The organism is Cupriavidus sp. GW821-FHT07C08, from assembly GCF_059419025.1.
The window spans coordinates 55,638-113,308 of record NZ_JBWKQZ010000013.1 but is presented as its reverse complement, the minus strand read 5'-3'; the positions used below and the strand labels follow the sequence as shown (position 1 = coordinate 113,308).

The 57,671-nt window shown below is 66.8% G+C and carries 46 protein-coding genes (2 of these 46 cut by a window edge); 27 read left to right on the top strand and 19 right to left on the bottom strand.

Annotation, left to right across the window (positions count from 1 at the left end; translation table 11 throughout):
* From AC07UK_RS18025 to AC07UK_RS17975, 11 genes are all read left to right on the top strand, one after another.
* Positions 1 to 430, top strand: partial view of an MOSC domain-containing protein gene (locus tag AC07UK_RS18025; protein WP_211982363.1) — the 3' portion only. It extends 209 nt beyond the left edge of the window; only the last 430 of its 639 coding nucleotides appear in the window; its start codon lies beyond the left edge, outside the window; it ends in the stop codon at positions 428 to 430.
* A 259-nt stretch (positions 431 to 689) separates the two neighbouring features.
* Entirely contained in the window at positions 690 to 1,928 is a 1,239-nt protein-coding gene (locus tag AC07UK_RS18020) for an efflux RND transporter periplasmic adaptor subunit (protein ID WP_494686561.1), read from the top strand.
* Positions 1,929 to 1,931: 3 nt separating this feature from the next.
* Positions 1,932 to 5,129, top strand: coding sequence for an efflux RND transporter permease subunit (locus AC07UK_RS18015; RefSeq protein ID WP_494686562.1), 3,198 nt, complete (start codon positions 1,932 to 1,934; stop codon positions 5,127 to 5,129).
* Between the two features lie 163 nt (positions 5,130 to 5,292).
* Positions 5,293 to 6,141, top strand: coding sequence for a ChaN family lipoprotein (locus AC07UK_RS18010; RefSeq protein ID WP_494686563.1), 849 nt, complete (start codon positions 5,293 to 5,295; stop codon positions 6,139 to 6,141).
* A gap of 327 nt (positions 6,142 to 6,468) precedes the next feature.
* Positions 6,469 to 7,437, top strand: coding sequence for a Bug family tripartite tricarboxylate transporter substrate binding protein (locus AC07UK_RS18005; protein WP_436223003.1), 969 nt, complete (start codon positions 6,469 to 6,471; stop codon positions 7,435 to 7,437).
* 215 nt (positions 7,438 to 7,652) lie between these two features.
* Positions 7,653 to 8,126, top strand: coding sequence for a tripartite tricarboxylate transporter TctB family protein (locus tag AC07UK_RS18000; protein ID WP_035817962.1), 474 nt, complete (start codon positions 7,653 to 7,655; stop codon positions 8,124 to 8,126).
* Between the two features lie 32 nt (positions 8,127 to 8,158).
* Positions 8,159 to 9,673 (top strand): tripartite tricarboxylate transporter permease, encoded by a 1,515-nt coding sequence (locus tag AC07UK_RS17995; protein ID WP_114135488.1) that lies wholly within the window; start codon positions 8,159 to 8,161, stop codon positions 9,671 to 9,673.
* A gap of 124 nt (positions 9,674 to 9,797) precedes the next feature.
* Complete coding sequence (locus AC07UK_RS17990) at positions 9,798 to 10,856, top strand: AbrB family transcriptional regulator (protein WP_436223004.1); 1,059 nt, start codon at positions 9,798 to 9,800, stop codon at positions 10,854 to 10,856.
* Between the two features lie 50 nt (positions 10,857 to 10,906).
* The gene (locus tag AC07UK_RS17985) at positions 10,907 to 11,329 is read left to right on the top strand and encodes a PaaI family thioesterase (RefSeq protein ID WP_436223005.1); all 423 of its coding nucleotides are present in this window, start codon (positions 10,907 to 10,909) and stop codon (positions 11,327 to 11,329) included.
* A 22-nt stretch (positions 11,330 to 11,351) separates the two neighbouring features.
* On the top strand, positions 11,352 to 12,248 hold the full coding sequence (locus tag AC07UK_RS17980; RefSeq protein WP_436223006.1) for a patatin-like phospholipase family protein: 897 nt from the start codon (positions 11,352 to 11,354) through the stop codon (positions 12,246 to 12,248).
* A 67-nt stretch (positions 12,249 to 12,315) separates the two neighbouring features.
* Positions 12,316 to 13,785, top strand: a complete 1,470-nt coding sequence (locus AC07UK_RS17975; protein ID WP_494686564.1) for a dihydrolipoyl dehydrogenase family protein — start codon at positions 12,316 to 12,318, stop codon at positions 13,783 to 13,785.
* 3 nt (positions 13,786 to 13,788) lie between these two features.
* Here AC07UK_RS17975 and AC07UK_RS17970 read toward each other — a convergent pair whose 3' ends face one another.
* The gene (locus AC07UK_RS17970) at positions 13,789 to 15,243 is read right to left on the bottom strand and encodes a sensor histidine kinase (protein WP_494686565.1); all 1,455 of its coding nucleotides are present in this window, start codon (positions 15,241 to 15,243) and stop codon (positions 13,789 to 13,791) included.
* 13 nt (positions 15,244 to 15,256) lie between these two features.
* Positions 15,257 to 15,931 carry a response regulator gene (locus tag AC07UK_RS17965; protein WP_013958472.1) on the bottom strand — a complete coding sequence of 225 codons (675 nt, stop codon included), beginning with the start codon at positions 15,929 to 15,931 and terminating at the stop codon, positions 15,257 to 15,259.
* Positions 15,932 to 16,227: 296 nt separating this feature from the next.
* Here AC07UK_RS17965 and AC07UK_RS17960 point away from each other — a divergent pair, with 296 nt between their 5' ends.
* Positions 16,228 to 17,322 carry an ABC transporter substrate-binding protein gene (locus AC07UK_RS17960; RefSeq protein ID WP_494686587.1) on the top strand — a complete coding sequence of 365 codons (1,095 nt, stop codon included), beginning with the start codon at positions 16,228 to 16,230 and terminating at the stop codon, positions 17,320 to 17,322.
* A gap of 19 nt (positions 17,323 to 17,341) precedes the next feature.
* Here AC07UK_RS17960 and AC07UK_RS17955 read toward each other — a convergent pair whose 3' ends face one another.
* A complete protein-coding gene (locus AC07UK_RS17955; RefSeq protein WP_153955225.1) occupies positions 17,342 to 18,085 on the bottom strand; it encodes a TetR family transcriptional regulator in 744 nt (247 codons plus the stop codon).
* A gap of 614 nt (positions 18,086 to 18,699) precedes the next feature.
* On the opposite strand from AC07UK_RS17955, the gene AC07UK_RS17950 reads away from it, so the two are divergent.
* The 3 genes from AC07UK_RS17950 to AC07UK_RS17940 all read left to right on the top strand — a co-directional run bounded on the left by AC07UK_RS17950 (position 18,700) and on the right by AC07UK_RS17940 (position 24,658).
* Entirely contained in the window at positions 18,700 to 19,950 is a 1,251-nt protein-coding gene (locus AC07UK_RS17950; RefSeq protein ID WP_494686566.1) for an efflux RND transporter periplasmic adaptor subunit, read from the top strand.
* A 65-nt stretch (positions 19,951 to 20,015) separates the two neighbouring features.
* A complete protein-coding gene (locus tag AC07UK_RS17945) occupies positions 20,016 to 23,168 on the top strand; it encodes an efflux RND transporter permease subunit (RefSeq protein WP_114135494.1) in 3,153 nt (1,050 codons plus the stop codon).
* Between the two features lie 2 nt (positions 23,169 to 23,170).
* Entirely contained in the window at positions 23,171 to 24,658 is a 1,488-nt protein-coding gene (locus AC07UK_RS17940) for an efflux transporter outer membrane subunit (protein WP_035817944.1), read from the top strand.
* 69 nt (positions 24,659 to 24,727) lie between these two features.
* Here the strand turns inward: AC07UK_RS17940 and AC07UK_RS17935 are convergent, their stop codons facing one another.
* From AC07UK_RS17935 to AC07UK_RS17905, 7 genes are all read right to left on the bottom strand, one after another.
* Positions 24,728 to 25,567 (bottom strand): OmpW/AlkL family protein, encoded by an 840-nt coding sequence (locus AC07UK_RS17935; RefSeq protein ID WP_494686567.1) that lies wholly within the window; start codon positions 25,565 to 25,567, stop codon positions 24,728 to 24,730.
* 87 nt (positions 25,568 to 25,654) lie between these two features.
* Complete coding sequence (locus tag AC07UK_RS17930; protein WP_494686568.1) at positions 25,655 to 26,935, bottom strand: DUF2957 domain-containing protein; 1,281 nt, start codon at positions 26,933 to 26,935, stop codon at positions 25,655 to 25,657.
* Positions 26,936 to 26,973: 38 nt separating this feature from the next.
* Positions 26,974 to 28,326 (bottom strand): DUF2957 domain-containing protein, encoded by a 1,353-nt coding sequence (locus tag AC07UK_RS17925; RefSeq protein WP_494686569.1) that lies wholly within the window; start codon positions 28,324 to 28,326, stop codon positions 26,974 to 26,976.
* A gap of 248 nt (positions 28,327 to 28,574) precedes the next feature.
* A complete protein-coding gene (locus AC07UK_RS17920) occupies positions 28,575 to 29,471 on the bottom strand; it encodes a DUF1571 domain-containing protein (RefSeq protein ID WP_494686570.1) in 897 nt (298 codons plus the stop codon).
* 206 nt (positions 29,472 to 29,677) lie between these two features.
* Positions 29,678 to 30,652: a TetR/AcrR family transcriptional regulator gene (locus AC07UK_RS17915; protein WP_494686571.1), complete on the bottom strand. Its 975-nt coding sequence runs from the start codon at positions 30,650 to 30,652 to the stop codon at positions 29,678 to 29,680.
* 268 nt (positions 30,653 to 30,920) lie between these two features.
* Positions 30,921 to 32,516 (bottom strand): GMC family oxidoreductase, encoded by a 1,596-nt coding sequence (locus tag AC07UK_RS17910; RefSeq protein WP_494686572.1) that lies wholly within the window; start codon positions 32,514 to 32,516, stop codon positions 30,921 to 30,923.
* Between the two features lie 8 nt (positions 32,517 to 32,524).
* Complete coding sequence (locus tag AC07UK_RS17905) at positions 32,525 to 33,130, bottom strand: hypothetical protein (RefSeq protein ID WP_494686573.1); 606 nt, start codon at positions 33,128 to 33,130, stop codon at positions 32,525 to 32,527.
* Positions 33,131 to 33,244: 114 nt separating this feature from the next.
* Here AC07UK_RS17905 and AC07UK_RS17900 point away from each other — a divergent pair, with 114 nt between their 5' ends.
* From AC07UK_RS17900 to AC07UK_RS17875, 6 genes are all read left to right on the top strand, one after another.
* Positions 33,245 to 34,318, top strand: a complete 1,074-nt coding sequence (locus tag AC07UK_RS17900; RefSeq protein ID WP_494686574.1) for an AraC family transcriptional regulator — start codon at positions 33,245 to 33,247, stop codon at positions 34,316 to 34,318.
* Positions 34,319 to 34,576: 258 nt separating this feature from the next.
* Positions 34,577 to 36,151: a flavin-containing monooxygenase gene (locus tag AC07UK_RS17895; protein ID WP_494686575.1), complete on the top strand. Its 1,575-nt coding sequence runs from the start codon at positions 34,577 to 34,579 to the stop codon at positions 36,149 to 36,151.
* Between the two features lie 61 nt (positions 36,152 to 36,212).
* The gene (locus tag AC07UK_RS17890) at positions 36,213 to 37,103 is read left to right on the top strand and encodes an SDR family NAD(P)-dependent oxidoreductase (protein WP_436223019.1); all 891 of its coding nucleotides are present in this window, start codon (positions 36,213 to 36,215) and stop codon (positions 37,101 to 37,103) included.
* On the top strand, positions 37,100 to 38,062 hold the full coding sequence (locus AC07UK_RS17885) for an alpha/beta fold hydrolase (protein WP_494686576.1): 963 nt from the start codon (positions 37,100 to 37,102) through the stop codon (positions 38,060 to 38,062). Before AC07UK_RS17890 ends, AC07UK_RS17885 begins: the two co-directional genes overlap by 4 nt.
* A gap of 47 nt (positions 38,063 to 38,109) precedes the next feature.
* The gene (locus tag AC07UK_RS17880; protein WP_494686577.1) at positions 38,110 to 38,985 is read left to right on the top strand and encodes a metal-dependent hydrolase; all 876 of its coding nucleotides are present in this window, start codon (positions 38,110 to 38,112) and stop codon (positions 38,983 to 38,985) included.
* The gene (locus tag AC07UK_RS17875) at positions 38,982 to 39,146 is read left to right on the top strand and encodes a rubredoxin (protein ID WP_035817912.1); all 165 of its coding nucleotides are present in this window, start codon (positions 38,982 to 38,984) and stop codon (positions 39,144 to 39,146) included. Before AC07UK_RS17880 ends, AC07UK_RS17875 begins: the two co-directional genes overlap by 4 nt.
* A 106-nt stretch (positions 39,147 to 39,252) precedes the next feature.
* On the opposite strand, the gene yidC is transcribed toward AC07UK_RS17875, so the two are convergent.
* The 4 genes from yidC to rpmH form a co-directional block, all read right to left on the bottom strand.
* Positions 39,253 to 40,923 carry a membrane protein insertase YidC gene (gene yidC / locus AC07UK_RS17870; RefSeq protein ID WP_436223022.1) on the bottom strand — a complete coding sequence of 557 codons (1,671 nt, stop codon included), beginning with the start codon at positions 40,921 to 40,923 and terminating at the stop codon, positions 39,253 to 39,255.
* Between the two features lie 21 nt (positions 40,924 to 40,944).
* Positions 40,945 to 41,256: a membrane protein insertion efficiency factor YidD gene (gene yidD, locus AC07UK_RS17865; protein WP_013958492.1), complete on the bottom strand. Its 312-nt coding sequence runs from the start codon at positions 41,254 to 41,256 to the stop codon at positions 40,945 to 40,947.
* Between the two features lie 10 nt (positions 41,257 to 41,266).
* Positions 41,267 to 41,731, bottom strand: a complete 465-nt coding sequence (gene rnpA / locus AC07UK_RS17860; protein ID WP_085959671.1) for a ribonuclease P protein component — start codon at positions 41,729 to 41,731, stop codon at positions 41,267 to 41,269.
* A gap of 173 nt (positions 41,732 to 41,904) precedes the next feature.
* Entirely contained in the window at positions 41,905 to 42,039 is a 135-nt protein-coding gene (rpmH, locus tag AC07UK_RS17855) for a 50S ribosomal protein L34 (RefSeq protein WP_008650850.1), read from the bottom strand.
* 818 nt (positions 42,040 to 42,857) lie between these two features.
* Between rpmH and dnaA the strand changes: the two genes are divergently transcribed.
* From dnaA to AC07UK_RS17835, 4 genes are all read left to right on the top strand, one after another.
* Entirely contained in the window at positions 42,858 to 44,615 is a 1,758-nt protein-coding gene (gene dnaA / locus AC07UK_RS17850) for a chromosomal replication initiator protein DnaA (RefSeq protein ID WP_494686578.1), read from the top strand.
* Between the two features lie 367 nt (positions 44,616 to 44,982).
* A complete protein-coding gene (gene dnaN / locus AC07UK_RS17845; RefSeq protein ID WP_010811375.1) occupies positions 44,983 to 46,098 on the top strand; it encodes a DNA polymerase III subunit beta in 1,116 nt (371 codons plus the stop codon).
* A gap of 229 nt (positions 46,099 to 46,327) precedes the next feature.
* On the top strand, positions 46,328 to 48,853 hold the full coding sequence (gyrB, locus tag AC07UK_RS17840; protein WP_114135511.1) for a DNA topoisomerase (ATP-hydrolyzing) subunit B: 2,526 nt from the start codon (positions 46,328 to 46,330) through the stop codon (positions 48,851 to 48,853).
* Positions 48,854 to 49,059: 206 nt separating this feature from the next.
* Positions 49,060 to 49,260: a DUF1484 family protein gene (locus AC07UK_RS17835; RefSeq protein ID WP_436220498.1), complete on the top strand. Its 201-nt coding sequence runs from the start codon at positions 49,060 to 49,062 to the stop codon at positions 49,258 to 49,260.
* A 102-nt stretch (positions 49,261 to 49,362) separates the two neighbouring features.
* On the opposite strand, the gene AC07UK_RS17830 is transcribed toward AC07UK_RS17835, so the two are convergent.
* The 3 genes from AC07UK_RS17830 to AC07UK_RS17820 form a co-directional block, all read right to left on the bottom strand.
* The gene (locus AC07UK_RS17830; protein WP_436220499.1) at positions 49,363 to 52,005 is read right to left on the bottom strand and encodes a bifunctional diguanylate cyclase/phosphodiesterase; all 2,643 of its coding nucleotides are present in this window, start codon (positions 52,003 to 52,005) and stop codon (positions 49,363 to 49,365) included.
* 491 nt (positions 52,006 to 52,496) lie between these two features.
* Positions 52,497 to 53,246 (bottom strand): carbon-nitrogen hydrolase family protein, encoded by a 750-nt coding sequence (locus AC07UK_RS17825; protein WP_494686579.1) that lies wholly within the window; start codon positions 53,244 to 53,246, stop codon positions 52,497 to 52,499.
* An 86-nt stretch (positions 53,247 to 53,332) separates the two neighbouring features.
* On the bottom strand, positions 53,333 to 54,118 hold the full coding sequence (locus AC07UK_RS17820) for a YdcF family protein (RefSeq protein WP_436223023.1): 786 nt from the start codon (positions 54,116 to 54,118) through the stop codon (positions 53,333 to 53,335).
* A gap of 218 nt (positions 54,119 to 54,336) precedes the next feature.
* Here AC07UK_RS17820 and AC07UK_RS17815 point away from each other — a divergent pair, with 218 nt between their 5' ends.
* Positions 54,337 to 54,708, top strand: a complete 372-nt coding sequence (locus AC07UK_RS17815; RefSeq protein ID WP_494686580.1) for a hypothetical protein — start codon at positions 54,337 to 54,339, stop codon at positions 54,706 to 54,708.
* Positions 54,705 to 55,100, top strand: coding sequence for a hypothetical protein (locus tag AC07UK_RS17810; protein ID WP_494686581.1), 396 nt, complete (start codon positions 54,705 to 54,707; stop codon positions 55,098 to 55,100). Before AC07UK_RS17815 ends, AC07UK_RS17810 begins: the two co-directional genes overlap by 4 nt.
* 78 nt (positions 55,101 to 55,178) lie before the next feature.
* On the opposite strand, the gene AC07UK_RS17805 is transcribed toward AC07UK_RS17810, so the two are convergent.
* Positions 55,179 to 56,183, bottom strand: coding sequence for an ABC transporter substrate-binding protein (locus AC07UK_RS17805; protein ID WP_494686582.1), 1,005 nt, complete (start codon positions 56,181 to 56,183; stop codon positions 55,179 to 55,181).
* Positions 56,184 to 56,376: 193 nt separating this feature from the next.
* On the bottom strand, positions 56,377 to 57,671 hold the 3' portion of the coding sequence (locus tag AC07UK_RS17800) for an MFS transporter (RefSeq protein ID WP_494686583.1). It continues 13 nt past the right edge of the window; only the last 1,295 of its 1,308 coding nucleotides appear in the window; its start codon lies beyond the right edge, outside the window; it ends in the stop codon at positions 56,377 to 56,379.

Here is a 57,671-nt window from a genome sequence, read left to right as displayed (position 1 = left end):
GCACGGCGGCCTGGACAAGGCGGTCTACGCCTATCCTTTCGAGCACTACCCGTGGTGGAATGCGCGCCGCCGCGCCTGCGGACAGCCCGAGTCAGGCCCACCGTTGCCGTTTGGCGCCATGGGCGAGAACCTGACCCTGGAGGGGCTGCTTGAATCCCAACTCTGGATCGGCGACCTGGTGCGCGTGGGCACGGCCCTGCTGCGGGTGGAGTCGCCGCGCAAGCCCTGCTACAAGTTCAACGCCGCGCTGGGCTACCGCCACGCGGTGCGCGACATGATCCAGAGCGGTTACTCCGGGGTCTACCTGAGCGTGGTGCTGAAGGGAGAAGTGCGCGCCGGCGATGTCGTGGTTGTGCAGGCCGGGCCACGCGAACTGTCGGTCGACAGCGTCAATCAGTGGCGCCGCGATGGCCGGCGGCAGCTTTTCTGATAATGTTTGTCTAACCATACAAGCGCCCCGCTAAACACATCTCCGGCTTCCCCTGTGGCCCGGACGGCGTTTGCCGGCGCCGGGCATTACCAGACCCTTGCAACCCTGTAACGGACTGTAATACGCGGCGCTGGCTCCGGCGGGCGAAGCGCGGTATCAGTAGAGTCTTTGCGCGACACGCACCGGCAACATCTGGACACAACCAGCCGGGCGATCACGGGGAGTGGCGCGAAGACGCGGTGCAGAGGGTCCACACAATATGAAATCTGACAGGATCGACCAGCCCAAGGGCTTCGTCGACAGCAACTGGAGGGCGGCCACCGGAACCGGGCGCGGCCGCGTGTCGCCGTGGGCGGTGGTGGCCATGCTGCTGGTCATTGCCGGCCTGGGCTGGTTTGCGTGGCGTACCTGGTTCGCGCCCAAGCCGGCGCCCAAGGCGCCGGCGGCCGTGGTGGTGTCCACCGCGCGCGTGCAGCAGGGCGACGTGCCGCTGCAGGTCACGGCCAACGGCAATGTCACCGCGCTGTCCACGGTCGAGGTGCGCCCGCAGGTGTCCAGCACCGTGCGCACGGTCCATATCAAGGAAGGCCAGACCGTCAAGCCGGGCGACCTGCTGTTCTCGCTCGATACCCGCATGGACGAGGCCAACCTGGCCAAGGCGCAGGCCCAGCTGCTGCGCGACCAGGCTGACCTGGCCGATGCCCGGCGCACGCTCGCGCGCAGCCAGGAGCTGCTGCAGCGCAACTTCATCTCCAAGAGCGCGGTCGACACGGCCCAGGCCAAGGTGGATGGCTTTGCCGCCACCGTGCGCGCCGACCAGGCCGCCATCGACGCCAGCCGCGTGGCGGTCAGCTACGGCGCCATCCGTGCCACCATCAGCGGCCGCACCGGCGTGATCAACGCCTTCCCGGGTTCGCTGGTGCTGCCCAACAGCACCCAGCCGATGGTCATCATTGCCCAGGTGCAGCCGATTGCCGTCACCTTCAGCCTGCCCGAGCGGCAGCTGGGCGCGCTGCGCGAGGCGCTGCACGCGGGGCCGGTGCAGGTCACCGCGCTGCCCAACGACGGCAGCAAGACCCCGGTGACCGGCAGGATCACCTTTGTGGATAACACCGTCGATCCGCAGTACGGCACCATCCGAGTCAAGGCGCAGTTCGACAATGAAGAGCAGCGGCTGTGGCCGGGCACCTATGCCAACGTCAACGCCGTGGTGCAGACCCTGAAGGGCGCGCTGTCGGTGCCGCCGCAGGCGGTGGTGACCGGCCCGGAAGGCCGCTTTGTCTATGTGGTCCAGCCCGACAGCAAGGTCGCGCGCGTGCCGGTGCAGGTGGTGACCACTACTGCCGCCGCCGCCGTGGTCGAGGGCGTGCAGCCCGGCGCCCGCGTGGTGGTGGAGGGCACGCAGAACCTGCGCCCCGGCGCGCTAGTGCGCGAGGCCCCGGCCGCCGGTGCCTCGGCCGCCGCCGCCCGCCCGGCCACTGCCACCGCGGGGCACTGAGCCATGACGCTGTCTGAACTCTGCATCCGCCGTCCGGTGATGACGGTGCTGCTGTGCCTGGCCGTGGTGGTCACCGGCATCGTGCTGTACCCGACCATCCCCATCGCCGCGCTGCCCAGCTTCAATTCGCCGGTGATCCAGGTCACCGCGACCCTGCCCGGGGCCAGCCCCGAGACCATGGCGGCATCGGTTGCCACGCAGCTGGAAAAGCAGTTTGCGACGATCCCGGGCGTGTCGGTGATCAGCTCGTCGAACACGCTTGGCAACTCCAGCATCACCATCGAATTCAACAACGACCGCGATATCGACGACGCGGCCGTCGACGTGCAGGCGGCGCTGTTCCGCGCCCAGCGCTCGCTGCCGATCGAGATGACGGTGCCGCCGTCGTACCGCAAGGTCAACCCGGCCGATGCGCCGGTGCTGCTGCTGGCGATCAACTCGCCGGCGATGAGCCTGGCGGACCTGAACGCCTTCGGCGACAACCTGATCTCTCCCACGCTGGCCACGCTGCCGGGGGTGGCGCAGGTGCAGATCTTCGGGCAGAAGCGCTTTGCCGTGCGGGTGCGCGCGCACCCGGATGCGCTGGCCGCGCGCGGGCTGACGCTGGACGAGCTGGCCACGGCGCTGAACCGCGCCAACGCCAACACGCCGGTGGGCACGCTCGACAGCGCGCGCCAGACCCTGACCATCCAGGCCAACCGGCAGCTGACCAGCGCCGACGCCTTCCGCAACATCATCGTTGCCAGCCAGCCCAACGGCGCGCTGGTGCGCCTGTCCGACGTGGCCGAGATCGAGGACAGCGTCGAGACCATCAAGACCGGCAGCTGGCTCAACAACGAGCGCTCGATCGTGCTGGCGGTACTGCGCCAGCCCGACGCCAACACCGTGGCGGTGGTCGATGCCATCAAGGCCGCCCTGCCCCGCCTGATCGCGCAGATGCCGGGCTCGGTCAATGTCGCGGTGGTCAACGACCGCTCGAACTCGATCCGCGAATCGATCCACGACGTGCAGTTCACGCTGGCGCTGACGGTGGCGCTGGTGGTGATGGTGATCTTCCTGTTCCTGCGCCGCGCCGCCGCCACGCTGATCCCCACGGTGTCGCTGCCGATCTCGCTGATCGGCACGGTGGCGTTGATGAAGGCGTTCGGCTACAGCCTGGACAACGTCTCGCTGCTGGCCATCACGCTGGCGGTGGGCCTGGTGGTGGACGACGCCATCGTCATGCTCGAGAACATCGTGCGCCATATCGAGGAAGGCGTGGCGCCGCTCAAGGCCGCGCTGGTGGGTTCGCGCGAGATGGGCTTCACCATCCTGTCGATCTCGATCTCGCTGGTGGCGGTGTTTATCCCGATCTTCTTCATGCCGGGCGTGATCGGGCTGTTGTTCCATGAGTTCGCGGCGGTGGTGTCGCTGGCGATCCTGGTATCGGCGCTGGTGTCGCTGACGCTGATCCCGATGCTGTGCGCGCGCTTCCTGTCGGCCGAGAACGTGCCGGTGGATGAATCGCACCATGCCTACGGCGATCATGCTCCGGCGCAGCCCGCCATCGCGCAGAAGCAGACCTTCGGCATGCGCTCCACGCAGTGGTTCGAGAACCTGTTCGAGTTCACGCTGCACCGCTATGCGCGCGGGCTGGACTGGTGCCTGGCGCACCGCCGCACCGTGCTGGCGGTCGCAGGGCTGACGTTCGTGCTGACCGCGGTGCTGTTCGTCACCATCCCCAAGGGCTTCTTCCCCGAGGAAGATATCGGCCAGATCCAGGTCAACGCCGAAGGCCCGCAGGATATCTCCTTCGATGCCATGGCCGCGCGCCTGCGCGACGCGGCCGAGCGCATGCGCGCCAACCCTGCGGTCAGGAGCGTGGTGGTTTCCATCGGCGGCGGCCCCTCGCCCGCGATCAACACCGGGCGTATGTTCATCGAGCTCAAGCCGCTCGGCGAGCGTGCCAAAATGCCCGCCGTGGTGGAGTCGCTGCGCAAGGATGTGTCCGGCATCCCGGGCTTGGCGGTGTACTTCTCGCCGGTGCAGAACCTGCGCCTGGGCGGGCGCCAGAGCAAGAGCCGCTACCAGTACACGCTGCAAAGCGTGAAGGCCGGCCAGCTGCAGGACTCCTCCGACAAGCTGATGGCGAAGATGCGCGCCGATCCGATCTTCCGCGACGTCACCAGCGATTCGCAGCAGTCCGGGCTGGAGGCGCACCTGTCGATCGACCGCGACAAGGCCAATGCGCTGGGCGTGCAGATGCAGGACGTGCGCACCGCGCTGTACTCGGCCTTCGGCGAGCGGCAGGTGTCGACCATCTACACGCCGATCGACAACTACTACGTGATCCTGCAGGCGGCCGATGTCGACCGCACCGACGAGAGCGCGTTCTCCAAGCTCTATGTGCGCAGCAAGACCGGCCAGATGGTGCCGGTCTCCGCCTTCGCCACCACCGAGCGCCGGGTCGGGCCGATCGCCGTCAACCACCAGGGGCAGCTGCCTTCGGTGACGGTGTCGTTCAACCTGGCGCCGGGCGCGGCGCTGGGCGATGCTTCGGCGCGCATCGACCGCTACCGGCAGGAGACCGCGATGCCCAGCTCGATCTTCACCAGCTGGGGCGGCGACGCGGCGGTGTTCCAATCGTCGCAGGCCACGCAGATCGTGCTGCTGGTGGCGGCCATCGCGGTGATCTACACGCTGCTGGGCGTGCTGTATGAAAGCTATATCCACCCGCTGACCATCCTGGCGGGCTTGCCCTCGGCGGCGGTGGGCGCGTTGCTGACGCTGTTCCTCTTCAACGTGGAGCTGTCGCTGATCGCGGTGATCGGCGTGCTGATGCTGATCGGCATCGTCAAGAAGAACGCGATCATGATGATCGACTTCGCGCTGGCCGCGCAGCGTGAGCAAGGCATGCCGCCGGCCAAGGCGATCCGGCAGGCGTGCCTGCTGCGCTTCCGGCCGATCATGATGACCACCTTCGCCGCGGTGATGGGCGCGCTGCCGCTGGCGCTGGGCCTTGGCGCGGGTGCCGAGTTGCGCCAGCCGCTGGGCCTGGCGGTGGTTGGTGGCCTGCTGTTCTCGCAGGTGATTACGCTGTTCATCACGCCGGTGATCTACCTCGCGCTGGACCGGTTCTCCGGGACGGGGCCGCTGCAGATCGACGCTGAAGGCAACAAGCTGCCGGACAAGACGCCGGGCGAGACGGTGCACCAGCGCTGAGGCACCGGCAGACAAGAGGAGGCCGTAGCATTGCTGCGGCCTCTTTGCTTTTGAGGCGCCGGCTAGGGTCGACGACGTGACCATCATCACCAACCCGGGCAACAAGCGGGAGCGCAGGCCGGCAACCCCGCCACGACAACGAGATATGGAAAGGAACCGCGTGATGTCATTCCGTTTGCCTGTCGCAAACATGCGTGCCGGCATGCTGGCCGCCGCTGTCGCTGTGCTCGCCACCGGCTGCGCGGCCATGCGCCCCGCGCCCGAGGCGGTCAGCGCCGCCTTTGCCGGCAAGTCTTACGTGCTGCTGGGCGAGGTCCACGACAACGCCGCCGCGCAGCAGCAGCGCCTGGCCGCGCTGACGCGCGCCGTCGAGCAAGGCTGGCGCCCGGCCATCGCCATGGAGCAGTTCGACCGCGAGCGCCAGGCGGATATCGAGCGCGCCCGCCGCGAGCGCCCGCGCGATGCCGACTACCTGATCGCCCAGGCCGGCGGCGGTGCCTGGCAATGGCCGCTGTACCGGCCGGTGGTGGCGCTGGCGCTGCAGTACGACCTGCCGCTGGTGGCGGCCAACCTGTCGCGCGCCGACGCCGGCAAGATCGTTCGCGGCGGACTGGACAGCCTGTTCCCGGCCGGCGAGCGCCAGCAACTGGGCCTGTCCGGTGCGCTGCCCGAGGACCTCGTGGCCGCGCAGACGGCGGTGCTCGACCAGGGCCACTGCGGCAATTTCCCAAAGGCCATGCTGCCCGGGATGCTGGTGGCGCAGGCCGCGCGCGATGCGGTGATGGCGCAGACGCTGCGCCCCTACGCGCAGCGCGGCGCGGTGCTGATCGCAGGCAACGGCCACGTGCGGCGCGACATCGGCGTGCCGCGCTGGCTGGGGGTGGGCGTGGCGCAGGTGGTCAGCGTGGGGTATGTGGAAAACCCGCCGGCCGACGGCGAGTTCGACGTGGCCGTGGTGGTGCCGGCGGTGGCGCGCAAGGACCCGTGCCTGCAGGCGAAGCCGGCGGGTTGAGGGGCCTGCGCCCCGCGCTGCAGTGCGCCATCCACGTAAACCCCGACCCTTTCTCCCCCCAATTGACAGCCTTTTGACAGTTTCCGCCGCCTAGAATCCGCCCCATGACCGGTAATTCCGGTCTGACGTTCACCAAAAGTCCAAGAACAGTCCCGGCCACGCCCCGCCGCGCCGGACAGGAGACAAGCACCGGCACTGCGCCTTTCGCGCAGTCCCCCCGGCTATCTTCCCGTCCCCCGCAACGCAGTGGCAGCCGGAACGCCCGGGTCGGATCGCGGCTGCCAGCAGGCTGGCACAGCGCATCCCCGGTACAACCAGGAGACCGCTATGCGCCGTACCTATTCCCGCCTGGCCCATGCCGTGATGGCATCGGCCGCCGTTGCCGCCACCTTTGCCGCCGCGCCGGCCTTTGCGCTGGACAGCGTCAAGGTGATGATCGGCGCCAACCCGGGCGGCGGCTTTGACCAGACCGGCCGCTCGCTGGGCGCCGCGATGATTTCCGCGGGCCAGGCCAAGACCGCCTCGTACGACAACAAGGGCGGCGCCGGCGGTACCATCGCGCTGACCCAGTTCGTCAATACCGACAAGGGCAACCCCAATGCGCTGATGGTGGTGGGCGCGGTGATGGTGGGTGCGATCGAGACCAACAAGCCGCCGGTCACGCTGAAGAACGCCACCCCGATCGCGCGCCTGTTCGCCGACACCATGGTCATCACCGTGCCGGCCAGCTCGCCGATCAAGTCGGTCAAGGACCTGACCACGCAGCTCAAGGCCAACCCGGGCAGCGTCAGCTGGGGCGGCGGCTCCAAGGGTTCGATCGACCATATCCTGGCCGGCCTGATCGCCAAGGAAAGCGGCGTCGACCCGAAGAAGATCAACTACGTGCCCTTTCAGGGCGGCGGCGAAGCCTCGGCCTCGATCATGGGCGGCCACGTGACGGTGGGCATTGCCGGCGTGTCGGAATTCCTGCCCTTCATCAAGAGCGGCAAGATGCGCGCGCTGGCGGTGACCTCCAAGGACCGCACCGCCGATATCCCGACGCTCAAGGAGCAAGGCGTGAACGTCGAGATCTACAACTGGCGCGGCGTGTACGGCGCGCCCGGCATCAGCGCCGAGCAGCGCAAGGCCATGATCGACGCCGTGGTCAAGGCCACCGAAAGCAAGGCCTGGAAGGACACGCTGCAGAAGAATGACTGGACCCCGTTCCTGCTGACCGGCGACGAGTTCGGCAAGTTCGTCGACAGCGAATCGGCCCGCCTGGGCGGCTCGCTGCGTGAACTGGGCGTGGCCAAGTAAGAACTGTCCGCAGTACCGCTTCAACCCGCTTTACCTGTCGTGCCTGCCAACCCCGCTGGTGAACCCGGCGGCAGGAAAACGGCGCAGGGCCCGGTGTCCACCTGCGATACCAGACAAATAACCAAATGTCGCCGGGCCCTGCCGCCGCGCGGGCAGCACCTGCCAGCGTCGCGGACGCCAGCGCCCCTGCTGGCGACAAAGGCCAAGGAGTCTCCATGAAACCCTCGCACCTCGCCATCGGCATTGCCGTGCTGGCGCTCTCGCTGTTCTTCTTCCTCGGGCTGTCCGGCATTTCCGGCGAAGAGGGTTATGCCGGCCTGTCGCCGCGCTTCGTGCCCACGCTGGTGGCCGTCGGCCTGGCCGTGTGCGGCGCGCTGCTGACGTGGCAGGGCGTGCGCGGCGGATTCCGCAACATGCCGGAAGAAGATGCCGAGCTGCCCAACGCGCCGCACAACTTCGGCGGCTTCCTGTGGGTGGCCGCGGGCCTGGTGCTGAACATGGCGCTGATCGGCACGCTTGGCTTCGTGTTTGCTTCCACGCTCCTGATGGTGTGCGTGGCGCGCGGCTACGGCAGCCGCCGCATCGTGCGCGATGCGCTGATCGGCCTGTGCATCACGGTGCCGATGTGGGCGCTGTTTGAATTCCTGCTCGGCATCAACCTGCCGCTGCTGCCCATCGCTGGCTTCTGAGCCCGCCCGCCCGACCAGCAAGGAGTCTTCGAATGGATACCCTGAACCTGCTGATGCACGGCTTTGCCGTCGCGATCACGCCAATCAACCTGATGTGGGCCCTGGTGGGCTGCTTCCTCGGCACCGCCATCGGCGTGCTGCCCGGCATCGGCCCCGCGCTGACGGTGGCGATGCTGCTGCCGCTGACCGCCAAGGTGGAACCGACCGCGGCGCTGATCATGTTTGCCGGCATCTACTACGGCGCGATGTACGGCGGCTCGACCACCTCGATCCTGATGAACACCCCGGGCGAGTCCTCCACCATGGTGACAGCCATGGAAGGCAACCTGATGGCCAAGAACGGGCGCGCCGGCCCGGCGCTGGCCACCGCGGCGATCGGCTCGTTCGTGGCCGGCACCATCGCCACCGTGCTGCTGTCGATGTTCGCGCCGGTGGCGGCGGACGTGGCGCTGCAGTTCGGCCCGGGCGAGTATTTCATGATCATGCTGCTGGCCTTCACCACGGTCTCGGCCGTGCTGGGCTCGTCGCTGCTGCGCGGCATGACCGCATTGTTCCTGGGCCTGGGCATCGGCCTGATCGGCATGGATTCGCTGTCGGGCCAGACCCGCTACTCGATGAACGTGCAGGAGCTGTACGACGGCATCGACATCGTGGTGGTGGCGGTAGGCCTGTTCGCCGTGGGCGAGGCGCTGTTCAACGCGTTCTTCCCGCAGCCGACGGGCACGTTCAACAAGCTCAGCTCGGTCCACATGAACAAGTCGGACTGGAAGCGCTCGGTCCCGGCGTGGATTCGCGGCACCATCATCGGCTTCCCGTTCGGGCTGATCCCCGCCGGCGGCGCCGAGATCCCGACCTTTCTCTCGTATGCCACCGAGAAGAAGCTGTCGGACCACAAGGAAGAGTTCGGCAAGGTCGGCGCGATCGAAGGCGTGGCCGGCCCCGAAGCGGCCAACAACGCTGCCGTCACGGCGACGCTGGCCCCGCTGCTGACGCTGGGCATCCCGACCTCCAACACCACCGCGATCCTGCTGGCCGCGTTCCAGAACTACAACCTGCAGCCGGGCCCGATGCTGTTCCAGACCTCGGGCGACCTGGTGTGGGGCCTGCTGGCGTCGCTGTATATCGGCAACGTCATGCTGCTGGTGCTGAACCTGCCGGCGATCGGGCTGTGGGTGCGCATGCTGCGCGTGCCCACGCCGCTGCTGTATGGCGGCATCCTGATCTTCGCGGGGCTGGGCGCCTACGGCATCCGCCAGTCGTGGTTCGACCTGCTGCTGCTGTTCGTGGTCGGCCTGCTGGGCATGGTGATGCGCCGCTTCGACTTCCCCACCGCGCCGGTGATCGTGGGCATGATCCTGGGGCCGATGGCCGAGAAGCAGCTGCGCAATGCGCTGTCGATCGGCCAGGGCGACTGGACCCTGTTCCTGCGCCAGCCGATCTCGGCCACCATCCTGGCGCTGACCGTGGCGGTGGTGGTGATCCCGCGCCTGTTGCGCTGGCACGCGACCCGCACCTCGGCGCACGCGCAGGCCGACAACGCGGCATGATGCGCGCGATCTTGCGGTAAGCTTTGCGAGGCCCGCACGCCAATGGTGTGCGGGCCTCTTGTCTTTCGTCGTCCGTCTTCCAGAACAACAAGCCGCCGGCGCCCCCGCGCCAGGCCGCTGTCACATGCGTCTCTTCTCCAACCCCTGGCTATCCGCGCTGCCCACGCTGGCACTCGGGCTGGCTGCCGCCCTGCTCTGCACCGCGCTGCATACCCCGCTGCCGTGGATGATCGGCCCGTTGCTGTCCGTGGCCGCCGCGCGCATGGCCGGGGCCGACCTGCGGGCGCCGTCGCAGGCCCGCAATGCGGGCCAGTGGGTGATCGGCGCGTCGCTCGGGCTCTATTTCACGCCGGACGTGGTGGCGCGGCTGGTGGAGTACCTGCCCTACATCATTGCCGGCTCGCTGTTCGCGCTGGTGCTCGGCGCGGGTGGCGCCATCCTGCTGCGGCGGACCACCGGCGTGGCCTTCAAGACCGCGTTCTTCTCCACCGCCATCGGCGGCGCCTCGGAGATGGCCAACCTGGCCGAGCGCAACGGCGCGCGCATCGACCAGGTGGCGGCCGCGCATTCGCTGCGGGTGCTGATGGTGGTGGTAACCGTGCCGGCGATCTTCCAGTACGGCGGCATCCACGGGCTCGACCCCTATATCCCCGGCCCGCGCGTGGTCAGCGCGCCGGGGCTGCTGGCGCTGATCGCGATCACGCTGGGCGTGGCGCTGCTGGTGAAGCGGCTGAACATGCCCAACCCGTTCGTGATCGGCACGCTGCTGGCCGCGGCGGTGCTGACCGCATCCGGGATCGAACTGTCGGCGATCCCAACCTGGATGAGCCGTGCCGGCCAGCTGCTGATCGGGGTCTCGCTGGGGGTGCGCTTCTCGCGCGAGTTCCTGCATACCGCGCCGCGCTTCCTGTCGGGCGTGGCGCTCTACACCGTGCTGGCGCTGGTGGTATCGGCGCTGCTGGGCTGGGGGCTGTCGGCGCTGTCTGGCGCGCACCCGGCCACGGTGATCCTGGGCACCACGCCGGGCGGCATTGCCGAGATGTGCATCACCGCCAAGGTGCTGGAGGTGGGGGTGCCGCTGGTGACCGCGTTCCATGTGATCCGGATGGCCTTCGTGGTGCTGGCCACCGGCCCCCTGTATCATTGCCTCAAACATCGCGTCGCGCCGGAGGAGACAGAGTAGCGGTCCGCCACAGGACGGCTACGGTGCGGCCAGCCAGAACCAGGAGCGCCATGTCCGAAGCCGCACCGCAGTTCAGCCTCACCGATATCGACGCCACGCTGGAGCGCGTGCTGGCGCCATGGGTGCGCCAGCTTGGCCTGCGCGCCGAAGCCGTCGATGCCCAGGGCATCACGCTGCGCCTGCCGTTCAGCGAATCGTTCCGCCATGCGGGCGGCGTGGTCTGCGGCCAGGTGCTGATGTCCGCCGCCGATACCGCCATGATCGTCGCCGTGGCTAGCGCGCTGGGCGCCTTCCGCCCGATGACCACGGTCACGCTCACTACCAACTTCATGCGCCCGGTGATCGACGGCGACGTGCTGGTGCGCGCCAACGTGCTGCGCCTGGGCAAGACCGTGGTGTTCGGCGAGATCGAGCTGGCCGGCACCGACGGCAAGCTGGCGGTGCAGGCCACCACCACCTACGCCCTGCTCTGATCCCCGCGCAACGCCAGCGTCCATGACTTCCGGCCACGCTAATCCCTTCGACCAGATCGTCTTTGCCGGCGGCGGCAACCGCTGCTGGTGGCAGGCGGGCTGGTGGGACACGGTCGCGCCGGAACTGCAGCTGCGCCCGCGCGTGATCGCCGCGATCTCGGCCGGCGCGGCGACGGCGTGCATGGTTTATGCGCATGACTCGCACCAGACCATGGACTACTACCGCGAGGTGCTGTCCAACAACCGCCGCAATGCCTACTGGGGCAACCTGCTGCGCAATGAGCGCGTGTTCCCGCATTACGGCATCTACCGCACCGCGCTGCTGACGATCTTCGCCGACGGGCGCCTCTCGCACCTGCAGCAGGCGCCGGAGATCCGCATCGGCGTGGCCCATATCCCGCGCTGGAGCGGCCCGCGCCTGGCGGTGGCCGCGGGGCTGCTGGCGTACAACATCGACAAGCATGTGCTCAAGACGCTGCACCCGCGGCTGGGGCGCAAGCTGGGCTTCCGCCCGGAGTTCGTGCGCGCGCAGGATTGCGATTCGCCCGAGCAGCTGGCCGACCTGCTGCTGCAGTCGGCCTCCACGCCGCCGTTCACGCCGGTGCTGCGCCGCGGCGGCCGCCCGGTGCTGGACGGCGGGCTGGTCGACAACGTGCCCGTGGACGCGCTCGATGCCACCCCGGGCAATGTGCTGGTGCTGGTGACAAGGCTGTATCCGCGCCCGCGCCGTTTCGTGCTTGAGCAAGGCGGCCAGCGCCGCCTGTACCTGCAGCCCTCGCAGCGCGTGCCGATCTCGAGCTGGGACTACACCCGGCCCGATGCCATGACGCACGCCTACGAGCTGGGCCGCCGCGACGGGGAAACTTTCCTGCGCGAATGGCCGTCGATCCTGAATACCGAACTGCGGCCCGCTGCCTAGTGTTTTGTTTGCTGGCGCTGGCCTGATTGTTGTCGATGCGGCCCGCGTGCCGCGACAGGAGGCATGAATGACTAAGCGCCAGACAACCCCCGCCGGGGCCAAGGAACCGCGGCGCGCCCGCGAGGTCAGCGCGGCGCCGCCGGTGGAGCAGGTGCCGCGCGTGCGCAACGGCCGCACGCGGCGCAACGACAAGGTGCGCAAGGCAGACCTGGTGGTGATCGGCGGCGGCTCGGGCGGCGTGGCCTGCGCGCGGCGCGCCGCCGCGCACGGCGCACGCGTGATCCTGGTCGAGCGCGATGCCATCGGCGGCACCTGCGTCAACCGCGGCTGCGTGCCCAAGAAAATGCTGTCCTACGGCGCCGGCTGGTCGGCGATCCTGTCGGGCTGCCTGTCGCACACGGGCGGGCATGAGGACTGGCGCGACGCCATCGTCCGCGTCAACGCCGAAGTCGCGCGGCTGAACGCGGGCTACACCCAGCGCCTGCACGAATCCGGCGTGGAAATCCTGCGCGGCGATGCGCTGGTCACCGGCAAGGACGAAGTGCGCGTCGGTGACGAGACCATCCACGCGCGCCGCATCCTGATTGCCACCGGCGCGCGCCCGCGCGCGCTCGAAGTCCCCGGCGGCGAACTGGCCGCCAGTTCCGACGACGTCTTCACCTGGCAGACCGTGCCGGGTTCGATCGCGGTCATCGGCGGCGGCTACATCGGCGTGGAGCAGGCCTCGATCCTGTCGCGCTACGGCGTCAAGGTAGACCTGATCGTTGCCGGCGACCGGCTGCTGCCCCACTTCGACCACGACATCTCCCGGTCCCTGGCCGATGCACTGACCGCGCGCGGCGTGCGCCTGCACCTGAACGCCCGGGTGCACCTGCTGAGCCAGGCCAATGGCGCCGTTGAAGTCTGCTACCGCCCCACCGACCGCCCCGGCCAGACCGAGGCCGTGCGCGCGCAGGCCGCGCTGGCGGCGATCGGGCGCATTTCCAACGTGCAGGGCTTCGGGCTGGAGGCGGTTGGCGTGGACTTTGGCGACAAGGGCGGCATCCGCGTGGACCGCCAGTTCCGCAGCAACGTGCGCGGCATCTACGCGCTCGGCGACGCCATCGACGGCCTGCACCTGACCCCGGTGGCCACCGCGCAGGGCCGCTGGCTGGCCGACCGCCTGTACGGCCGGCGCGGCGAACGCGCCGATTTCGACTTCGTGCCCACCGCGGTGTTCTGCGAGCCCGCCATCGGCGCCGTGGGCCTGACCGAGGCCCAGGCGATCGAAGCCGCCGGCAAGCCCGAACGCATCCGCACCGTGGTCAAGCGCTTTGTCTCGCTGGAAAACCGCTTTGGCGGCACGGCCCACCAGTCGATGTTCAAGCTGGTGCTGAACGCGCGCAGCGGTCGCGTGCTGGGTGCGCACCTGATGGACGACGCCGCGCCCGAGATCGTGCAGACGCTGGCCGTGGCGTTGCGGCTGGGCGTGCGCGAATCGCACCTGGAAACCACCGTGCAGCTGCATCCGACGGTGGCAGAAGAGTTGTTTGGTTAGGCCTTATTCGCCGATGGGCAGCTTCAGCACCGCGCGCACGCCGGTGCCCTGCAGCCCATCGCCGAGTTCCACCGTGCCGCCAAACCGCGCCGCCATCTCGCGCGAGATGGCCAGCCCCAGCCCGGAGCCCGGCTCCGCATTGCCCACGCGCCGGTAGAAGCGCGCGAAGACTTTTTCGCGCTCTTCGGCGGGGATGCCCGGTCCGTCGTCTTCCACCACCAGGCAGGCGGTCTGGTCGGCGCGCGTGGCCGACAGCGTGATGCGGCTGCCGCGCGGCGAGTACTGGATCGCGTTGTGGACCAGGTTGGCCAGCGCCTCGCGCAGCAGCGCGGGGTCGGCGCGCACCGGCAGCTTCAGCCCCGGCACCGGCTCCCAGCCGAAGTCCTGCTGCTTGCCGCGCGCCAGCGGCAGGTAGTCCAGCGCCACCTGCTCGGCCACGGTGACGGCGTCGATGATGTCGATGCCATCGGCTTCCTGGGCGGCTTCGCCGTGGTGCTGGCGTACCCGCGCCAGCGCCAGCAGCTGGTTGGTCAGGCGCGCGGCCTGCTCCAGCTGGGTGACGATGCCGCCCACGGCTTCGCCGGCGGCCTGGCGCGCGGCGTCGGGATCGGGCGCGCGCAGCTGGCGCTGGGCGTATTCGGCCTGGGTCTTCAGGATGGCCAGCGGCGTGCGCAGCTGGTGCGCGGCGTCGGCGATAAACTGGGCCTGCGACTGCGCCATCGCCGCGGAGCGCGACACATGCAGGTTGACCGCATCGACCAGCGGGCGCACCTCGGCGGGCACGCGCTCGAACGTGAGCGGGGCCAGGTCGTCCGGCGAACGCGCTTCCACGTCGTCGCGCACGCGCGCCAGCGGGCGCAGCACGTATGTCACGCCGCCCACCAGGATGCCGGCGCTCAGCAGGATCAGCAGCAGGTCGCGCGCCAGCGCGCTGCGCCAGACCGTGCCGATCAGCGTGGTGCGCGGCTCGGCGGTCTCGGCCACCTGGATGATCACGCGCATGCGCGCGTCGGGCCGGTACACCGGCCGCGCCATGGCGGCAATGCGCACGGCCTCGCCCCGGTATTCGGCGTCGTAGAAGCGCGGCTGGTTGTTGACGAGGGTGCCGGCAGGCAGCGGCAGGTCGTCGTAGCCGGTGACGGTCTCGACCTGGCCGGCGCGCTCGGTCGACACGCGGTAGAACACATGGGTCTGCGCCGCGGTCTCGAACATCTCCATGGCGGCGTCGGGCAGGGTCAGCTGGACGCTGTCGCCGGCCATGCCGATGGCATTGTCGATGGCGCGGATCGAGCCATAGAGCGAGCGGTCATAAGCCGTGTTGGCGGCGTCGCGCAGGGTGCCGTAGGTGAGCCAGGTGTCGATCGCCATCATCGCCGCCAGCGCCGGCACCAGCAGCAACAGCAGTTGCCGGCGCAGGCTGCCGCGGCGCCACAGCAGCACAGGATGGCGGGGACCCATCCTCCAACGCATGTCAGCGCCCGGCCTCGGGCTCCAGCAAGTAGCCGAAGCCGCGCAGCGTGACGATGGTGACGCCGTGCCCGGCCAGCTTCTTGCGCAGCCGGTAGACCAGCACCTCGATCGCGTCGGGAGAGACATCGGCGTCGAGTGAGAACACCTTGTCGAGCAGCTGCGCCTTGGTCAGCGGCTGGCCGCTGCGCGCGAGCAGCGCGCCCAGCAGGGTCGATTCGCGCGGGGTCAGCGCCAGTGGGGCCCCGTCCAGCGTGAAGCTGCGGGTCTCGCCGTCGAACACCAGCGTGCCGCATTGCAGGCGCGGGTGCGCGCGCCCGCGGCTGCGGCGGATCAGCGCCAGCAGCCGCGCTTCCAGCTCGGCAATGGCAAAAGGCTTGGGCAGGTAGTCGTCGGCGCCCAGGTTCAGGCCGCGCACGCGTTCGTCCAGTGTGTCCTGGGCGGTCAGGATCAGCACCGGGGTGCGGTCGTCGCGCCCGCGCATGGACTTGAGCACGGCCAGCCCGTCCTTGCCGGGCAGGCGCAGGTCGAGCAGCACCGCATCGTATTCCTCCGCCTGCAGGCGGGCCTCGGCCTGCAGCCCGTCGGCGACGTGCTCGATCACAAAGCCGCCCTGCTCCAGCGCGCGGGCGACCCAGCGTGCCAGTTCGATTTCATCCTCCACCAGCAGGATGCGCATGCCGGTCTCCTCCTCTGCCGGTTTGGTCCAAATTTCGGTTGCGGCGGCGGAAAACGTCCGGACAACAGGGGGCTGCACCGATGGAGCGTGCCCGCCGCGGGCGCCTATAATACCCCCGCCCCGCTGGTCCCGGCGCGTGCTGTCCGCGCGCCCGCTCCCTTCCACAGGCAGTTCTTCCGTTTCCGAGCACCGTGCCCACGCGTCCACCCCCGCCGTCCCTGCCGTGCGCTTGCGAGCCGCCTGCCTCGGGGCAGCGCCGCCGCCTGCTGGGCGCATCGCTGCTGGCCGGCGCCGCCTTGCCGGCCGCATGGCCCCTTCATGCCCAGTCTAGGCCGCCGGCGCCGCCGCCGGGGTATCCGTCCGGGTATGACGCCACCATTGCCGGCGCCATGCGCGAAGGCATGGTCACGGTCTATGCATCGACCGACCTGAAAGTGGCGCAGCCGCTGATCGCCGCGTTCGAGGCGCGCTACCCGGGCATCCGCGTGCACTACCAGGATCTCAACACGATCGAGCTGAACCAGCGCTTCCTGGCCGAGACCGCGGCGCTGGGCGGCAAGCGGCCCGCGCCCGATGCGGCCTTCGCCGACGTGCTGTGGAGCACGGCCATGGACCTGCAGATCAAGCTGGTCAACGACGGCCATGCGCAGCGCTACGCCTCGCCCGAGCGCGGCGGACTGCCCGGCTGGGCGGTGTGGCGCGACGAGGCCTGGGGCACCACCTTCGAGCCCGCGGTGATCGTCTACAACCGCCACCACCTGGCCGGCATGCGCCCGCCGCGCAGCCGCAGCGGGCTGGCGCGGCTGCTGCAGGAACACGCGCCGCGCTGGCATGGCAGGGTAGTGACGTATGACGTGGAGCGCTCGGGCGTGGGCTACCTGCTGGCGCAGCAGGACGCGCGCATGGGCAGTGAGTTCTGGTACCTGGCGCAGGCGCTGGGCCGCGCCGGGGTGCAGCTGTCGGCGTCCACCGCCGAGATGATCGAGCGCATCGCCAGCGGCGAGCTGGTGCTGGGCTACAACCTGCTGGGTTCGTACGCGCTGTCGCTGATGGAGCGTGGCGCGGCCATCGACGTGATCGCCCCGCGCGACTACACGCTGGTGATGTCGCGGGTGGCCTTTATTGCCCGGCGCGCGCCGCGGCCCAATGCGGCGCGGCTGTGGCTGGACTACCTGCTCTCGCGCGAGGGCCAGGCGCTGCTGGCCAAGTCCACCTCGCAGCTCTACACCATCCGCACCGATACCGACAGCGTGCACACCGCCGCGGCCTTGTCGGAGCGGCTGGGCTACGCGCTCAAGCCGATCAGCGTCGGCCCGGGCCTGCTGGCCGCGCAGGACGCGATGCGCAAGCGCGCCTTCCTGGCGCGCTGGCGCGAGGCCATGCGCGGCTAAGCGCGGCTAAGCGCGCCGCTCAGGGCACCAGGTCGCCGGTTTCGAGCCCGCCCGGTTGGGCGTTCGGGCAGGCCTGCTGGCACAGCGTGGACAGTTCCCGGTCCAGCGCCGCCATCGGGCGCGGCACGTAGCCGTGGCGCAGCGCCGGTGAGAACTTCAGGGTATCGATAAAGGCGTCGGACATGCGCTCGGCGTTGGCGTCGAGGTCGAAGTCCTGGGGCGAGAACAGCCAGTGCGCCAGCACCCCGCCGATGGCGGCATGGAAGGCGTTGACGGCCAGGTCCAGGTCCAGGTCGGCGGGCAGCTGGCCGCGCTCCAGGGCCAGGCGCAGGTGTTCGCGCATCTTGATCAGGCCGTCCTGGTGCGACTGGCGCTGGCGCTCGAAGATGGCGCCGTTGTCCTGCACCATTTCACACTTGTGGAAGATGATCTCGAACACCCGGCGCCAGCGCGGGTTGACCACGGTCTGGCGCATCACATAGGCGCAGATGTCGCGGATGCCGCCCAGCGGGTCTTCCTGGCGCGCTAGCCGCTCGGGGTCGCACAGCGCTTCCACGGGCAGGTTGACGCGGTCGCACATGGCGGCGAACACATCGCTCTTGTTCTTGAAGTGCCAGTAGATCGCGCCGCGCGTAACACCCGCCGCCTCGGCGATGTCGGCCAGCGACGGGCGTGCCACGCCGCGGGCGTGGAACACGGCTTCGGCCGCGTCGAGAATCCGGTGGCGCGTTTCAAGCGCCTCTTCCTTGGTACGTCTGACCATTTTTGTCTCTGGTGCCGGCGGCATGACGAGATGGAGCCGTCATGGCCAGCCTTGTTGGTTCTCCCTGGTGCGGCCGCTGAGGCAGCCGCACGGGCCGGCGCATGCGCCAGCGGGTCGTTGTCGTCACATGCCAATGTGCTTGCAGCCTGCGAGCCGACACGACGGCGCGCATCCTAACCCGAGCCGGCGGTTTGCGCCGTGATTCCGAACGGGTAGGACGCAATTCGGACCGACCGGTTGGGTTTGACCGGCTTGGGATCCGTATTGCCGCGGCCCCGCGGCGCCGGTTGTGCGCCGAAAGGCCCTTCTGCAACATCAACTTAACATACATGCTTGAATGTATATATAATACGCGCTTGCCCGGCATTCGGCCAGCCGCCTTCTGTGACATACCCAGTACAGCTGGCAATCCCTGCCGCAGGCCAGCCGGGCATGAATCCAGTCGTTACATAAAAGTCACCGTTCGTCGCATCTGACATTGCGACGCCGAGATTTGTGGCTAGCATCACGCTTTTGTCCGCCGCAAACCATGCGGCGTGCTGTGTCGTTTCCGTTTGTCGGATGACAGGTCGGGACGATGCGGCAGATCTCAAATTGCCATCATGGGGTTATCGATGAGGAAGTCCCAACGTATCCGTTGCGTTGCAGCCTATGCACTAGCGGCGCTGTCTGCCGTGGCGCTTGTTGCCTGTGGCGACAAGAAGGCCGAAGGCGGCCCCCCGCCCCCGCCGGAAGTGGGTGTGGTGACCGTGACGCCGTCGCCGGTCGCCGTCGTCAATGAACTGCCGGGCCGCCTGGAAGGCATCCGCACGGCCGAAGTGCGTGCTCGCGTCGAAGGCATCGTGCTGTCGCGCAACTACACCGAAGGCGGCGAAGTGAAGGCCGGCCAGGTGATGTTCCGCATCGACCCGGCGCCCTACCAGGCCACGCTGGCTTCGGCCCAGGCCGCGCTGCAGCGCGCCGAGGCCAACGCCGTGTCGGCGCGCCTGAAGGCCGAGCGCTACAAGCCCCTGGTGGCCGTCAACGCGGTCAGCAAGCAGGAGTACGACGACGCCGTGGCCTCTGCCGGCCAGGCCAATGCCGACGTGGCCTCGGCCAAGGCGGCGGTGCGCACCGCCCAGATCAACCTGGGCTACACCACCGTGACCGCGCCGATCAGCGGCCGTGCCGGCCGCGCGCTGGTGACCGAGGGCGCGCTGGTGGGCAAGGGCGAGGCGACCAAGCTGGCGCTGGTGGAGCAGGTCGACCCGATGTGGGTCACCTTCACCCAGCCGGCCTCGGAAGTCACGCGCCTGCGCCGCGCCATCGAGTCCGGCATGGTCAAGGGCATGAACGGCGGCGCCAAGGTGCACCTGTACGTCGAAGACGGCCGCGAGTACGAACAGACCGGCAAGCTGCTGTTCTCTGACATGACCGTGGACCCGACCACCGGCGCGATCACGCTGCGCGCGCAGTTCCCCAACCCGAAGCGCGAACTGCTCTCGGGCACCTTCGTGCGCGTGAAGATCGAGCAGGGCGTGGATGAGAACGCACTGACCGTGCCGCAGCGGGCGCTGATCCGCGGCGCGCAGGGTGCCAGCGTGATGGTGGTGGGCACGGACGGCAATGTCGCGGCGGTGCCGGTCAAGGCGCCGCAGGCCATTGGCGACAGCTGGGTGGTGACCGAAGGCCTGAAGGGCGGCGAGAAGGTGATCGTCGAGGGCCTGCAGAAGATCAAGGTCGGTGCGCCGGCCAGGGCCGTGCCGTTCAAGCCGGCCGAGGCCTCGGCACCGGCAGCGGCGACGGCCTCCGCCCCGGCGACGCCGGCCTCGGCCCCCAAGGCCGAGAGCCAGCAGCAAGCCAAGTCTGACGCCAAGCAAGGCTGAACCCTGCCGTACCAACCAATACGGCAAATACGGCTAGACCGCTAGACCAAGAGGGAGCCAGATTTATGGCCAAGTTTTTTATCGACCGGCCGGTGTTCGCGTGGGTGCTCGCGCTGATCATCGTGCTGGGCGGCATATTGGCGATCCTGCAGTTGCCGATCGCGCAATATCCGAACATCGCCCCGCCGACGATCTCGGTCACCGCCACCTACCCGGGTGCGTCGGCCAAGACGCTGGAGGATTCCGTCACCTCGGTGATCGAGCAGGAGCTTAACGGCGCCCCTAACCTGCTCTACTACAACTCCACCAGCGAGTCGTCCGGCCTGGCGAGCATCACCATCGCCTTCGCGCCGGGTTCGAACGTCGACCTGAACTCGGTCGAAGTGCAGAACCGCCTCAAGCGCGTGGAAGCGCGCCTGCCGGCTGAAGTGCGCCAGCAGGGCGTGCGCGTGGACAAGGCCGGGAACAACTACATGATGTTCCTGACCGTGTCGTCCAAGTCCGGCACGGCTGACGCGATCCAGCTCGGCAACTATGTCTCGGCGCAGGTGATCGACTCGATCCGCCGCGTGCCGGGCGTGGGCCAGGCCGACCTGTTCGGCACCGAGTACGCCATGCGGATCTGGCTGGACCCGTCCAAGCTGACCGGCTACAACCTGACCCCGACCGACGTCACCGCCGCGGTGGGCGAGCAGAACATCCAGGTCGCCGTGGGCGAACTGGGCGGCACGCCCTCGCCCAAGGGCACCGAGCTCAACGCCACCGTCACCACCGAAAGCCGGCTGACCACGCCGGAGCAGTTCGGCAACATCCTGCTGCGCACCAACCCGGACGGGTCGTCGGTGCGTATCAAGGACGTGGGCCGCGTGGAGCTGGGCGGCGCCGACTACTCGACGCTGGCCCGCACCAACGGCAAGCCGTCGGCGGCCATCGCCATCAAGCTGGCCCCGACCGGCAACGCGCTGGCCACGGCCACCGCGGTGCGCGCCAAGATGGAAGAGCTGTCAAAGACCTTCCCGGCGGACTACCAGTACTCGGTGCCTTACGACACCTCGGCCTTCGTCAAGATCTCGATCGAGGAAGTGATCAAGACGCTGCTGGAAGCCGTGGTGCTGGTGTTCCTGGTGATGTACCTGTTCCTGCAGAACTTCCGCGCCACGCTGATCCCGACGCTGGTGGTGCCGATCGCGCTGCTGGGTACGTTCGGCGCGCTGCTGGCGTTCGGCTTCTCGATCAACGTGCTGACCATGTTCGGCATGGTGCTGGCCATCGGTATCCTGGTGGACGATGCCATCGTGGTGGTCGAGAACGTCGAGCGGATCATGAGCGAGGAAGGACTCTCGCCACGTGAAGCCACGCGCAAGGCCATGGGCCAGATCACCGGCGCCATCATCGGCATCACGCTGGTGCTGACAGCGGTGTTCATCCCGATGGCGTTCTTCTCGGGCTCGGTGGGCAACATCTACCGCCAGTTCTCGCTGTCGCTGATCTCGTCGATGGCGTTCTCGGCGCTGCTGGCGCTGACGCTGACCCCGGCGCTGTGCGCGACGCTGCTCAAGCCCGTCGAAGCCGGCCACCATCATGAGAAGACGGGCTTCTTCGGCTGGTTCAACCGCACCTTCGCGCGCGCGTCGACCAGCTACCAGGGCGTGGTGGCGCGCATTCTCAAGCGCACCGGCCGCTACCTGATCATCTACGCGGTCATCATCGTCGGCGTTGTGGTGCTGTTCAAGCGCCTGCCGTCGTCGTTCCTGCCCGACGAAGACCAGGGCTACATGATCACCGTGGTGCAGCTGCCCAATGGCGCCACCCAGGACCGTACCATCGGCGTGCTCAAGCAGATCGAGGACTACTACCTGCAGAAGGAAAGCAAGGTGGTGGACCAGATGATCACGGTGGCGGGCTTCTCCTTCTTCGGCCGCGGCCAGAACGGCGGTATCGCGTTCGTGCGCCTGAAGGACTGGAAGGAACGCACCGGCGCCGGCGAGACCGCGCAAGCGCTGGTCGGCCGTGCCTTCGGCGCGCTGTCGTTCATCAAGGACGCGATCATCTTCCCGCTCAACCCGCCGGCGATTTCCGAGCTGGGCAACTCCTCGGGCTTTGACTTCCGCCTGCAGGACCGCACCGGCCAGGGCCACGCCAAGCTGATGGAAGCGCGCAACATGATGCTCGGCATGGCGGCCAAGAGCCCGGTGCTGATGGGCGTGCGCCCGGAAGGCCAGGAAGACGCGCCGCAGCTGCAGATCGACATCGACCGCGAGAAGGCCAAGGCGCTCGGCGTTACCGTGGCCAGCATCAACTCGACGCTGTCGATTGCGTTCGGCTCGAACTACGTCAACGACTTCATCTATGAAGGCCGGGTGCGCAAGGTGATCGTGCAGGCAGAAGGCTCAGACCGCCGCCTGCCGGACGACCTGACCAAGCTGCGCGTGCGCAACAGCAACGGCGACATGGTGGCGTTTGCCGCGTTCGCGACGTCCAAGTGGGTGATGGGCTCGCCGCGCCTGGAGCGCTACAACGGCATGCCGGCGGTGAAGCTGGCGGGCCAGGCCGCGCCGGGCCGCAGTACCGGTGAGGCCATGCGCGTGATGGAAGAGAACTTCGCCAAGCTGCCGCCGGGCTTCGGCTTCGAGTGGTCCGGCCAGTCTTATGAAGAACGCCTGGCCGGCTCGCAGGAACCGATCCTGTACACGCTGTCGCTGATCATCGTGTTCCTGTGCCTGGCCGCGCTGTATGAAAGCTGGTCGATCCCGTTCTCGGTGCTGCTGGTGGTGCCGCTGGGCGTGCTCGGTGCGCTGCTTGGCGTGACGCTGCGCGGCATGCCCAACGACGTGTACTTCAAGGTGGGCCTGATCGCGACGATCGGCTTGTCGGCGAAGAACGCCATCCTGATCGTGGAATTCGCCAAGGACCTGCAGGCGCAGGGCAAGGGCCTGATCGAAGCCACGCTGGAAGCGGTGCACCTGCGTTTCCGACCGATCCTGATGACGTCGATGGCGTTCATCCTGGGCGTGCTGCCGCTGGCGATTGCCACTGGCGCGGGCTCGGGCAGCCAGCGCGCCATCGGTACCGGCGTGATGGGCGGGATGATCACGGCCACGGTGCTGGCGATCTTCCTGGTGCCGGTCTTCTTCGTCGTGGTGCGCAAGCGCTTCAAGGGCAGTGCGCGCCAGCGCATGCTGGACCAGAAGTGGCACGAGCCGAAAGAGGAAATCTGAACATGACCAAGACACTGACCACACTGCTGCTGGTGGCCGGCGTGCTGACGGGGTGCACGCTCGCGCCCCACTATGATCGCCCTGCCCCGCCGGTGGCAGACAGCTTCCCGGTGGCGCCCGAGGGCTATGCCACCGCCGAGGCCAAGAGCGGCGAGACCCGCCGCGCTGTCGACATCGGCTGGCGCGAGTTCTTCCGCGACCCGCGCCTGCAGTCGCTGATCGCGACCTCGCTGGAAAACAACCGCGACCTGCGCACCGCCGCGCTGCGCATCGAGGAAGCGCGCGCGCAGTACCAGGTGCAGCGCGCCGACCTGCTGCCGACGGTGAACGCGAATGCTGGCTATACCCGTGCCAGCACCAACGCTGCCACGGGGGTATCGGTTCTGGGCCAGCCTGCGGTATCGCAAGTCTACTCGGCCAGCCTCGGCATCTCGTCCTACGAGCTGGACTTCTTCGGCCGCGTGCGCAGCCTGTCGAACGCGGCGCTGGCGCAGTACTTCTCCACCGAAGAGGCGCATCGTTCGGCGTATATCTCGCTGGTGTCGGAAGTGGCCAAGGCCTACCTGTCCGAGCGTTCCTTCGCCGAGCAATACGAGATTGCACGGGACACACTCAAGGCGCGCGAGAGCACCTATGGGCTCGCCAAGCAGCGCTTCGATGTCGGCGCCACGTCCGCCCTGGACCTGCGCGACAACGAGTCGCTGGTGGCCCAGGCGCGTGTCGCCGCCGCGCAGCTCGCACGCCAGCGCGCGCAGGCGCAGAACGCGCTCGAAGTGCTGGTGGGCAAGCCCATCGGCAGCATCGAGAACCTGCCCGAGCCGATGCGCCTGTCCGACGAGCGCATCATCAGCGATATTCCCGCGGGCCTGCCTTCGGACCTGCTGGAGCAACGCCCGGACATCCGCCAGGCCGAACAGCAGTTGCTGTCGGCCAACGCGAATATCGGCGCGGCACGCGCGGCGTTCTTCCCGCGCATCACGCTGACCACCAGCATTGGCACGATCAGCCCGACGTTCTCGAACCTGTTCGATGCCGGCACCAAGGCGTGGTCGTTCGCGCCGCAACTGACGCTGCCGATCTTCGACTATGGCCGCAACAAGTCCAACCTGGACCTGGCCAATGTGCGCAAGAACATCCAGGTGGCCAACTACGAGAAGACCATCCAGACGGCCTTCGCGGAAGTGGCCGATGCGCTGGTGGCGCGCGGCACGCTGGAAGACCAGGTGGCCGGCCAGGAAGAAGTGCGCAATGCCGAAGCCGCGCGCTACGAACTGGCGCGCGTGCGCTTCCGCAGCGGGATTGCCAGCTACCTGGACGAGCTTGATGCGCAGCGCCAGCTGTTCACCGCCGAGCAGGCGCTAATCCAGGCGCGGCAACTGCGGCTGAACAACGCGATCGACCTGTACCGGTCGCTGGGCGGTGGCTTGCAGGAGAGCAGTCCGGTGGCACAGCAGGGAACGCCTGCGCAACAGGGGACGGTGACGCAGTAAGGGTTGCCGCTTGCCGTTGCAGCAATAAAAAACGACGCGCTCAGGCGCGTCGTTTTTTTTCTTTCAGCGTCAGAACTTGTACGACGCCGCCAAAAAGAACACCAGCGGATTCGGCTCCAGCTTGGTCTTCGACGTCGACAACACCGTCCCGTCGGACGCCTTGATCGTCATCGACGACGTCGATTTCAGCGGGATATAAGTCACCGCCGCCGTCACGCCCCAATGCTCGTCAAAGTTATAGGTGCCGCCGATATTGAACACCGGCGCCCATGACGACGACGCATCCGCACTCACCGACGTCGGCCCCGGGATGCCCGCCCCCGCCGCCAGGATCGCGCCGAGGTTGTTGTTGACCGAACTCGCAAACGCCGGATTGACCTCGATGTTGGTAAAGAAGTTGTACGACACCCCCAGCCCCAGGAACGGGCGGAAACGCGTGCCCGGATCCAGGAAGTGGTACTGCACCATCGCCGCCGGGCTCCACTGCCGCGCCTTGGTGATGATGGGGTTCAGCGCGGGGTCGCCCAGGCTCTGGCGGCCGAGCGCGCCGGCCGGGCCCGGCGGAATCAGTTCGCCGTGGCCGTAGAGCTTGAACTCCGGCGGGATGCCGCCAACCGCGGTGACCGCGATATGGTCGGTGACGAAGTGGCTGAAGGTCAGCCCCAGCGTGTTGGCATTGGACGACGAGAGGCTGCTGCCCGGCGCGGTGAAGCTGGACGGCAGGCCCAGCGGGTAGTTGATCGGCACGTCGAGCAAGGTGGTGGTCAGCGGGCCGCTCTGGCCATGGGTCTGGATATAGAACCAGCCGGCGGATACCACGTTGTCGCCCTTCTTCTGGGCATGGGCAGGCAGGGCGAAGCTGGCCAGCGCGGCCAGCATCAGCGTGAGCGTGAGGCGTATGGTTTCCATCTTGTGTCCCCCGGCAGTGGATGTCTCTGTTTGGTCGAGTCGTGGTGCAGTGGCCCGGGCTGCGATGGCCCGGGCCTGGTAGCGTGCTTACTGCACGAATGCGCCGACGGTGAAGTACGGGCCGCTGTCGCGCTGTTCCAGGAAGCCGAACACGCCGCCGGTGAACATCAGCTTGCCGGTCGGCGCCGAACCCGCGGGCGCCTCGCGCCGCGAGGTGCGGACCACGCCCGGCACCTGCTGCGAGTAGTCCAGCCGGTAGGGAATCGCCAGCGACGCATCGGACGGCCGGAACGGATCCATCATGGTTGCGGCGGCTCCGACCAGCGCGGTCACGCGGTAGTTGAAGTTGCTGTCGACGCCGACGTATTCGCCGTTGACCGCGCCCTCGGTGACCGCCACCGCCGGCGCCATCATGCCGATGCCGATCTCGTCATCGGCACCAAGCGGGCCGTTGGCGAGCGAGTCATTGGCATAGCCCACGCGGATCATGACCGGCACCAGCTGGCCGCGCAGCTTGCCCACGATCAGGTAGGCCTTGCCCAGCGTGTTGCCCAGCGTGGGCGGCTGGCTCTCGGCCTTGTAGTTGGTCGACAGCAGCGCGCCATTGGCCTGCGGCACGAAGTTGTTGCCCTTGCGCTCGCAGGTGTTGGTGGCGTTGTCGCAGACGGTGAATGAACCGTCCGCGGCCAGCGCCATGCGGTAATCCTGCGCCACTGTCTTGAACTGCTTGGACGGCACCTCGTGGAAGCCCGTGCCGTTGTATTGCCCGGCGATCTTCGACAGGTCGGTCTCCGTCTGCGCGAAGCCGATGAACTGGAAGTACGGGAAGGTGGTGTCCGGCACCGCGCCGGCGCCCAGCACGCCGTTGAACTGGATGCGCGCGCCGGGGATGGTGCCGCCCACCACGCCTTCGCCGACGAAGAGCTTGGCCGGGCGGTTCGGATCGAGGCTGGCCCCGGTCAGCTCGAACGCGCACTGGTTGAGCTTCTCGGTCGGCAACCCCGTCTCTGCCTTCAGCGCGCCGCGCATCACGTTCTGCCCGTTGGTAGGGTCGCTGCGCGTGGGCTGCACGGTGCCGGTCTGGCGCGGCACGGAAGAATCCAGGAAGGTCACCTGCCAGGTCTTTTTGGTGGTGTCGATCTGCACCTTCACCAGCTCGCCGGAGCCGGTGCCGCCGGTGAAGGTGGTGCTGTAGTCGAGCGATGCCGGGCACAGCCGCGTCTGCACCGCGGCCGGCGTGGACGGCGCGTCATCGCCGCCGCCGCCGCCACACGCGGCGAGCATGGCAGTGGCGGCTACGGCCAGCGCACGCGCCGGCACCGTGGATGGGCGCGAGGCCCGCGGCAGGATCATTCGATTGGGTTGCATGGCGTTGTCTCCTCGGTCTTGTGTCTTCTTTGGTGGACTCAGGGTGCTGCCAGCACGCCGACGCGGAAGGTCGGGCTGGCGCTGCCGGTGCCAGACAGGTGGCTGAACACGCGCCCGCTGGCGATCAGCGCACCGGTGGTGCCGCTGTTGTCGGTGGTGGCGATCATGCCCGGTGCGTTCTGCGTGAAGTCGAGCTGGAAGGCGCCGGTCTGGTTCATCGTCATCGGGTCCAGCAGCTCCACGCGCGCGCCCTTGACCAGCGAGGCGGTGTAGACAAAATCGCTGCCCGAGCCGATATAGCCGCCGTCAAGCTGGCCGCTGGCCAGCGACTTCGCCGGCGCCATCAGTGCGAGCCCCGATTCGTCGTCGACATTGACCGTCAGCGGCAGCAGCGAGATCTGCGCGTAGCCGGTGCGCACCAGCAGTGGCACCAGCGCACCGTTGAGCTTGCCCACCACCATCAGCCCCTTGGCGCGGCTGGCGTTGTTGTTGGTGATGGCCGCACTCTGGAACGACGGGTAACGGCGACTGCCATCGGCATTGCTGCTTTCAAAGGCACCGTCGGCGCTGCGCAGCTTCCAGCTGTTGCCAGTGCTGAGGCAGCTGCCGGCCGCGACGGTGCAGCTGCCGTCGGCATTCAGCGTCTCGGTGGTCTGCGCGGTCGCAGGCGTGAAGTGGCTCGACGAAGTCAGCGAGCCGCCGGACGGCACCTGGTGGTAGCCCAGCAGGTTGTAGCTGCCGGCCACCCTGGTGAAGTCGGTCTCGGTCTGCGCGAATGCCAGCACCGGGTAGAACGGGAAAGTGGTGGCCGGGATCGCGCCCAGCCCGAGCACGCCCGGATAGGAGATGGTGGCACCCGGGATGCCGCCGCCGGCAACGCCGTTGCCCAGGAAGATCACCGGCGGCTTGGCGCTGTCGATATTGGCCTGCGAGGTGCCGTCAGACGCCGTCGCTGTCTGCAGCGCGACCGCGCAGCGGTTCTGCTCGGCGGTCGGCAGCGAGGTCATGTTGGCGAAGGTGCCGGTAAAGGTCACGCCCGCGCGCGTCGGGCTGACGCTGCCGGGTTGCTTGGGCACCGGCGACTCGATGATCTCCAGCTGGTAGGTGCGGGCTGCGGTGTCGAAGCGCAGCTTCACCAGTTCGCCCGCGCCGGAGCCGCCGGTGAAGGTGGTGCTGTAGTCCAGTGCCGCCGGGCACAACGACCCCGGCGGGCCGCCGATGGTGACCGGTCCCTGCGTGGGGCACGTGCCCGTGTTCGCGCATTGCGGCGGCGCCTGCGTGCTGGCGCGCGGCGCCTCTTCATCGCCGCCGCCACCGCAGCCGGCCAGCACCGCGGCAAGGCTCACCCCTGTCAAAACCAAAGTGCTGCGTCGAAGCATCGACATGGTCATTGCCTGTCTCCTGATTTTTTTGGCGACCCCTGGTTCTGGATCTGGTGTCCGGCTCTGCGGCTGGATCCCTCCCGGGTGCGGCGACTCTCGCCGCTCGCGTGTTTTTGCGTCAATAGAGCGGCCGTTCCAAACAGGCGCGCCTGGCGTGCATGCCGCATGTGGCTGTGGAATGCGGGTGTTGCACGGATTGCGCGGCAGGCGGCGCGGCCAGCGATTCAAACGCACGGTGCGCGCCGCTTTGCCACATTTCAGAAGCGATAGTCAGGATTGGCCGGATCGAATGCCGAGGCCTCGAAGGTCTTGCGCACCAGCTTGTCGAACACGATCTTCTCGACCATGTTGCCGTCGGCATCCCAGGCGGTTTCCACACGGATATACGGATGCTTCAGGTCCAGCATCAGCTGCACCTTCTTGGCGTAGTACTGCGGCGCGCCGGCCGGCAGGTCCCAGGTCAGCGCCACCATGCGCACGCCCTGCTCCTGCACGATCTCGGCCTTGCTGTATTTCTCGGACAGGCCGGCGGCACGCAGGGACTTCGCGTCGCGCTCCAGCATCGACAGCACGAACTGGAAGCCCAGGTCGCGCACGGTGTGGTTGGACTGCGAACGCGCCAGCGTGCCGTCCAGTCCGATCCACATCGAGGTGAAGCCCAGCACGCCGCCCAGGTGGCCGTACATCTCGTCCTTGCGGCGGGTTTCGTCGTAGATGATTTCCTGGCCCGACTGCGCGCCGCCGGGCAACCACTTCGCATAGAGCTGGCGCGGCTGATGGCGGTAGCGGATCTGCATCCTCGCGGGCTGGTCCTGCCACTGGTTGTTGAGCCGTTCCTGGCGCGACATCCAGTACTCGTACTCGGGATAGCGGTTCATCTCGGCGCGGGCCCATTTCAGCAGCGCATCGGGCTGCAGCGCCTGGAACACGGCCAGCACCTGCTCATCGGACAGCCGCGCGAGTTCGCCGCTGGCGACCTGGCGCGAGAACAGTGCGGCTTGCTGTGCGGATGTCTGGCCGTCATAGCCCGTGCCCGCAACGGCGGTGGTGGTGGCCGTCTGGGCCATGGCCACGGGGGGCATGGCCAGTGGCGCAGCCAGCAGTCCGATGACGGCACCGGCGACGGCGGCAAGGTAAAGCGGTTGGATCGACATGGCAGCTTCCTCCTCAAGATGTCCGCCAGGGGCGGAGCGCGGGCAGCGCAGGCGCGAACGGGGCCACCGCCGCGCCCTTGGAAAATCCGATGAGGCGCACGGGGTCCGCGGGGCCTGTGCGTGGCCTCGCTGGGTGGATCGACGGTTCAGGTTTTGCGTGAGGGCGGTGGCGCCGGCCCGGCGGTAACCGGGCGCGGCGCGCGCCGCTATGTCCTGGTGCGCATTCGCATCCAGTCATCCAGCGGGTTGCTGGGGAAGCTCACGGTTTGCTCGCGCGCGCGGACCGGCATGCTGGTCACGGCTGAGCGTTTGGTGCCCTCATTGCGCACGGTGCGTGCGCTGATGCGGGCCTTGCCGAGGGCGGCGGCGGTCTGGCTGGCCGCATCGCCCATGGTTGCCGTCATCGCGGCGCAACTGGCACTCAGTTCATCGGCAGACTGCGCTGCGGCCAGCCTGCTGGCGCGCTGCTCGGCCTGCTGCTGCTCGCCGAGCTCGAACACTGACTGCAGGGCCGAGAACTCATCCGCGCTGGGGTGCGCCACGTTCAGCACGGCTTCCACCATGGCGGTGAGCTGGGCCAGCACGTGCGCATCGCTCATCTGCCGGCCCTGCGTGAACACCGGCAGCAGGCTGGTGAGCTCTTCGCCGGCCAGCACGCCGGCCAGCGCCTTGAGCGCAAACTGCAGGCGCCAGCCGAGCTCATGCCGCGGCAGCCCCGGAATGGCGCGCGAGAAGGCGTCGAAGAAGCGCCCGTACACCGGAGCGTAGTGCTCCAGCAGGTATTGCTGGATAAACGGTGAGGTATCCGAATACACGCGCCCGAGCAGCCGCAGGAACGATGGCCCGCCCACCGACGGGTCGCGTGCCATCTGCAGCGCGGGCACGAACAGCGCACCCATCACGTGCTCGCAGCGGATGCTGTTGCCGGGCCAGCGCGCTTCGCATGCATCTAGCAGCGCCAGGCGCCGCGCGTTGAGCGGATCCAGCCGCCGGCTCAGCACGGCGTGCATCATGATGTCTTTGCTGCGGAAGTGGTAGTTCACGGCGGCCAGGTTGACGATGGCGCGCGACGTGACCTGCCTGAGCGAGGTGGCTTCATAGCCGACCTCGGTAAACAACTTTTCCGTGGCGTCGAGAATCCGGGCCTTGGTGTCTCCTGCCGAGCTTTTGCCGGTCTTCATGGGGGCGTCTCTCTTCGTTGCTGCCTTAAACCCCTTAGCAATTTGCTACGCTGTTCCGCTCCCTGCTCTGACGGCATACGGATGCTTGAAACAGCTGTACGAAGCCTATCCACCACTTCGAGCGTTTCACAAGACCTGAATTGGAGTGGGCATTCTAATTGCGCCACTGGTGTGGGGAATCGCACAACAATGTCGCCCGCCGCCTGCATGGAGCAGGCATGCCGGATGCCTGCAATGCAGGACATTGCAGGCTTGCGCGGCCAATACCTCATGACGTGAGGCTCCGTGCCAGCGCATCCGCATTCTGTGCCGTCAGCGCGAACACTGACAATTGGGGATTGGCCCCCACGCTGGTCGGGAACACCGAGCCGTCGAACACCGACAGGTTGGCCAGCTGGTGGTGGTTGCCATGGCTGTCCACCACGCCGCCGCGCGCATCGTCGCTCATGCCGCAGCCGCCCATCAGGTGCGCGGTGAACAGCGCGGTGCGGAACGGCTTGAGCGGCAGTTGCGCGATGGCGTCACGCGCCTCCGGCCAGCTGCGGTACTCGGCGGCGTCCAGGTGGGCGGGCCGCACGCGCTCCGCACCGGCGGCGAACTGCGCCTGCGCCATGCTCAGCCACGCGCGCCGCACGCCGTCCCAGGCGTAGTCGCTCATCTGATAGTCCAGCAGCGGGCTGCCGTCGGCCGCCAGCCGCACGCGCCCGCCCGCGCTCTCTGGCACGAAGCCGTCGCGCAGCAGTGCCAGCATGGCGTTGGTATGGGGCAGTTGCGCCATGTCGCGGCGCAGCGCCTCGCCCACGCCGTTGACCACGCCCGCGCTGATGCCGGGGAACAGCGGCGGCACCTCCAGCTTGTAGCCCATCGGTCCGGTCGCGCCATCCTTCCACTGGAAGTGGTCGGAAGCGATCGACTGCGGTGCGCCATAATAGGGATCAATGCGCTCCGGCATTTTTGCAATGCTGATATTCACCGGATGGATAAATGTGCGCAATCCCAGCCGCTCATGCGGGTCCGGCACGCGCGAGCGCAGCAGCAGCGCCGGCGTGTTGATGGCGCCGCCGGCGGCGATGAAGTGTTTGGCCCGCACGATCACGCCGACGCCGGTGGGCGTATAGCCGTCCGCGCCCAGCGCCTCGCCGGTGACCGACTGCACGCGCTTGCCGTCATGGTCCAGCGTGCGCACGCGCACGCGGTGTACCAGCGTCGCGCCGCTGGCCAGTGCCGCGGGAATGGTCGACACCAGCATCGACTGCTTGGCATTGACCGGGCAGCCCAGCCCGCAATAGCCGGAGTTCCAGCAGCCCTTCACATTGCGCGGGATCACGTGCCATTCCCAGCCCAGCGTTTCGCAGCCGCGCTTGAGCACGTCGTTGTTGGGATTGGGCGCCATCGCCCATGGCGCGATGCCCAGGCGCTCTTCCACCTGCTTGAACCACGGCGCCATGTCGGCCTCGCTGTGGCCGGTGACGGCGTGATGCGTGGCCCAGTGCGCCAGCGTCTGCGGCGGCGTGCGGAAGCTCGACGACCAGTTGACCGTGGTGCTGCCGCCGACGGAGCGCCCCTGCAGGATGGCGATGGCGCCGTCGGCCGTGGTGCGGGCCGCGGCCTCCTGGTACAGCTCGCGATAGGCGCGGTTCTCGTCCATGTCGCGGAAGTTGTCCGAGGTGCGCAGCGCGCCCTCTTCCAGCAGCACCACGCGCAGGCCCGCGCGGCTGAGCGCCTCGGCGCTGATGCCGCCGCCCGCGCCGCTGCCGACGATGACGACGTCGGCATCCAGCGTGCGCGTGGTGGTGAAGGTGGCAGCGTCCAGCACCTTCCAGCCGGCGGCGATGCCGGCGTCGTAGAGATTGTCGATGGCCATGTCGGGGATCAGGCGTGCAGCGCCTTGTAGACGGCCGCGTTCGGGCCGGGATAGCCGCTGCCCGCCCACGCGGCCGGCAACACGTAGTAGCTCACGCTGATGAGCTTGACCAGCACCACCGCGCCGGCATTGAGCGTGGCCAGGCGGCTGGCGCGCCAGCGCGCCAGGAAGGCCTGCACCTGCGCCGGCGTGGCCGCGCTCCAGTCCTGGCGGATGCCGGTCAGCGCCCAGCGCAGCGGCATGCTGGCAAGCAGGCCGAACAGCTTGCGCAGCTCGGCTTGCGCCCCCGCGCCCATCGCGGCGCAGGTCGCGTCGATATTGCGCAGCGCGTCCTGCTCCAGGGTCGCGCGCCGCGGCGGCGGGGCTTCGGCCAGCTCGGTGACGATGGCCGGCAGCAGCGCGCGCAACATCGCCACGTCTTCCGGTCGCAGCCAGGTCATGCCGGCCTGCGGCGCGGAATTGGCCGACGAGCAGCCGGCCAGCGACGGCACCAGCGTGGTACAGGCCAGCGCGGCCGAGAAGCCGAGGCCGACTTTCAGGAAGCCGCGCCGCGTCAGCGCGTGCAGCGCCTCGGCATCGGCATCCGCACGGCGGTGTGGATAGTTGGGGGGCATGTTGTCTCCTTGCGTCGGTCTCTTGTATTCAGGCGGGGCAGGCCCGCATTGACGCTACCCGGAGTATGGATAAAGATCGGTGCCCGGTCTTGATCCCGCACGACAGGTGATTTGATGCCACGCGCCAACCAGCCCGACGGCGGTGCCAGTGGTACGCAAGCGGGCACCGCATTGGGCACCGTCTCGCTCGCCTACCTCCGCGCCGTGCTCGACCACGGCGCGCGCCAGGGCATTGCCCCGGCCGAACAGCTGCGCGCCGTCGGCGTGCCGCCCGAGCTGCTGCACGCCACCGGTGCGCAGACTGCCACGCGCATTCCCGGCGCCGCCTACCTGGCCCTGCTCGACTGGCTGGAGCAGGTCACCGGCGATCCCGATGTCGGCCTGCGCGCCGGCGCCGCCTTCGCGCCGCGCCACTATGCCGAGATGGGCTACGTGGTGCTGACCACGCCCACCGTGCGCGACGCCATCCTGCAAGGCATCCGCTATGAGGTGCTGGCCAACGATATCGGCGGCACCCGCCTGATTGAAACGCCGCAGGCCGCCTGCATGACCTGGGAAGCCCGCCATGGCCCGCTGTCGCGCCATGCGCATGAGCTGCACATGGCAACCTGGGTAGTATTCGCGCGCTGGCTGATCGGTGAGCAGCACGTGGCCACGCAGGTGGAATTCCCGCATCCCGCGCCGGCTGACACCCGCCTGCATGCCGAGGTGTTCGGCTGCCCCGTGGTCTTCAACGCCGCGCGCCATGCCATGCATATCGAACGGGCCTTGCTGGACCTGCCGTCGCTGCAGGCCGACGCGGGCATGCAGGCGCAGATGACGCGCATCGCCGATACCCAGCTGCAGCAGATCGTGCCGGCCGGGGCCGACGCCTTGGCGCAGGCGCGTGCCTATATCAGCGGGCGGCTGCCGCAGGGCGAACTGCCGATTGCCGACGTGGCCGCGCACCTGGGCATGCCTGTGCGCACCCTGCAGCGGCGGCTGCAGGCGCAGGGCATCAGTTATTCACAACTTGTGGATAACGTGCGGCGCGCGCTGGCGGAACAGTATCTTGCCGATCCCGGCATCAGCCTGGCGCAGTGCGCGATGCGGCTCGGCTATTCCGAGCAGAGTGCCTTCACCCACGCCTTCAAGCGCTGGACCGGTGAAACGCCACACGGCTGGCGGCGCAAGGGACAGGCCGCCTAGCGCCTGAATGTTGCGGCCACGCCTTCGTGATCCGCGAAGCCTGAAAAAAATCTCCCGGTTTCAAACGCAGGACTGAATTCCACAGCACAAGCGCCTGCAGGGTGGCATCGCCTTGTTTCATGTGCGCCAAACGCCGCTGGAAATCCCCAAAAATTAGAACGATCCTTCAACTCACGGCATTGACCACCTGCCCTGCGCTTCCTACGATGACATCCATCAATGTCACAATAAACACTGTAATAACGGTGAGGAGCGCCCATGAATGCACCCGCGGAGCTGCCGCAGCAGGCATCCCCTGCCCTTGAGCACACAGACATTGCCATCATCGGCAGTGGCTTTGCCGGCCTCGGCATGGCGATACGGCTGCGCGAGCGCGGCGAGCGCAACTTCCTGATCTTCGAGAAAGCCGGCTCCGTCGGCGGCACCTGGCGCGACAACCATTACCCGGGCTGCGCCTGCGATGTGCAGTCGCACCTGTATTCCTTTTCATTCGCGCCGAACCCGGACTGGTCGCGCATGTTCTCGACCCAGCCGGAGATCCGCGCCTACCTGGAAGGCTGCACCGACCGCTTCGGCCTGCGCCCGCACCTGCGGCTGCACCATGAACTGCGCCACGCCGCCTGGGACGAGGCCGCGCAGGTGTGGCGCCTGGAGATGGCCGACGGCAAGGTGGTGCGGGCACGCGTGCTGGTCTCCGGCATGGGCGGGCTGAGCCGGCCTTCGACCCCCAATATCCCGGGGCTGGACTCGTTCGAGGGCGAATGCTTTCACTCCCAGCACTGGAACCACGCCTATGCGCTCGCCGGCAAGCGCGTGGCCGTGATCGGCACCGGCGCCAGCGCAATCCAGTTCGTGCCGCAGATCGCGCCGCAGGTGGCGCAGCTGGACCTGTACCAGCGCACCCCGCCGTGGATCATGCCCAAGCCGGACCGCGAGGTCAGCGCGACCGAGCGCTGGCTGTTCCGCCGCCTGCCGTTCACGCAGACGCTGGTGCGCACCGGCATCTACTGGATGCTGGAATCGCGCGTGCTGGGCTTTGTGCTGCATCCGAAGATCATGAAGGTGGTGGAGCGCGTTGCGCGCCGCCATCTGGCCAGGCAGGTGCGCGACCCCGCCTTGCGCGCAACGCTGACGCCGGACTACACCATCGGCTGCAAGCGCGTGCTGATCTCCAACGACTACTACCCGGCGCTGACGCGCGACAACGTGGACGTGGTCACCACCGGCATCGCCCGCGTGGAGCGCGACGCGGTGGTGCTGCGCGACGGCACCCGCCGGCCCGCCGACTGCATCATCCTGGGCACCGGCTTCCATGCCACCGATCCGCTGCCGCGCGGCGTGATCTCCGGCCTTGACGGCGTGGACCTGGTCGATGCCTGGCGCGACGGCGCGCAGGCCTACCTGGGCACCACCGTGGCGGGCTTCCCCAACCTGTTCTTCGTGGTCGGCCCCAATACCGGCCTGGGCCACAGCTCGATGGTGTTCATGATCGAGTCGCAGGTGGCCTACATCGCGGACGCCCTGCAGCAGATGCGCCGCGAAGGCGTGCAGGCGGTGGACGTGCGCGAGCCGGTGCAGCGCCGCTTCAACGAACGGCTGCAGGCGCGGCTGGGCCATGCGATCTGGTCCGCAGGCGGCTGCGCCAGCTGGTACATCGACCCGCGCAGCGGCCGCAACACCACGCTGTGGCCGGGCTTCACCTGGCAGTTCCGCCGCGCCACGGCCAGCTTCCGCATGACCGACTACGACCTGTACCCGGTGCGGCGCGCATTGCCGGACGAGGCCGCAATGCAGCCCGGGTCGGCCGATATCGCCACGGTCGCCGGTGCCTGACGCACACGCATTCCCCCCGATTCACCCCCAAAAGAACGACATCACCGGAAGGAGACCGGACATGAAGGACTTCCGCAACAAGGTTGCCGCCATCACCGGCGCCGGCTCGGGCATCGGCCGCGCGCTGGCGGTGGCGCTGGCACGGCAGGGCTGCCACCTGGCGCTGTCAGACCGCAACGAGGCCGGGCTGGCGCAGACCGTGGCCCAGGCCATCGCCGCCGCACCGCAGGCCCGCATCACGCAGCACACCGTGGACGTGGCCGACCGCGCCGCGGTCTACGCGTGGGCCGCCGCGGCCGCCGAGGCGCATGGCCGCATCAACCTGATCTTCAACAACGCCGGCGTGGCGCTGTCCAGCACCGTCGAGGGCATGAGCTACGACGACCTGGAATGGATCATGGGCATCAACTTCTGGGGCGTGGTGTACGGCACCAAGGCCTTCCTGCCATACCTGAAGGCCAGCGGCGACGGCCACGTGGTCAACACGTCGAGCATCTTCGGCATCTTTGCCCAGCCCGGCATGGGCGCCTACAACGCCAGCAAGTACGCGGTGCGCGGCTTCACCGAATCGCTGCGGCAGGAGCTGGACCTGATGGACTGCGGCGTGTCGGCCACCACCGTGCACCCGGGCGGCATCAAGACCAATATCGCCCAGGCCAGCCGCGTGTCATCCAGCGTCAACGGCTTCCTGGTGCGCGACGCGCAGCACGGCAAGGATGAGTTCGAGAAATTCTTCATCACCTCGCCCGACAAGGCCGCGCGCGTGATCCTGGAAGGCGTGCGCCGCGATCGCCGGCGCGTGCTGATCGGACCCGACGCCTACGCCGCCGATGCCATGGCGCGGCTGCTGCCGGCTGCCTACCAGTCGCTGGTGGTGCGCGAGACGCGCCGCAAGCGCGATCTGGGCCCCGCTGCGGCACCGGTCTCGATCGGCCAGGGAGAGCGCCCGTGAACCGGCTTGCGATCGAACAGGATGCTGCGCTGCTGGCGCCACCGGGGGCGCTGACGCGCTGGTTCGGGCAAGGCCGCGTCGGGTTGTTCAGCCTGTCGCGCGCCACGCTGGCGCAGCGCCATGCGCTGCCGGCCTCGCGCTGGGTGCGCGTGCTGGATGCGATGGTGCACTACACCGACGAAGGCCCCGCCGACGGCGAGATCCTGGTGCTGATCCACGGCTTCGGCGCTTCGCTGCATACGTGGCAAGGGATCGTGCCGGCGCTGGCGCAGCGCTATCGCGTGCTGCGGCTGGACCTCGCCCCGTTCGGGCTGACCGGGCCGCTGCGCGATGCGCGCGGCCGCATCGAAACCATGGACGTGCACCGCTACCGCGAATTCATCGATGCCTTCCTGGCCGCGGTGAACGTGCGCCGCGCCAGCATCATCGGCAACTCGCTGGGCGGGCTGATCGCGTGGGACTTGGCGGTGCGCCGGCCCGATGCGGTCGACAAGCTGGTGCTGATCGACGCCGCCGGCTTCCCGATGCGGCTGCCGATCTACATCGACCTGTTCCGCCATGCGCCGGTGCGCTGGTCGGCACCGTGGATGCTGCCCGAGTTCATCATCCGCGCCGCCACGCGCGACGTCTATGGCGATGCCTCGCGCGTGCCGGAGTCCACCTTCCGCCGCTACGTCGATTTCTTCTACGCCCAAGGCAGCCGCGAGGCCGTCGGCAAGATGGTGCCCAAGCTCGACTTTGCCCAGCTTGACACCCACCTGCTCGGCAGCGTGCGCGCGCCCACGCTGGTGCTGTGGGGCGAGCGCGACCGCTGGATCCCGCCCGCGCACGCGCAGGCCTTCGCCGAGCGCATCCCCGGCGCGCAGCTGCGCCGCTATGCGGGGCTCGGCCACGTGCCGATGGAAGAAGACCCGCAACGCGTGGCCGCAGACCTGCTGCCGTTCCTGGCAGCCCAATGAATTCCCACCGGCGCAACACGCGCCGGCCTTCACCCAAGGAGACCGCCATGATGCCAGTCCGCCGCGACGTGCATCCCCACCTGCCGCCAGAACGCATCAGCGACTGGCACGAACGGGGCCGTCACGTCACCCATTTCATCAACGCGCTGTCGATCTTCTTCCCCGCCGGGGAGCGCTTCTTCATGGACAGCGTGCGCAACTACCGCGACCAGGTGAAAGACCCCGAACTGAGCCGCGCCATCGCCGGCTTTATCGGCCAGGAAGCGATGCACACGCGCGAGCACATCCTCTACAACCGGCTGATGGAAGACGCCGGCCTGCCCGCCGCGGCGCTGGACCGCACGGTGTGGAAGCTGCTGGACGTGCTGCGCAAGATCCTGCCCAAGTCCTGGCAGCTGGCCCACACCATCGCGCTGGAGCACTACACCGCGATGCTGGCCGGCGGCCTGCTGCAGGACCAGCGCCACATGGGCGCGGCCTCTGAGACCGGCTACCGGCAGGTGTGGACCTGGCACGCGCTGGAAGAAACCGAGCACAAGGCCGTGGCCTACGATGTCTGGAACACGGTGATGAAGCCCGGCCCCTACCGCTACTTCCTGCGCACCTTCACCATGCTGACCACCACCGTGACGTTCTGGGCCATGGTGTTTGTGTTCCACATCGCGCTGGTGATGGGCGACAAGGGCTGCCGCAACAAGCTGACCGGGTTTGGCAGCGTGCTGCGCTTCCTGTGGGCCTCGCCCGCCGTGCTGCCCAAGATGATCCCGGAATGGCTCAGCTACTTCCGCCCGGGCTTCCATCCGTGGGACGACGACAACCGCGCCGAGCTGGCGCGCATCGCCCCGCTGGTCGAAGAGATCGAAGACACCGCGCGCGCCGCCGGCGTCTCTACCCGTGCGCCCTCGCTGCGGGGGGCCGCATGACCATCTGGCAGTGCCGTATCTGTGGATTCGTTTATGAAGAAGCGCTCGGCATGCCCGAGCACGGGATCGCGCCCGGCACACCGTGGGGCGCGGTCCCGCTGGAGTGGAGCTGCCCGGACTGCGGCATGGCGAAAGCGGATTTCGACATGGTTGCGCTATAGGCGGGCGGCGATCAACGAGGGGTGATGGCTGTCAGCGCCCCGATCCATCAAACAAAAAGCCCGGCATCACTGCCGGGCTTTTCGCTTACCGCAACCTGCAACAGCTTCAGCTCTTGGCCACCACCACCGCCTTGCCCTTGCCGAGCATGCGGTTGATCTGCCATTGCTGCGCAATCGACAGAATGTTGTTCACCACCCAGTACAGCACCAGGCCGGCCGGGAAGAAGAAGAACATCACCGAGAACACCAGCGGCATGATCATCATGACCTTGGCCTGCACGGGGTCCGGCGGGGTCGGGTTCAGCTTGGTCTGCACGAACATCGACACGGCCATCACGATCGGCAGGATGTAGAACGGATCCGGCACCGACAGGTCATGGATCCAGCCCAGCCACGGCGCGCCGCGCATTTCCACCGACGACAGCAGCACCCAGTACAGCGCAATGAACACCGGGATCTGGATCACGATGGGCAGGCAGCCGCCGAGCGGGTTGACCTTCTCGGTCTTGTACAGCCCCATCATCTCCTGGTTCATCTTCTGCGGGTCGTTCTTGTAACGCTCGCGGATCGACGTCATGCGCGGCTGCAGGTCCTTCATCTTGCCCATGGACTTGTAGCTTGCCGCCGACAGCGGGAAGAACACCAGCTTGATCAGCACCGTCAGCGCGATGATCGACCAGCCCCAGTTGCCCAGGAAGCCGTGCAGCTTCTCCAGCAGCCAGAACAGCGGCTTGGCCAGGATGGTGAGCCAGCCATAGTCCTTCACCAGCTCCAGGCCCGGGGCGATCTTCTCGAGCATGTGCTCTTCCTGCGGGCCGGCGAACAGGCGCGCATCGGTCGTCACCGTGGCGCCCGGGGCCACTTCACCCAGCGGCTGCTGCACGCCCACGCGGTACAGGTTCGGGTCGATCTGCTGGACGTAGAAGCTGTGCTCCTTGCCGGTCTGCGGGATCCAGGCCGAGGCAAAGTAGTGCTGCACCATCGCCACCCAGCCATTGTTGGCTGCGGCCGGCACGCTGGCCTTGCCCTTGGCCACGTCTTCAAAGCTGATCTTGTGGTATTTGTCGGCGTCGCTGTAGATGGCCGGGCCGGTGAAGGTGCTGTAGAACTGCGACTGCTCGACCTTGCTGCCGTCGCGCGCCAGTTCCAGGTACAGCGTCGGCGAGACCGGCGCGGCACCCGCGTTGGTCACCGCGAACTTGGTGTCGACCACATAGGTGCCCTTGTGGAACACATAGGTCTTGACCAGCTTCACGCCGTTCTTCTCAGCGGTCAGCGCCACTTCCAGCTGCTCGGCGCCATCCAGCGTGCGCGGGCCCGGGGCGGCGGTGAACACCGTGGTGTGGTTGGGCAGGTCGCCGCCGATCAGGCCCGAGCGTGCCATGTAGGTGCGCACGTTGTCGCGCTCGAACAGCACCACCGGCTTGCCGTCCTTCTCATGCTCCTTGAGCAGCTCCAGGCGCGACACGATGCCGCCGGCGGTGTCGATCTCGGCGCGCACCGTGTCGGTGGTCACCACGATCTTCTCGCCGGCGGGCTGGGCCGCGGCCTGCGGAGCGGCCGGGGCAGCAGCGGTACCCGCTGCGCCTGGCGCCACGTTGGCCTTGGGCACGTCGCCCTGGGCGGCAGCGCCGCTGGCGGCGGGCGCCGAAGCGGCCTGTTGCGTCGTGCTCGGGAAGAACATCGACGCATGGCCTTGGGAGCGCTGCCAGTTGTCGTAGAGCAGCACGAGGGCCATCGAGAAGATGACCCAGAGGATGGTGCGTTTGATATCCATGTCTGGCTGTGGTCGGAGAAATCAGGGTCTGGGCAGACGGATCGCAACAGGCGCATGGCCTGCGGCGGCATGGACGGAACGGCCCGCGTGGGTGTCCGGCCTGGCAGTGTCGTCAGCTTGCGTGCCCGGCACGGGATCATACCCGCCTTGGGCGAAAGGATGGCAGCGGCACAGCCGGCAGGCGGCCATCCAGCTGCCGCGCGCGGCGCCGTAATGGATGACGGCGTCGCGGGCGTAGTCGGAACAGGTCGGCAGGAAGCGGCACTGCGAGCCCAGGTAAGGACTCAGGGCGATCTTGTAGATACGCAACAGGGCTAGCAGGATTCGCTTCATGGCAGGCGGTTCAGGCCGGAAGGCCTGGTGGCTGGCTTTGCGAGGGGCTCGCCGGTGGCGCCGCGGGTGGCGGTGCCGAGGGCGAGGCAGGCGGTGCGGGTGGCGGCAGTGGCTTGGCCGCTACGTCGAGCAGGCTGGCGATTTCCGCCGCGCATGCCCTTCGGACCGCCGCGCGCGTCGCAAATTCCGCGCGCGGAAATTTGGCTTGCAGGCGCAGCAGCACGTCGCGCCCCGCCAGGTGCTCACGGCGTTGGCGGAACAGCTCGCGCGCCATGCGCTTCACCAGGTTGCGCTCAGCCGCGCGCGGCGCGAACTTCTTGCCGACCACCACGCCAAGCCGGCCTTCCGGACGGTCATTGGCGCGCACGTAGAGCACGAAATGCGGGCTGCGCCGCCGGGGCCGCAAAGCAAAAACGGATGAAAACTCATCCGTCTTTGTTAGCCTCGCGGCTTTGGGGAAGGCATGGGCTGACACGCTGGGTGACACTGGTAAGCGCTGGCGGATACTACTGCTGGCGCAAAAGCGGCGCCCTGCGGCAAGCGGCCGGCCGACCTGAAGCCGAGGCGGTGGGCATTGACGGCTGCGCGGCACGGCTGCGGTACGCTGCAGCCGGCGCCGGGCGCGCCGTCAGGCCGGTCGCCCGGGCCTCAGATGGCCAGGCGCTTGCGGCCCTTGGCGCGGCGTGCGTTGATGACGGCACGGCCGCCGCGGGTCTTCATGCGCACGCGGAAACCGTGGGTACGCTTGCGGCGGGTAACGGAAGGTTGGTAGGTACGTTTCATGTTGCACTCTCTGGTTGATCTTGGCTCGCCCGACTCCGGCCGGTGCCGGGGTGCCGTGGCCGCCGCGTATGGTTCGCATGGGGCTGCCGCAAGCAAGAAACTGCCGCGGCGTATCCGACGATTCTGGTTCTGTCTTTGCTGCCGGCCGAATGGCGCGCGCTGCAGGCGGGGTGGCCTGTGGGCGCGGACGGCACGAACAGGCCAGACCCGGCGATGCGCATACGTGATCCCCTGCCGCATCGCAGAACCCGCCATTTAAACGATTTTCTCCGGCGCTGTCAAGGCACAAGTCTGTGTGCAAGGGCACAATTGCCACACCGCCCAGCGGCCCGTGGTGCGCCATTGTCCACAACAGCCGGTGGGTAACTGCATGTGCCCCGAGGGCCACCTCTACCGCAGTCATCCACAGGCGAAGTCCCTGTTTTGCCTGAGATTTTGCCCGTTTCCACACCCCGGAAAGCCGCATCACAGCAAGGGTTGTGCACACAAATCCACTGCATTTGCACAAGTTGTCCACAGACTTATCCTTTGTGGATAACTCAGGGGCGGGGGTACAATCCGGGTCCAAACACAACACGGGCTGCGTGGCGCAGGCGCAACCCGGGCCCCCACCGCGGCAACGCATGACTGAACGCACGCCAGTGCGGCGAGCCTGAAGGCTCGCTGGCGGCTGCATTGGCATGCCGCGGAGGCCTCACCGAACGGAATTGATTCCTAATACGGTAAGGATGGCCCGGATCGCACGGCGTAGATGCTGCTTGTGGCGTGCCGGGGGAACCGCTGAATTGCGGCCGGGTACGATTACCAAAACACAAACAATGCAAGATTTCTGGCAGGCGGCAGCAGCGCAACTAGAGCGCGAGCTGACGCCGCAACAGTTCAAAACGTGGATCAAGCCGCTGGCGCCCGTTGCGTTCGATGAAGAAACGCACGCGCTGCGCATTGCCGCGCCCAACCGTTTCAAGCTGGACTGGGTCAAGAGCCAGTTTTCGGGGCGCATCACCGCACTGGCCTGCGAGTACTGGGAAGCGCAGGTCAGCGTCCAGTTCGTGCTGGATCCCGCCGCGTCGGGCCGTGCCGCTGCCTATATGCAGCCGGCCCAGCCCGGCATGGGCCCGGGCGGCATGGACGGCCACGCAGCACCGGGTACGGGCATGGCCGGCTATCCCGGCGCCCAGCCGATGGGCGGCCAGGCCCCGTTTGCCATGCCCGGCCAGCCCGGCTATGGCGAGTACCCCACCCCAGCCGCTTACGGCATGGGCCAGCCGCAGTATGGGAACCCGGCCGGCATGCCGTCAGCAGCCCCGGTCCCGGCCGGCGCGCGCGCCCAGGCCCCGGGCATGGGCGGCCAGCACCCCGGCCAGCTTCACCCGCAGCACGGCGCCGACATGGGTGAGATCGACGTGGTCCACATGGACCCCGCCGAGGCCAGCGCCCGCTCCTACCGCGTGCAGCCGCAGCAACCCCAGCAACCGCACCCGTCCCATCAGTCTCACCAGCATATGGGCGGCGCCACGCCGATGCCCGGCCACCAGCCCAGCGACACGGTGCATGAGCGCTCGCGCCTGAACCCGATCCTGACCTTTGACAACTTCGTCACTGGTAAAGCCAACCAGCTGGCGCGCGCCGCGGCCATCCAGGTGGCCAACAACCCGGGCAAGTCGTACAACCCGTTGTATCTCTATGGCGGCGTGGGCCTGGGCAAGACTCACCTGATCCACGCGATCGGCAACTACATGCTGCTGGAGAACCCGCGCGCGCGCATCCGCTACATCCACGCCGAGCAGTACGTCTCTGACGTGGTCAAGGCGTACCAGCGCAAGGCGTTCGACGAGTTCAAGCGCTACTACCACTCGCTGGACCTGCTGCTGATCGACGATATCCAGTTCTTCTCCGGCAAGAACCGCACGCAGGAAGAGTTCTTCTACGCCTTCGAGGCCCTGATTGCCAACCGGGCGCAGGTGATCATCACCAGCGATACCTACCCCAAGGAAATCAGCGGCATCGACGACCGCCTGATCTCGCGCTTTGACTCGGGCCTGACCGTGGCCATCGAGCCGCCCGAGCTGGAAATGCGCGTGGCCATTCTGATGAAGAAGGCCGCCGCGGAAAGCGTCAACGTGCCCGAAGAGGTCGCGTTCTTTGTCGCCAAGCACCTGCGCTCAAACGTGCGTGAGCTGGAAGGCGCGCTGCGCAAGATCCTGGCGTTCAGCAACTTCCACGGCAAGGACATCACCATCGAGGTGACGCGCGAAGCGCTCAAGGACCTGCTGACCGTGCAGAACCGCCAGATCTCTGTAGAGAACATCCAGAAGACCTGCGCGGATTTCTACAACATCAAGGTCGCTGACATGTACTCGAAAAAGCGGCCTGCCAATATTGCACGGCCGCGCCAGATTGCGATGTACCTGGCCAAGGAGCTGACGCAGAAGAGCCTGCCCGAAATCGGCGAGCTCTTTGGCGGCCGCGACCACACCACCGTGCTGCACGCCGTGCGCAAGATCGCCGACGAACGCAGCAAGGACGCGCAGCTGAACCACGAGCTGCACGTGCTGGAGCAAACGCTCAAGGGCTGATGCATGGCCGATGCCGGGGTACCCCCGGGAAGGCGTTTTGAAGGGTCGGCCCCTCGGGGCTGGCATACTGTAGGGTGCGCGCCACGGACATCCCGTGGCGCCTGGGGAATTAACGTCAGCGTCGCCGGGGCAAGTGTCCGGAAAATGGCCACTGATAAGGCTTTGCGGTGAGTCGGGACGGGATGGCAAGTGCGGTTTGCGCCAGCGTGGCTTTTTGTGCACAGCTGGCCCGCCGGCCGGTCCCGCCCCGCTTCACCGCAGCGGCTTATCCTTGGTACAATGGCACATTAACTCCTTGATTCCTAAGTGAATTTGGAGTTGTTTGCGTTCTGCGGTCGCCGATTACAAACGACGAAGGATAAATTCAATGCAATTGGTCAAAACCTCGCGAGACAACCTGCTGCGTCCGCTGCAAATCGTGAGCGGCATCGTGGAGCGCCGCCACACCCTCCCGATCCTGGCCAATCTGCTGATTCGCAAGTCCGGGTCCAACGTATCCTTCCTCTCGACCGACATCGAGATCCAGATCACCACGCACGCCGAATGCGGCGTTGGCAGCGACAGCGTTGCCACCACCGTGGCCGCGCGCAAGCTGCTGGACATCCTGCGCGCCATGCCTGACGGCGACGTGGCCCTGTCGCTCAACGACAAGCGCATGACCGTGCAATCCGGCAAGAGCCGCTTCGCACTGCAGACGCTGGCCGCAGAGGAATTCCCGACCGTTGCCGAAGCCAGCGAATTCAACGCCAGCGTCAGCCTGCCGCAGAAGACCTTCAAGCACCTGCTGGCGATGGTCCACTTCGCCATGGCGCAGCAGGACATCCGCTACTACCTGAACGGCATGCTGCTGGTGGTGGAAGGCAAGAAGGTCATGGCAGTCGCCACCGACGGCCACCGCCTGGCCTACTGCGGCGTTGAGCTTGAGACCGAAGCCGTCGGCGTGGGCGCGCGCCAGGAAGTCATCATCCCGCGCAAGACCATCCTGGAACTGCAGCGCTTGCTGGAAGACAACGACGATCCGGTGCAGGTGCAGCTGGCCGCCAACCAGGTCAAGTTCACGTTCGCCAATATCGAACTGATCTCCAAGCTGGTTGAAGGCAAGTTCCCCGACTTCCAGCGCGTGATTCCCAAGGGCTACAAGAACGCCTTCGCCATTGACCGCGTGCGGCTGCAGCAGGCGCTGCAGCGCACCGCGATCCTGACGACCGACAAATTCAAGGGCGTGCGCTGCATCCTCGACACGCACATGCTCAAGATCAGCTCCACCAACGCCGACCAGGAAGAGGCGCAGGAAGAGCTGGAACTCGATTACTCGGGCGACGCGCTCGATATCGGCTTCAACGTGACCTACCTGCTTGACGTGCTTGCCAACCTGAAGAGCGAGCAGGTGCAGGTCAGCCTCGGCGACTCGAATTCGAGTGCGCTGATTACCGTGCCGGAAGACGACAACTTCAAGTACGTCGTCATGCCGATGCGCATCTGATGATCCGGTAACAGGACCAGACCAGACAAGAACCGGAGCAGCAAACGGCACGCAACGACACCTGGCCCAGGCCGGGAAGTCCTGGGGATGACCATCCCGCAGCGGGGGCAGGATCGAAACGACGATCCGCCCCTTTTGCCGTTTTTAGTAACCCGCCATGCGGACCTTTTCGCGCCCCGCCGCTATGCCGGCCCGGCCCGAATTCCGCCATTGCCGTGAGTAGAAAGACATGACCGAACAGCAGAACCCGCAGCAGGAAAACACCTACGGAGCCTCTTCGATCCAGATCCTGGAAGGCCTGGAGGCGGTACGCAAGCGCCCGGGCATGTATATCGGTGATACCTCCGACGGCACCGGCCTGCACCACCTTGTCTTCGAGGTGCTGGACAACTCCATCGACGAAGCGCTGGCCGGCTACTGCACCGAGATCCAGGTCACCATCCACAGCGACAACTCGATCTCCATCGTCGACAACGGCCGCGGCATCCCGCCCCTGGTCAAGTTCGACGACAAGCACGAACCCAAGCGCAGCGCGGCAGAAATCGCCATGACCGAGCTGCACGCCGGCGGCAAGTTCAACCAGAACAGCTACAAGGTGTCCGGCGGCCTGCACGGCGTGGGCGTGTCCTGCGTGAACGCCCTGTCAAAGTGGCTGCGCCTGACCGTGCGCCGCGACGGCCAGGTTCACCTGATCGAATTCGCCAAGGGCGACGTACAGAACCGCATCGTCGAGACCGTGACCGGCCCGGACGGCCAGCCCGTTGAAGTCTCCCCGATGAAGATCATCGGCGCCACCGACAAGCGCGGCACTGAAGTGCACTTCCTGGCCGACGAAGAGATCTTCACCAACGTCGAGTTCCACTACGAGATCCTCTCCAAGCGCATCCGCGAGCTCTCGTTCCTGAACAACGGCGTGCACATCAAGCTGGTCGACCAGCGCACCGGCAAGGAAGAAGACTTTGCCTTCTCCGGCGGCGTGAAGGGTTTTGTCGAGTACATCAACCGCTCCAAGAGCGTGCTGCACCCCACCATCTTCTACGCCAACACCGAAAAAGACGGTATCGCCGTGGAAGTGGCCATGCAGTGGAACGACGGCTACAACGAGCAGGTGCTCTGCTTCACCAACAACATCCCGCAGCGGGATGGCGGCACCCACCTGACCGGCCTGCGCGCCGCGATGACCCGCGTCATCAACAAGTACATCGAAGAGAACGAAGTCGCCAAGAAAGCCAAGGTGGAAACCACCGGCGATGACATGCGCGAAGGCCTGTCCTGCGTGCTCTCCGTCAAGGTGCCCGAGCCCAAGTTCAGCTCGCAGACCAAGGACAAGCTGGTCTCTTCCGAAGTGCGCCTGCCCGTGGAAGAACTCGTCGGCAAGGCCCTGAACGACTTCCTGCTGGAAACCCCAGGCGACGCCAAGATCATCTGCGGCAAGATCGTAGACGCCGCCCGCGCCCGCGAAGCCGCCCGCAAGGCCCGGGAAATGACCCGCCGCAAGGGCCTGATGGACGGCATGGGCCTGCCCGGCAAGCTGGCCGACTGCCAGGAAAAAGACCCCGCCCTGTCAGAACTCTTCCTGGTGGAGGGCGACTCCGCAGGCGGCTCCGCCAAGCAAGGCCGCGACCGTAAGTTCCAGGCCATCCTGCCGCTGAAGGGCAAGATCCTGAACGTAGAGCGCGCCCGCTTCGACAAGATGCTGTCCAGCCAGGAAGTGCTGACCCTGATCACCGCACTGGGCACCGGCATCGGCAAGGACGACTACAACCTGGACAAGCTGCGCTACCACCGCATCATCATCATGACTGACGCGGACGTGGACGGCTCGCACATCCGCACCCTGCTGCTGACGTTCTTCTACCGCCAGATGCCAGACATCATCGAGCGCGGCTATGTCTATATCGCGCAGCCGCCGCTGTACAAGATCAAGCACGGCAAGGAAGAGCGGTATATCAAGGACGATGTCGAGCTCAATGCCTACCTGCTGAAGCTGGCGATGGAGAAGGCTGTGCTGGTGCGGCCGGATGGGTCGGAGATCAATGGGGATGCGCTGACTGAGTTGGCGCGGCAGTATCAGCTGACTGAGGGGGTGATTTCTCGCCTGTCACGTGTTGTTGATACCGATGCCCTGCGTGCGATTGCTGATGGGGTGGCGCTGGATCTGGATAGCGCGGCTGCTGCTGAGGCGTCTGCTGTGGCGCTGAAGGCTAAGTTGGCTGAGATGCATGCCAAGACGTTGATTGGGGCTGCCGTGAATGACGACGGTACCGCTGACGTGTATGCGCAGTTTGATGAGAAGACGGATAAGCATCGGTTGATGATTGCACGTCGGCATCATGGGAACGTGCGGTTGTCGCATTTGGATGCGGATTTTGTTCATGGTGCTGACTATGCTGCGCTCTCCAATGCTGCTAAGACTTTCCAGGGGCTGACGCCGGAAGGGACTAAGGTGCAGCGGGGTGAAGGCGAAAAGCTGCGCGATCAGACTGTTAACGACTTCCACGGGGCCATGCAATGGCTGCTGGCTGAGGCTGAGCGTGGGGTTTCTCGTCAGCGGTATAAGGGGCTTGGTGAGATGAACCCTGAGCAGCTGTTTGAGACCACCCTCGACGTTACGCAGCGGCGACTGCTGAAGGTGCAGATTGAGGATGCTATTGCGGCGGATCAGATCTTTACCACGCTGATGGGGGATGAGGTGGAGCCGCGTAGGAACTTTATTGAGAGCAATGCGTTGGTGGCGCGGAATATTGATGTGTGAGCTGTTGGTGAGTGAGATTGGGAAGGTCTTTGTGAGACTGCCCTGATTCGCCACCGGCCATTTGAAAAGCCGCGTTCTCGCAAGAGAGCGCGGCTTTTTTTGCCTCTGGAATCGCTGGAGGCGTCGCATAGGAGAGCCTGCTTACCAGCCCAACGGATGAGCAGCGCTGAAAAGCAAACGGCGCGGGCCAACTGGTCTCGCGCCGTTTGCATCCTGGTACGGAGGCATTCCGCATCCTCGAAGCCACTGACGACATCCTGCGCGTCAGCGCCGGCCTTCAGTCCTTCCTGACCTTGCTGGAGCTGCAGAGCGACACCATCCCCCAAGGCATCGGCCTCCACGCCCTGCTTTTGCCGCTCAAGCAACAGCTGGTCGACACCGCCGACCGCCTGCAGGCATTGGTCTGACGAGGGAGAGCCTGCTTACCCACCCAATGGTTGAGCAGCGCTGAAAAGCAAACGGCGCGAGCCAACTGGTCTCGCGCCGTTTGCATCCTGGTGCGGTGGCATTCAAGTCACGGCGCTCACATAGGCCTCGAACGCGCTGGCCTCCACCGGCGGACAGAAGAAGTGGCCTTGCCCGTAGTCGCAGCCGGCAGCCAGCAGGATGTCGCGCTGCGACTCGGTCTCGACGCCCTCGGCAATCACGCGGATGCGCAGCGCATGCGCCATGCTGATGATGGCGCGGCACAAGGCCACGTCGTCCGGGCCCCGCGTCAGCGAGCGGACGAAGGACTGGTCGATCTTGATGTAGTCAATGTCCAGGCGCCGCAGGTACGACAAGGACGAGTAGCCGGTGCCGAAGTCGTCGAGCGCGATCTCGATGCCGGCCGCCTGGAAGCGGGAGAGCTGGTCCATGACATCGGCGTTCTGCTCCATCAGCGAGCCTTCGGTGATCTCGATGACGAGGCTGCCCACCGGCACGTTCCTGCGCTCGATCATGCTGGACCAGGACTCGGGCCCGCTCGCAGGCGCGCAGAACTCCACTGGTGATTTGTTGACCGAGATCTGGAAGCCCTTGCCCAGCACCACCTGCCAGCGTGCAAGCTGGTCCAGCGCTTCGGTCAGCACCCAGCGGCCGATGTCGATGATGAGGCCGGATTCCTCCGCAACGGCAATGAAATCGGCCGGGTGGATCGGCCCGCGCACCGGATGGTCCCAGCGGATCAGGGCCTCGGCCTTGCAGACCTTGCCCGTGCGCAGATTGACAATGGGCTGGTAGTGCAGCGCGAACTGCCCGGACGCCAGCGCCGTGCGCAGGTCCTGCGTGATGCGCAGGCGCTCCCTCTCCGCCTGCAGCAGCGCCTGGGTGAAGACCTTCCAGCGATTGCGGCCCTCCTCCTTGGCGGCAAACATCGCCTGGTCGGCGCACACCAGCAGGTCCTCGGCGTTGTCGGCGTCCTTGGGCCAGGTCGCCACGCCGATGCTGGCCGACACCACCACCAGCTCGCCGGCCAGGCGGTAAGGCGCGGCAATCCGCTCCAGGATGGCCTCGGCAATGTCCCCGGCAACGCCGGCATCGCCCACCGCGGGCAGGATCACGGTGAACTCGTCGCCGGCCAGCCGCGCCACGGTATCCGACGCGCGCACCGATGCCGCAATGCGCCGCGCCGCCTCCAGCAGCAACAGGTCGCCCTGGTCGTGGCCGAGGGTATCGTTCACCTCCTTGAAGCGATCCAGGTCGATGAACAGCAGCGCCAGCACATCCTGCGTGCCGCGCGAACGCTCGATCTCCTGCCTCAGCCGGTCGAAGAACAGGCGGCGGTTGGGCAGATCCGTGAGCGCATCGAAATTCGCCTGGTGCCGGATGACTTCCTCCGCCTGGCGTTTCTCGGTCATGTCATGGATCAGCGCAACGCGGCGGCGCTCGCCATACGCGTGGGCCAGGTAGGTATCCACGGTCAGGTAGGCGGGAAACTCGCTGCCGTCCTTGCGGCGAATCGAGAATTCGCCGCTCCATCTGCCCTTGGCTGCCACGGTGGTCCGCAGGCGCTCGACCAGCCCTGCCGCATTGCCTGCCCCGCTGACGATATAGCCCGGGCGGCCCCTGACCTCCTTGGTTGTATAGCCAGTGGCGGCGGCAAAGGCCGGATTCACGTCGATGATGGTGCCATCGAGCGACGTCACCACCATGGCCTCGCTGCTGGACGAATAGACCAGCGAAGCCAGCCGCATCTCCTCCATATGGCGCTGTCGCTCCCCCATGGAGCGGCGCAGGCTGTAGTACAACAGGCCAAGCAGCAGCGTGGAAGCAATGGCACCGGCCAGGGCAACGCGGCGATAGACCTCGTAGGGCGCCAGCACCAGGCCGACCGACTCGCCCACCACGAAATTGAGCCCGAACTCCGGCAAGCGGTAATAGCCGAAGACCCGCTCCACGCCTTCGGAGCCCGACACCGCCCGATAACTACCAGACTGGGGCGACCCGCTGGCGAGGTACGGCCTGTTGCTGACCGCCCTGGCCAGCGTGCCCTCCATGGCCGGCACGCGCGCAATGACCTGGCCGGAAGTCTTGATGACCGACGCCACTTCGCCATCGCGGTTTGTGAACGACTGCGCAAAGCTGGCGAACTGCTCCGGACTGACTGAGACCACGATGACCCCGTCGAAGCTGCCCGCGCGCAGGATGGGGCGCGTGAACTGGATCGACCATTTGCGCGAGACCTTGCCCTTCACCGGGTCGCTGATGAACAGCATGTCGCGCCCGCCCGCGTTCTGATGGACCCGGAAATGCTCGCGCTCGCTCAGGTCGACCTTCTGGCCGGGCGCGGGCGGGGCGATGGACGAGTAGATGAGCAGGCCATGCTTGTCGATCACCGACACCTGGAACGACAGGTCCACCACCAGGTTCTCCCGCTCACGCACCATGTCGATGAATCCCGGCTGGCCGACCAGCCAACTGGCCCGCAGGTCGAGGAGGAACTCAGACAGCCGCAGGATGCTGGATTTCGAGTACGCGCCGAACGCCTGGGCCTGCGCCTGGGTACGCTCCGCGGCGTCGTGCAGCAAGCGGTCCCGCTCGCTCACGAGCTGAAACGCCGCGAACGCCCATGTTGCAATCAGCCACGCCGCCGCCGCCAGGTTCAACGGGGAAAAGACCTGGTGCAGGCGCTGCAGCGCCTTGCCATATCGGGTGGTCGAGCGTTCTGGCATCAAATGGGTATCGCAGCGCAGCGAAGAATCGACATCGATAGCAGGCTAGTCGAGGTCAGCGAACCCGACAAGCAGCACGCACTCTAGTCCCGTGCTCACCGCGCGGAGCCGGGCCGGCGTGTGCCGAAAGCGGCACGTCGTGATCATGCCCCGCTCGACTCGTGGGCATGTGGGCGACTATGTGCCATTCCGGCCTGATTGACGCCCCCCAAAAGGGGGCTAAGGCATTTTCGCCACAGACATTTCGGCGCCGCTGTCGGAGCCAGGCGTTATACCGAAGATAGAGCGGCGTTCCAGCCCCGACTCCGGCGACCTCCCCGAATCCTGCCTTCCGGGCAATCCGCACCGCCCCGCTTACATGGAAATCGCTGGCTACTACCACAATGGATTGTCGGCAGCATTGCTACCTGGACCTCAAGCCACCTACAGGTCAGCCCTTATAGAGCTATCCGGGATTTTGAGTAAGGTAGCGAGTTTGGTATCCCTCTGGCCTAGCGCAACGTCACGACTTCACCGCACCAACCAGTTTCCAACCGGCTCACCATCACCAACGCCGCGCCCGTGCCCTCCGCGGCGACGACACACCGCCCGTCCTCGTCCCAGAACGCGCTTTTCCCGATCGGTGACCATCCGCCCGTGTCCCCGCCGTGGTTCGCCATCAGCACGGCAAATCGGTGCTGCGCCGCATATCCTTGAAGCAAGGCTGTATCCGCGTCGTAGCCGCTCGCGGTGATCAGCACGCCAGCGGCGTACAGGCTCGCGCCGGTGGAGGCAGCCTGCACCGCATGCTCGGGATGCCCAGTATCCGCGCAGATCGCCAGGGCGACGGTCATCCCGTCGACGGGTATCGGCCGTCCTCCTGACCCCGGGACGAAGACCGAATCCTCTCCCGGATGCAAATATTGCTTCGTATAACAAGAAACTGTCCCGTCCGGACCCAATGCCAGGGCGCCGATCCGGACGACATCGTTGAACCGCAACGGCGCGCCGACGACAGCGGTCACCCCTCGTCGAACGCACTCATCCCTGAGCGGCGCCAGACGCGCATCGTCATCATGGAACGCCAACTCGTTCGCGACAGTCCATTCGTACCCGGTCAATGAAAGCTCTGGAAAGACGACCATGTGTGAACCTCTCACGGCGGCTTCGCGCAGAAACACCAGATGCCGATCAACGTTCGCCTGCACGTCGCCGGCAACGGAAACGGATTGGGCTGCTGCTACGATGAAAGGCACTGACATTGTGAGATTCCCGCAAATGGTATTGGACGCAACGCTGGAGGAGTTTAGCCTCGCTGAGGTTTCGCCGCCCTGGATGACGACCCGCCTCAATACTCCTTCAACACCCATCCGCTAATCGCCGCAAAGTACTCACGGAGCCAGGCGTTATATCGAAGGTAGAGCGGCGTTTCAGCTCCGACGCCGGCGACTTCCCCGAATCCTGCCTTCCGGGCAATCCGCACCGCCCGCCGTACATGGAAATCGCTGGTCACCACCACAATGGGATCGGTGACGGCGACGCCCTGCTCTTCAAGCAAGCGCCGGCTGAACACCAGGTTCTCCTCCGTGCTGGTACTTCGCCCTTCCCGGATGACCCTGTTTGCTGCGACACCGCGGGCAGTCAGATAGTCAGCCATGATGTCCGCCTCTCGGCATCGCAGCCCGAAATCCTGTCCGCCACTAACCGTGACCTTCGCCTGCGGCCACAGCTGAGCCTGCTTCAAGCCCTGATCAAGCCGCGCAATTAACGTTGGCGAAGCGACGCAGTTCGGCGTGCCGGAGCCGAGGATGACGACGGCTTTTACGGAGCCTCCCCGGATGGTGGCTTCGGTGCTACGGTGAACGTTGTAGAAGAAGACGGCCACTGTCCCCAGCCACACTGCGAACGCGATCCATGCTGCTTGCCATAGTTGCTGGCGCCTATGGCTGGCTGCTCGCCAGTGGGCTACGCGGGGCCACTGCCATGCAAGGAGCAGGAATGACGCGCCGATGCAGCCTGGCAGGACGATGCCGAAGTTGAACAGGCCCATGGCCATCAAGGCGATGGCGTCGGCGAGAAGGACGGCGCCGAATAGCGCTAGTGCGATGCGGCGCCAGCGCGCGCTTGTGTTCATTTCCTGCATTGCAGTCATTGAGTCGTTGGGAGAGCGCCGTGACGCGAAGCGATGCATGTGCTGACCTCGCGCGGCGACCAGGAACATGCGGCGCAAATTGTACCGGCGTCCGCGTGCGGAAGAAGGGCAACTTTAAGGATTGCCTTAGGGACGCGCGAACAAGAGTTCGATACATCATGGTATTTGCCGGAGCTGTGCGTGGCGTCGGACTGGAGGCCATGATGAAGCACTTCATCGCGATCGGAGTACTGTTGTTCACGGCTACGTCGGCCAATGCATGCCGACCGCCCTATCTGGAGTACAGCGCTGTATTCGAGCCCGGCTCAGCCACGCTATCCGGTGCAGAGGTGAAGCGCCTTGCCGACTGGCGCATCAATTCCCGTCGCGCCTTTCCGGCCGGGTACACCGTCTACATGTACCTGCGTCAGAACGAAATCATCGGTATTCCACGCCAGCTTGCCGAAGCACGGGCGCGTTCAATGACAGGCTTACTTGAACACCTCGGAATCAACAAGAAGGACATCGAGAGGCCAGAGGTACGTTCCACCGCGAGTGGGCATGTCGCTTCTGAAGAGGAGGGAAGGCAATGAAGCAGGCATCTCAATCAACCCCCGTTGCCCGCACGTCTGCTGTGAGGGCTAAGGCTATGCAAAGGACAAGGACCTCGCGTTCACGTATCAAGTGGGTGGCGTCCGGCGTGCTTCTCGCGATGATGGCAATCATCGCGATTGACGCCTGGCAGGCATGGCATTCGCCCCAGCGCTATCCATTTGGTGCAGAGGGGCCGGTGGCTAATCTCTGGGCGTACCAGTCGCAGCGACACTACCTGATTGCAGCAGGACTTGCGTTCGCCGCCTGTTGCCTCGCGATGATGAGGATCTGGTTGCGCTACGCGCCGAGGTGGCTTCGTTGGCTATGTGTTGCACCACTTCTCTCTATGGTGGTGCTTACGGTCTATGAGTGGCTCATCGCGTTCGAATGAAAACGCAAACTATGGCGTGACGGGCAACGGGTCCGCCCACACCGCACCAGTGCTACCCCGACGCTGACCCGGCATCAGTCACTCAATGACGCGGTCAGCTCGCTTCAGCAACTCGGGAGGAATCGTCAATCCCAACTCGCGAGCAGTCCTGAGATTGATAGCGAGTTCGCGGCGCGAGACGACTTCGAACGGGGTGTCCGCAGGCTTTGCGCCCTTCAATATCCGATCAATGATGACCGGCAAGCGGGGGAAGTTTTTCGCAACGCTTGTGCCGTAGCTAAGCAGGCCACCCGAATCGTCCGCGCCTCCCCAGAACATGGTCGGCAGCCGACGACTCGTAGCCAATGTTGCAATGCGCTTGCGCTCCGCAAGCGGCGCGGGAACTTCGAGCACTATCAGCGCCTGGGCACGACCGCTTTCCATGGCATTGAACGCAGCCTCCAGATCGGGCTTCGGTCCCCGTACTTTCAGTAGCTGAGGGGTCACGCCAGCCGCGTGCGCAGCGGCGACGTTGGCGCGCTCTATGGGCGCCAAACCGCTGGCGTCGGCGCCAGGGATGTCTGAGTCGCTAAGAACGGCAACGCGTTCAAGTCTGGGGATCAGCGCCTTGAGGATATCGAGCTGCCGCGACGGAAGTTCTGGGTCATTGTTCGTCGCCCCGGTGATATTGCCGCCGGGCCTCTCCAGCGTTGCTGCGACCCCGATCGCCACCGGATCGGCAACGATTGAGGCTACGATCGGAATCGTCGTAGTCGCCTTTCGTGCCGCGTTGGTGGAGGGGCCGCCATACGTGGCTATGACATCCACGCCTTGGTTGACCAGTTCGATCGCGAGCTCGGGTAGGCGTTCAAGCCTGTTTTCGGCAAAGCGTCCCTCATAGATGACATCGGTGCCTTCGACGTACCCGAGTTGCGCCAGGCCATGGCGGAGCCCTTCGAATGCGGGATTGGGCTTTCCGTCGACGATGCCAGCCCCGTTTATCAGCGCGCCGACCCGAAAGGGCTTTCGAAGTTGCTGTGCGTAAGTCACGCCCTGGCTGACAAGCAACACTGCGGCTCCTGCGAGGATCGTGCGCCTGTCCATTGCATCCCCTCCACGTACTGCTTCAATTTCCGCACCGGCGAGTCCGGAGGCTTGGGACTGCCAGGCAGTCCCTGTCCAATATTCCTTTGATACGCGGCCTCAACGCAGGGATATGTGCGGACACGAACATACTTGCACGGGCGAACCGGCTTCTGCCTTTACAGCTCGGCCGGTACGGTGACGCTTCAGCCCTTCAGCGTTCCTGCCCCTGCCGCAAAAACGGCGCCACGGCGCAGGCGATCAGCAACAGGCCCGCCATGATGACCAGCCCATTGCGCGTACTGCCGGTCGCCTGTTCGATGATGCCCATCACTGACGGTCCGATGAATCCGCCCACCAGCCCGCAGGTATTGATAAGGGCCAGTCCGCCCGCCAGCGCCACCCCCTTCAGGCGAGACGACGGGAACAGGAAGACGATCGACTGCACCACGAAAAACATCAGCGCGGTCAGCGAGAAGCCGACGAGCGCCAGCACCGGCCCTGCGAAGGCGGCAATCAGCAGGCCGGCTGCCATCACAACCAGCCCCAGGCAGAGCAGGCGGCGGCCGCGCCGTGGGGTGTTGGCATGTCGGGGCAGCCAAGCGGCCCCGATGGCGGCGGCAATCCAGGGCAGGGAATTGAGCAGACCGATTTCCACGGGCGTGAGCTTGCCGTACGTGCCGATGATGCCCGGCAGGAAGAAGATCACCGTGTAGATTGAGATCTGATGGCAGAAGTAGATGAAGATCGCCAGCCAGACCTGCGGATCACGCATGGCGCCCAGGAACGAGTGGCCGCCTTTGCCGGCGCTGGCATCGGCGGCTTCCGCGGCCAGCCGGCTGCGGACTTCCTGCGCCTGGGCTGGCGTCAGCCATGGTGCGCTGTCCGGACTGTCGGGCAGCTTCTTCCAGACCACCGCGGCAAGGAACACCGCGGGCAGGCCTTCCAGCACGAACATCCATTGCCAGCCCTTGAAACCCCAGAGGCCATCCATGCCCAGCAGGGCGCCGCCCAGCGGGCCGCTGACGATGTTGGCAATGCAGACGCCTAGCAGGAAGTAGCCCACCGCCCGCGCGCGATCCTCGCGGCCGAACCAGTACGTGAGATAGAGCATCACACCGGGAAACAGCCCCGCCTCGGCCGCGCCGAGCAGCACGCGCATGACGTAGAAGGAGGTCTCGCCCTGGACAAAGGCCATCGCCGCGGACAGCAGGCCCCACGTCACCATGATGCGCGTGATCCAGAAGCGCGCCCCGACCCGATGCATGATCAGGTTGCTCGGGATTTCCAGCAAGGCATAGCTGAGGAAGAACAGACCCGCGCCCAGGCCGTAGGCCGCGGCCGAGATGTTCAGGTCGACAGCGATGTGGGTCTTGGCGAGTGCAATGTTGGTGCGATCGAGAAAGCTGATCACATAGGACAGCACCAGCAAGGGCATGAGCTTGCGGAACAGCAGTGCGGTCAGCGGGCGGTCTGTCGGCGCGGCCAGCGGCGGCGCGCCTGAGGCGG

Excerpts from the sequence above, each read along its gene's own strand:
- AC07UK_RS18020 (WP_494686561.1), top strand. The coding sequence starts at position 690 with ATGAAATCTGACAGGATCGACCAGCCCAAGGGCTTCGTCGACAGCAAC.
- AC07UK_RS18015 (WP_494686562.1), top strand. The coding sequence starts at position 1,932 with ATGACGCTGTCTGAACTCTGCATCCGCCGTCCGGTGATGACGGTGCTG.
- AC07UK_RS18010 (WP_494686563.1), top strand. The coding sequence starts at position 5,293 with ATGTCATTCCGTTTGCCTGTCGCAAACATGCGTGCCGGCATGCTGGCC.
- AC07UK_RS18005 (WP_436223003.1), top strand. The coding sequence starts at position 6,469 with ATGCGCCGTACCTATTCCCGCCTGGCCCATGCCGTGATGGCATCGGCC.
- AC07UK_RS18000 (WP_035817962.1), top strand. The coding sequence starts at position 7,653 with ATGAAACCCTCGCACCTCGCCATCGGCATTGCCGTGCTGGCGCTCTCG.
- AC07UK_RS17995 (WP_114135488.1), top strand. The coding sequence starts at position 8,159 with ATGGATACCCTGAACCTGCTGATGCACGGCTTTGCCGTCGCGATCACG.
- AC07UK_RS17990 (WP_436223004.1), top strand. The coding sequence starts at position 9,798 with ATGCGTCTCTTCTCCAACCCCTGGCTATCCGCGCTGCCCACGCTGGCA.
- AC07UK_RS17985 (WP_436223005.1), top strand. The coding sequence starts at position 10,907 with ATGTCCGAAGCCGCACCGCAGTTCAGCCTCACCGATATCGACGCCACG.
- AC07UK_RS17980 (WP_436223006.1), top strand. The coding sequence starts at position 11,352 with ATGACTTCCGGCCACGCTAATCCCTTCGACCAGATCGTCTTTGCCGGC.
- AC07UK_RS17975 (WP_494686564.1), top strand. The coding sequence starts at position 12,316 with ATGACTAAGCGCCAGACAACCCCCGCCGGGGCCAAGGAACCGCGGCGC.
- AC07UK_RS17970 (WP_494686565.1), bottom strand. The coding sequence starts at position 15,243 with ATGGGTCCCCGCCATCCTGTGCTGCTGTGGCGCCGCGGCAGCCTGCGC.
- AC07UK_RS17965 (WP_013958472.1), bottom strand. The coding sequence starts at position 15,931 with ATGCGCATCCTGCTGGTGGAGGATGAAATCGAACTGGCACGCTGGGTC.
- AC07UK_RS17955 (WP_153955225.1), bottom strand. The coding sequence starts at position 18,085 with ATGGTCAGACGTACCAAGGAAGAGGCGCTTGAAACGCGCCACCGGATT.
- AC07UK_RS17950 (WP_494686566.1), top strand. The coding sequence starts at position 18,700 with ATGAGGAAGTCCCAACGTATCCGTTGCGTTGCAGCCTATGCACTAGCG.
- AC07UK_RS17945 (WP_114135494.1), top strand. The coding sequence starts at position 20,016 with ATGGCCAAGTTTTTTATCGACCGGCCGGTGTTCGCGTGGGTGCTCGCG.
- AC07UK_RS17940 (WP_035817944.1), top strand. The coding sequence starts at position 23,171 with ATGACCAAGACACTGACCACACTGCTGCTGGTGGCCGGCGTGCTGACG.
- AC07UK_RS17935 (WP_494686567.1), bottom strand. The coding sequence starts at position 25,567 with ATGGAAACCATACGCCTCACGCTCACGCTGATGCTGGCCGCGCTGGCC.
- AC07UK_RS17930 (WP_494686568.1), bottom strand. The coding sequence starts at position 26,935 with ATGCAACCCAATCGAATGATCCTGCCGCGGGCCTCGCGCCCATCCACG.
- AC07UK_RS17925 (WP_494686569.1), bottom strand. The coding sequence starts at position 28,326 with ATGACCATGTCGATGCTTCGACGCAGCACTTTGGTTTTGACAGGGGTG.
- AC07UK_RS17920 (WP_494686570.1), bottom strand. The coding sequence starts at position 29,471 with ATGTCGATCCAACCGCTTTACCTTGCCGCCGTCGCCGGTGCCGTCATC.
- AC07UK_RS17915 (WP_494686571.1), bottom strand. The coding sequence starts at position 30,652 with ATGAAGACCGGCAAAAGCTCGGCAGGAGACACCAAGGCCCGGATTCTC.
- AC07UK_RS17910 (WP_494686572.1), bottom strand. The coding sequence starts at position 32,516 with ATGGCCATCGACAATCTCTACGACGCCGGCATCGCCGCCGGCTGGAAG.
- AC07UK_RS17905 (WP_494686573.1), bottom strand. The coding sequence starts at position 33,130 with ATGCCCCCCAACTATCCACACCGCCGTGCGGATGCCGATGCCGAGGCG.
- AC07UK_RS17900 (WP_494686574.1), top strand. The coding sequence starts at position 33,245 with ATGCCACGCGCCAACCAGCCCGACGGCGGTGCCAGTGGTACGCAAGCG.
- AC07UK_RS17895 (WP_494686575.1), top strand. The coding sequence starts at position 34,577 with ATGAATGCACCCGCGGAGCTGCCGCAGCAGGCATCCCCTGCCCTTGAG.
- AC07UK_RS17890 (WP_436223019.1), top strand. The coding sequence starts at position 36,213 with ATGAAGGACTTCCGCAACAAGGTTGCCGCCATCACCGGCGCCGGCTCG.
- AC07UK_RS17880 (WP_494686577.1), top strand. The coding sequence starts at position 38,110 with ATGATGCCAGTCCGCCGCGACGTGCATCCCCACCTGCCGCCAGAACGC.
- AC07UK_RS17875 (WP_035817912.1), top strand. The coding sequence starts at position 38,982 with ATGACCATCTGGCAGTGCCGTATCTGTGGATTCGTTTATGAAGAAGCG.
- yidC (WP_436223022.1), bottom strand. The coding sequence starts at position 40,923 with ATGGATATCAAACGCACCATCCTCTGGGTCATCTTCTCGATGGCCCTC.
- yidD (WP_013958492.1), bottom strand. The coding sequence starts at position 41,256 with ATGAAGCGAATCCTGCTAGCCCTGTTGCGTATCTACAAGATCGCCCTG.
- rpmH (WP_008650850.1), bottom strand. The coding sequence starts at position 42,039 with ATGAAACGTACCTACCAACCTTCCGTTACCCGCCGCAAGCGTACCCAC.
- dnaA (WP_494686578.1), top strand. The coding sequence starts at position 42,858 with ATGCAAGATTTCTGGCAGGCGGCAGCAGCGCAACTAGAGCGCGAGCTG.
- dnaN (WP_010811375.1), top strand. The coding sequence starts at position 44,983 with ATGCAATTGGTCAAAACCTCGCGAGACAACCTGCTGCGTCCGCTGCAA.
- gyrB (WP_114135511.1), top strand. The coding sequence starts at position 46,328 with ATGACCGAACAGCAGAACCCGCAGCAGGAAAACACCTACGGAGCCTCT.
- AC07UK_RS17830 (WP_436220499.1), bottom strand. The coding sequence starts at position 52,005 with ATGCCAGAACGCTCGACCACCCGATATGGCAAGGCGCTGCAGCGCCTG.
- AC07UK_RS17825 (WP_494686579.1), bottom strand. The coding sequence starts at position 53,246 with ATGTCAGTGCCTTTCATCGTAGCAGCAGCCCAATCCGTTTCCGTTGCC.
- AC07UK_RS17820 (WP_436223023.1), bottom strand. The coding sequence starts at position 54,118 with ATGAACACAAGCGCGCGCTGGCGCCGCATCGCACTAGCGCTATTCGGC.
- AC07UK_RS17815 (WP_494686580.1), top strand. The coding sequence starts at position 54,337 with ATGATGAAGCACTTCATCGCGATCGGAGTACTGTTGTTCACGGCTACG.
- AC07UK_RS17810 (WP_494686581.1), top strand. The coding sequence starts at position 54,705 with ATGAAGCAGGCATCTCAATCAACCCCCGTTGCCCGCACGTCTGCTGTG.
- AC07UK_RS17805 (WP_494686582.1), bottom strand. The coding sequence starts at position 56,183 with ATGGACAGGCGCACGATCCTCGCAGGAGCCGCAGTGTTGCTTGTCAGC.